The 45939-nt window shown below is 40.1% G+C and carries 38 protein-coding genes; 3 read left to right on the top strand and 35 right to left on the bottom strand.

Annotated features, from left to right (window positions below):
• Positions 1-2969, bottom strand: a 2969-nt coding sequence (locus RYO92_RS06810; protein WP_315369894.1) for a toll/interleukin-1 receptor domain-containing protein, incomplete at its 3' end; no start/stop codon positions are given.
• A 61-nt stretch (positions 2970-3030) separates the two neighbouring features.
• Positions 3031-4962, bottom strand: coding sequence for a hypothetical protein (locus RYO92_RS06805; protein WP_315369893.1), 1932 nt, complete (start codon positions 4960-4962; stop codon positions 3031-3033).
• Positions 4963-5366: 404 nt separating this feature from the next.
• Between RYO92_RS06805 and RYO92_RS06800 the strand changes: the two genes are divergently transcribed.
• Entirely contained in the window at positions 5367-6317 is a 951-nt protein-coding gene (locus RYO92_RS06800; protein ID WP_315369892.1) for a 3-hydroxyacyl-CoA dehydrogenase, read from the top strand.
• Positions 6318-6473: 156 nt separating this feature from the next.
• Here the strand turns inward: RYO92_RS06800 and RYO92_RS06795 are convergent, their stop codons facing one another.
• From RYO92_RS06795 to RYO92_RS06780, 4 genes are all read right to left on the bottom strand, one after another.
• Positions 6474-7412, bottom strand: a complete 939-nt coding sequence (locus RYO92_RS06795; protein ID WP_315369891.1) for a hypothetical protein — start codon at positions 7410-7412, stop codon at positions 6474-6476.
• A 79-nt stretch (positions 7413-7491) separates the two neighbouring features.
• Positions 7492-8763, bottom strand: a complete 1272-nt coding sequence (locus tag RYO92_RS06790; RefSeq protein ID WP_315369890.1) for a hypothetical protein — start codon at positions 8761-8763, stop codon at positions 7492-7494.
• 25 nt (positions 8764-8788) lie between these two features.
• Positions 8789-9664: an MBL fold metallo-hydrolase gene (locus tag RYO92_RS06785; protein ID WP_315369889.1), complete on the bottom strand. Its 876-nt coding sequence runs from the start codon at positions 9662-9664 to the stop codon at positions 8789-8791.
• Positions 9665-9674: 10 nt separating this feature from the next.
• A complete protein-coding gene (locus RYO92_RS06780; RefSeq protein ID WP_315369888.1) occupies positions 9675-9995 on the bottom strand; it encodes an HIRAN domain-containing protein in 321 nt (106 codons plus the stop codon).
• A 345-nt stretch (positions 9996-10340) separates the two neighbouring features.
• Here RYO92_RS06780 and RYO92_RS06775 point away from each other — a divergent pair, with 345 nt between their 5' ends.
• The gene (locus RYO92_RS06775) at positions 10341-10481 is read left to right on the top strand and encodes a hypothetical protein (protein WP_315369887.1); all 141 of its coding nucleotides are present in this window, start codon (positions 10341-10343) and stop codon (positions 10479-10481) included.
• Positions 10482-10484: 3 nt separating this feature from the next.
• A complete protein-coding gene (locus RYO92_RS06770) occupies positions 10485-11237 on the top strand; it encodes a hypothetical protein (RefSeq protein ID WP_315369886.1) in 753 nt (250 codons plus the stop codon).
• 126 nt (positions 11238-11363) lie between these two features.
• On the opposite strand, the gene RYO92_RS06765 is transcribed toward RYO92_RS06770, so the two are convergent.
• The 29 genes from RYO92_RS06765 to RYO92_RS06625 all read right to left on the bottom strand — a co-directional run bounded on the left by RYO92_RS06765 (position 11364) and on the right by RYO92_RS06625 (position 45685).
• Positions 11364-11912, bottom strand: a complete 549-nt coding sequence (locus RYO92_RS06765; RefSeq protein WP_315369885.1) for a hypothetical protein — start codon at positions 11910-11912, stop codon at positions 11364-11366.
• A gap of 78 nt (positions 11913-11990) precedes the next feature.
• Positions 11991-13859 (bottom strand): DUF262 domain-containing protein, encoded by a 1869-nt coding sequence (locus RYO92_RS06760; protein WP_315369884.1) that lies wholly within the window; start codon positions 13857-13859, stop codon positions 11991-11993.
• Between the two features lie 221 nt (positions 13860-14080).
• Positions 14081-15448 carry an extracellular solute-binding protein gene (locus RYO92_RS06755; protein ID WP_315369883.1) on the bottom strand — a complete coding sequence of 456 codons (1368 nt, stop codon included), beginning with the start codon at positions 15446-15448 and terminating at the stop codon, positions 14081-14083.
• A gap of 14 nt (positions 15449-15462) precedes the next feature.
• Positions 15463-16272 (bottom strand): carbohydrate ABC transporter permease, encoded by an 810-nt coding sequence (locus RYO92_RS06750; protein WP_315369882.1) that lies wholly within the window; start codon positions 16270-16272, stop codon positions 15463-15465.
• Positions 16273-16364: 92 nt separating this feature from the next.
• Positions 16365-17249 carry a carbohydrate ABC transporter permease gene (locus RYO92_RS06745; RefSeq protein ID WP_315369881.1) on the bottom strand — a complete coding sequence of 295 codons (885 nt, stop codon included), beginning with the start codon at positions 17247-17249 and terminating at the stop codon, positions 16365-16367.
• Positions 17250-17405: 156 nt separating this feature from the next.
• A complete protein-coding gene (locus tag RYO92_RS06740) occupies positions 17406-18245 on the bottom strand; it encodes an HAD family hydrolase (protein ID WP_315369880.1) in 840 nt (279 codons plus the stop codon).
• Positions 18246-18581: 336 nt separating this feature from the next.
• Positions 18582-19364: a pseudouridine-5'-phosphate glycosidase gene (locus tag RYO92_RS06735; RefSeq protein WP_315369879.1), complete on the bottom strand. Its 783-nt coding sequence runs from the start codon at positions 19362-19364 to the stop codon at positions 18582-18584.
• Positions 19365-19377: 13 nt separating this feature from the next.
• A complete protein-coding gene (gene rbsK / locus RYO92_RS06730) occupies positions 19378-20283 on the bottom strand; it encodes a ribokinase (protein WP_315369878.1) in 906 nt (301 codons plus the stop codon).
• 21 nt (positions 20284-20304) lie between these two features.
• Complete coding sequence (locus tag RYO92_RS06725; protein WP_315369877.1) at positions 20305-21249, bottom strand: nucleoside hydrolase; 945 nt, start codon at positions 21247-21249, stop codon at positions 20305-20307.
• A gap of 5 nt (positions 21250-21254) precedes the next feature.
• Positions 21255-22166, bottom strand: a complete 912-nt coding sequence (locus RYO92_RS06720) for an ABC transporter permease (protein ID WP_315369876.1) — start codon at positions 22164-22166, stop codon at positions 21255-21257.
• Complete coding sequence (locus tag RYO92_RS06715; RefSeq protein WP_315369875.1) at positions 22159-23247, bottom strand: ABC transporter permease; 1089 nt, start codon at positions 23245-23247, stop codon at positions 22159-22161. Before RYO92_RS06715 ends, RYO92_RS06720 begins: the two co-directional genes overlap by 8 nt.
• Positions 23240-24811 (bottom strand): ABC transporter ATP-binding protein, encoded by a 1572-nt coding sequence (locus RYO92_RS06710; RefSeq protein WP_315369874.1) that lies wholly within the window; start codon positions 24809-24811, stop codon positions 23240-23242. Before RYO92_RS06710 ends, RYO92_RS06715 begins: the two co-directional genes overlap by 8 nt.
• A gap of 157 nt (positions 24812-24968) precedes the next feature.
• On the bottom strand, positions 24969-26153 hold the full coding sequence (locus RYO92_RS06705) for a BMP family lipoprotein (protein WP_315369873.1): 1185 nt from the start codon (positions 26151-26153) through the stop codon (positions 24969-24971).
• A gap of 25 nt (positions 26154-26178) precedes the next feature.
• Positions 26179-26946, bottom strand: coding sequence for a GntR family transcriptional regulator (locus RYO92_RS06700; RefSeq protein ID WP_315369872.1), 768 nt, complete (start codon positions 26944-26946; stop codon positions 26179-26181).
• Positions 26947-27225: 279 nt separating this feature from the next.
• Entirely contained in the window at positions 27226-28881 is a 1656-nt protein-coding gene (locus RYO92_RS06695; protein ID WP_315369871.1) for a helix-turn-helix domain-containing protein, read from the bottom strand.
• A 59-nt stretch (positions 28882-28940) separates the two neighbouring features.
• On the bottom strand, positions 28941-29954 hold the full coding sequence (locus RYO92_RS06690) for a uroporphyrinogen decarboxylase family protein (protein WP_315369870.1): 1014 nt from the start codon (positions 29952-29954) through the stop codon (positions 28941-28943).
• 2 nt (positions 29955-29956) lie between these two features.
• Positions 29957-30979 (bottom strand): hypothetical protein, encoded by a 1023-nt coding sequence (locus RYO92_RS06685; RefSeq protein ID WP_315369869.1) that lies wholly within the window; start codon positions 30977-30979, stop codon positions 29957-29959.
• Entirely contained in the window at positions 30980-31630 is a 651-nt protein-coding gene (gene dhaL / locus RYO92_RS06680; RefSeq protein ID WP_315369868.1) for a dihydroxyacetone kinase subunit DhaL, read from the bottom strand. It abuts the gene before it with no gap.
• A 12-nt stretch (positions 31631-31642) separates the two neighbouring features.
• Positions 31643-32632 (bottom strand): dihydroxyacetone kinase subunit DhaK, encoded by a 990-nt coding sequence (gene dhaK, locus RYO92_RS06675; RefSeq protein WP_315369867.1) that lies wholly within the window; start codon positions 32630-32632, stop codon positions 31643-31645.
• A 14-nt stretch (positions 32633-32646) separates the two neighbouring features.
• Positions 32647-33354, bottom strand: a complete 708-nt coding sequence (locus tag RYO92_RS06670) for an ABC transporter ATP-binding protein (RefSeq protein WP_009538120.1) — start codon at positions 33352-33354, stop codon at positions 32647-32649.
• Positions 33332-34126, bottom strand: coding sequence for an ABC transporter ATP-binding protein (locus RYO92_RS06665; protein WP_315369866.1), 795 nt, complete (start codon positions 34124-34126; stop codon positions 33332-33334). Before RYO92_RS06665 ends, RYO92_RS06670 begins: the two co-directional genes overlap by 23 nt.
• Positions 34123-35202 carry a branched-chain amino acid ABC transporter permease gene (locus RYO92_RS06660; RefSeq protein ID WP_315369865.1) on the bottom strand — a complete coding sequence of 360 codons (1080 nt, stop codon included), beginning with the start codon at positions 35200-35202 and terminating at the stop codon, positions 34123-34125. The genes RYO92_RS06665 and RYO92_RS06660 overlap by 4 nt, the downstream gene beginning before the upstream one ends.
• A gap of 3 nt (positions 35203-35205) precedes the next feature.
• Positions 35206-36081, bottom strand: coding sequence for a branched-chain amino acid ABC transporter permease (locus tag RYO92_RS06655; protein WP_315369864.1), 876 nt, complete (start codon positions 36079-36081; stop codon positions 35206-35208).
• A gap of 98 nt (positions 36082-36179) precedes the next feature.
• Positions 36180-37319, bottom strand: a complete 1140-nt coding sequence (locus RYO92_RS06650) for an ABC transporter substrate-binding protein (RefSeq protein WP_315369863.1) — start codon at positions 37317-37319, stop codon at positions 36180-36182.
• Between the two features lie 395 nt (positions 37320-37714).
• Positions 37715-37945 (bottom strand): hypothetical protein, encoded by a 231-nt coding sequence (locus RYO92_RS06645; protein WP_315369862.1) that lies wholly within the window; start codon positions 37943-37945, stop codon positions 37715-37717.
• Between the two features lie 38 nt (positions 37946-37983).
• Positions 37984-39435 (bottom strand): ATP-binding protein, encoded by a 1452-nt coding sequence (locus RYO92_RS06640; RefSeq protein WP_315369861.1) that lies wholly within the window; start codon positions 39433-39435, stop codon positions 37984-37986.
• A gap of 136 nt (positions 39436-39571) precedes the next feature.
• Positions 39572-40792: an Mbeg1-like protein gene (locus tag RYO92_RS06635; RefSeq protein ID WP_314328733.1), complete on the bottom strand. Its 1221-nt coding sequence runs from the start codon at positions 40790-40792 to the stop codon at positions 39572-39574.
• A gap of 37 nt (positions 40793-40829) precedes the next feature.
• Positions 40830-44216, bottom strand: coding sequence for a PRTRC system protein E (locus RYO92_RS06630; protein WP_315369860.1), 3387 nt, complete (start codon positions 44214-44216; stop codon positions 40830-40832).
• 125 nt (positions 44217-44341) lie between these two features.
• The gene (locus RYO92_RS06625) at positions 44342-45685 is read right to left on the bottom strand and encodes an SWIM zinc finger family protein (protein ID WP_315369859.1); all 1344 of its coding nucleotides are present in this window, start codon (positions 45683-45685) and stop codon (positions 44342-44344) included.
• Positions 45686-45939: the final 254 nt, after the last annotated feature.

The following is a 45939-nucleotide window of genomic DNA, read 5'->3' as shown; positions in this document are numbered from 1 at the left end:
TCCTGAACTCCGGAGTTGTCCGTTGCGGTAATGGTATTAAAGCTCTGATCCACCATAATCACATTTCCCTCCGGCGAGATATGCCCATTGACAAGATAGCGCTTTACAGAAGGGGTGAAGCTCATCATCAGGTGTCCCGTGGCAAAATCCACCACATAGGCCTTTCGCTCCGTATCATTATTTCGAATCAGAAGAAGTAGATTTTCCTTTTCATTATACAGATTTACATCATCAAAGCTAACCGGCGTCTGGGTGAGCGCTTCATCCATGTCCAGACTCTTAAGGCCGGTCTTACTGCTCCAAGTAAAAGCTGTATTGTTCTGTATGCCCTTTAAGAGAATTTCGTCATCCTGATGCTTAAGATTCAGCACCTCCCCCGGAATGTCCTCTAGATGCTGCTTACTTTCCAAATCATACAGAGAGGCCGTTCCTGAAAATCGATTGACAAGAAGTATCTTATCGTCTTCGGAAACCAAGATATTCAGGGAAGAATCCGTAATTTCCGGGATAGTATCCAGCAAGCTTAAATCCTCAACGCTATAGATCTTTAATCCTTCCTTCTTATCCTGCAAATAGATTTTCTTTCCATCATCGGAAAAGCGAAGAGCCGGATAAGCAGAAGGGATTTCCACGGTTTTGGATTCCCGACTTTCCACATTGTAAAGCACCAGTCCGGGATTTCCGCTATCCATTTGCCCAACATAGGCATAGTATTTTCCGTCGTTGGACAGGACGTTTTGTTTTGTACCGGTCATCAAGCCGTAAATCACCGTGTTCTCATTGGTGATGGTTTTCCCGGTCTTCCCGTTATCCGTGGAGAGCAGGAAATCCGTCCCGTTAAAGAGAAGAAGCTTGGAGGAATCATTGGAGGATGCAATAATTCTGCCCTGCACCGGCTCCGAGGAAATTCTGGACTTGGTATCAATAATCTTAATGCTTTGGCCTTCATGGGAATTGGTCAAAATCTTGCTGCCATCCTTTAAGAAGTAGATTTCAGAAGGTGCTATCCCCCCCAGATACAGCCTGTCATCCGTAATCACCTTATCCTTCCAAATGGAGTAAATCCCTGCTTCTCCAAAGCCTGCAACCATGTTTTGTTCTGTATTATACGCAAAATATTTTAAATCCAATTCACCAAAAGATACTTCATCTACGGTGTCTCCGGTTTCTCCATTGAGAAGCAGAATCTTGCCATAGCTGTTTATAGCAATTTTTTCCCCATTCTCACTTTCCACTAAGGGCTTATTCAAGGTAGTTGCAGTGCTGATCTTCTCACTGAAGAGAACTTGATGATCCTCTAAAGAAATCTTTTGAAGCTCGTCATCCGTTAACAAAATGATAGACTTCCCGTCATTGGAATAAAAGGCAGATTTGTAAGGAAGCATAAAATTGGATCCATCGAAAGAAGTTCTTCCTATCCGTTCAATAGTAGAAATAACACTGCCATCCTTAAGGCTTCTCCTTGTCAGCTGATTTTCATCATTGTTGCCTAAAGTGATAAGCACCTCTGAACCATCGCTCTTAATATCCGCATATTTTACCGTTTCCTGGATGGAAAATGTACTAAGCTGTTGCCAGGTATTGGCATCAAAAACGTAAAAGTCCGCAGAAGTATTGGTAAAGCTTACATAGAAAAACTGTGAATTATCCCCGGAAAAACGCCCCAGCATAGGAACTCCCGGAATCTCCAGCTTGGCCTTCTCCTCTCCGGTCTCCACATCATAGACAATGAAGCTGTTATCAAAAGCAGCGGAAACCAAAAGCTTATCATCCTTGGAAAATGTTAAAAGCTTTACCTGTTGGCTATGTCCCGGCAATCTCTTGATAATTTCTCCATTTTCCACCTTGGCAATAGCAGTTTCATCATTTCCCAAACCGAAGGCCACCAGCTTTTCATCATTGCTGAGAGCCATAAAGGTCAACTTATTTTTTGTAGAAATGGAAGTCAAGGTAGAAGCACCGCTGTGATAAATCACATCATTGAAAATGCTCATCTTCTCAGATTGAAGCTGCGGATAAGCTTTCATGCCCTTTCCAATAGGCTTCATCGCTTCCTTCGCCACTAAAGCGGCCTTTAAGTAATCCCCTTCCTTGGCCATATCCTGGGAGCTTTTCATTAAAATACCGGCATTGGACTGCACCGCCTCCTGTCTGGCCTGCTCTGCCTTTTGGTAGGCATTAAACATAAAGATACCAAAGAGCAGGAAGATTGCGCCGGAAAGAGAGGATATGGTCAGAATAAGCCTATTCTTTCTCTCCTTATCCCTCTGCTTAAGGTCTCCAAAGGTACAACCTAAGATGGTTGCCATAATACGGTACTTTTCGGTTTTCAGCAAATGAAGGGCCTGCTTTGTCAGGTTTTGCAGCTTAGCGCTGTCCTTCTTCTGGACTTCCTCATAGCCGGGAAAATTCTTATGTAAAACTTCATCCGGACGGATGTCCGCCGCCAATACATCTGCAAGACTCTGATCCGCCCCTCTTTTTAATTGTTTCAAGGGTGCAGGAAAAGCTTCATCCGGCTCTCCTTCAATCAGCACCGGAATAATGCGCTCATCTCCGTGAAGCTGTCTGAAGGTACGAATTTCCTTCTCACACCACTCGGACAGGGGCGTTCTCTTGGAACAAAGCACAATCAGATAGCGACTTTCCGCCAAGGCCTCTTCAATGGAGCTGCTTAGGTCTCTTGCCGCCAGCTCCTCTCTATCTCGAAAAACACGGAAGGTCGTTTTCTTACCGTCCTTATAAAATTCCTTTGGAGGCTTAAAACTTTCAATCATCTGATGCAGCTGCTTCGCAATACTCTGATCCGGCTCCACATGACGGTAACTGATAAAGGCATCAAACTTATATTCCTTTTCCTTAAACTCCTTCGCCGCCTTCTCCATTTCCTCTGCATCATCATCTTTTCTGTAGTTTTGCAGCTTTTCTTCCTCAACGATTGGAGCATTTTGTTCCAATTCTTTTTCCATTCTTACCCCTCTTTTCTGTATGGTTTATTTAATGATTACTTTATAGCCCTTTTAGCTTTTCCTATTTTCGGAAGAGGCTAAAGACAGAGAGCAAATCATATTCCGGGTGGCAAATGTCAAACTTCTCCCCGATAACCTCTCCCCAATCCTCGATTAAGCAGGGATGAGTCTTTAGATTTTCATCCTTCTTCTCTCCATAGCGGAAGTTCATGGCATAGTAGCTGTTACACCACCTCTTATGCTCCAGTCTGGAAAGAAAATCCAATAATGGGTTTTCGGAAAGGTATCGTCTAATGTTTTGTTGAAACTCTTCCTTTCCCCCATCTCCCCCAAGCTTTTGGGCTTCCTGAAGCTTTTTAAACTCCTCCAGCTTTTCCGATAAATAGGCGGAAATCTCCTCTTCCGATTTTCCGGAAAGTACTCTACGAATAATCTCCTCTTTGATACCGGCGTGAGTGGCAGACTGTCTGGAGGAGTTCTTCTTTACATAAGACAATTCATTCCAAGCTGTTCCCTCTCCCATACCGGCTGCTCCCGAGGCCTTATTATAAGCCTCATTAAACTGCTTAGCCCGATTATCCAAAGTTTCCCGAATCAATATCTCTCCGGTCATAATCTCCGAAAGATCCCCAAAAACCTTGATCTGCTCCTTAGTTTTGGGAAGCACATGGGTCAAATCCACATTGGAAATATTCCGAAGAACCTTGGGAACCTGCCCGAAGTACCGATTCATCAGCTTAAGCGCCTTTAGGCTCTTCACCACATCCTCCTGCATCAGAAAAATAAGACTTGGACTTTCTTCCTTCCCCAGCCCCTTAAGATAATTTTGTAAATTCCTTTGCTCATGACCTAAGTCTATACATTCTATCTCCAGCGCTCTTAGTAATCCTTCCCTTTCCGGAGCGTTTAAATCCAAAAGCTCCTGCATTCTTTGGGAAGCATTTTCCTCTAAAATGCTGATTTTCGGATTTCTCGTTAAGGAAGTGGTGGCATCGTTGGCCAACTGCTTCAGTAACGGCAGAGTCAAATCATTTACGGAAAAAAGCAATACATGGAGAGGCTTGATGCTGTTCTCTATGGAATCCACTGTATGATGACTGTTCTCTGTGGAATCCGTCATATGATGACTGTCCTCTATGAAATCTGCTATTTGGCTATCCTCTGAAATCCCCTCCAGACTTTTTAAAATGCTATGCTTCACAGCGGGCTCAGCCAAAAGCATCCGTACGGTCAAATCCTTTTGGTTAAAATGCACCGTGTCTATCTTCTTGAGAAGCTCTTCCCCCTTTCTTTCCTCGGAAAGCAACTCTTCCATATAGCCCACCACCGTATTGGAACTACAGTTCGCATAGCAAGTAATGGGTCGTCTCGGTTTAATGCGTTTAATCACATTGGCATAGAGGGCATAATTTTCCAAATCATTGTCAGAGCAGAAAAAGATATACTTGGCATGATGAATATGCAAAGCTGAAAAAAGCTCCCTGACTTCATTTTCATCGCAATGCTCAAAATCAATCTGATAGGTGGCAATCCCCTTCTTCTCATATTTGTTTTTCAAACGGTCATCCAAAAAATTCTTGGTAATTAAAGAAATCTTATAGGGCGTACTTTCCTTCATCAGATTGCCAATCAAAGTCTCCCCCATCTCCGTGTTTTCAAAAATCAGTACATGATGCATACTGGTTCTGTTCAGAAGCATATTTTTCACATGGAGTAAAATGTTGGAAATCTGGGTAAAGATGAAGGCGGAAGTAAGAATCGGCGCCATCCACTTGGCAAACTCATAAAAAATGCTGGATTTTTCCTCCGCAGAAATGGGAGAAACGAATAAGAACAGCTTGATTGTGCCGTATAAAACCGCAGAAAGAAGCTGCAAAGGATCCGAAATCTTGGCACTGTAATAGGTATAAAGGGTTTGAAGTCCGAAAATCACGGTAATAACAAACAACGCCAGTACGATTTTCTTTTTATAGTAAGTGCTATTTTCCTGCATAGTTACATCCTTATAAAATAAAATTTGTTAGCTTTTTTTAAGGGTTATTATCGCAATTTTTACAAGAACTTGCAAGGAGTATTCCATAAAAGGGGTTGTAAAAAGAATATAAAAAAACATTTACGCAGTATAGCTTGGAATGCGAGGCACGCTTTCGCTAACCTCGCCCTTCATCGTAGTGAAGGACTATAATTTTATAAGATACGCTTTGATGCAGCATATCCCTGTAAGTGGGGCACGCTCTCGCTAACTTCGCCTCGTAGCGGATACGACTGCTGCCTCCGAGAAAATGAAATAATTATAAAGTCTATTCCCCTCCTCTTTCCTTTCATTATCTTCCTGCTATAATATATTTTACACAATTTAATTTTAAAATTTCTTATAAGATAGAAATGGAGGTCGTTATGAGTTTTAAAAATATTACAGTAGCAGGCGGTGGCGTTTTGGGTTCCCAAATTGCTTTTCAGACCGCATTTTCCGGATTTTCCGTAAAGATTTGGCTAAGAAGTGAGGACTCTATCCAGAGAACCAAGCCGAAGTTGGAAAGACTTTACACGATTTATAAGAATGAGCTGACAGAAGCAAAGAAGAACCTGGGAAAGGGACTGAGCTTCTCCAGAGGTTTGATTCCTGACTCTTCCTCTGTGACAGAGGCGGATATCGACAAGCTTTTGGAAAATGTAGAAAGAGCCCACAAAGAAATACAACTTACCACCGATCTTTCCGATGCCTGCAAAGACACAGATTTAATTATTGAAAGTATGGCGGAGAATCCTGAGGCAAAGAGAGAATTCTATAAGGCTATCGATCCTTTCCTTTCGGAAAAAACCATTGTTGCCACAAATTCTTCCAGCATGGTGCCCAGCCAGTTTAGAGACTGCCTCTCCAGACCGGAAAACTATCTGGCTATCCATTTTGCCAACAATATCTGGAAGAGCAATACCGCTGAAATCATGGGACATGACGGCACCTCCAAGGAGGCTTATGAGGCGGTAGCAAACTTCGCTTCAGAAATTAAAATGATTCCCCTTCGTTTACATAAGGAACAGCCCGGTTACATCCTTAACTCCATGCTGATTCCCTTCCTAAGCGCAGGAGAAATGCTTTTGGCTAAGGAAGTTGCAGACCCTGCCACCATTGACCTGACCTGGAGACTGGGTACCGGCTCTCCCCTTGGCCCTTTCCAGATTCTGGATATCGTGGGATTAAACACTGCCTTAAACATTGTATCCAACAATCCCCAGTCTCAGGATCCTGAAAGCATCCCCGGAAAGATTAAGGCTATCTTGGAAAAGTATGTTGCAGAAGGTAAAATCGGTGTAAATGCAGGGGAAGGATTTTATAAGTATAAATAATTTTTAATTTGAAGTTTGTTTTGCAAAATTTTGACTCAAAGCTTGTTTTTCAAACTTTTTTAAAGCTTATTTTTCAAATTCTTTTCTCTAAAAAAATATAGAAAATAGCTCCGCTTTGGGATATTTTTTCCCCAAAACGAAGCTATTTTTTCTTTATTATATTCTCTCAAGTTCATAAGCCTGATAGGAATCCACCTTGCCTCCGTCATACATGGACACCATGTAGTGACTTCCGTTTATATCGATAATCCGACCTTCTGTATTTCTATATCGTACTAAAACCGGATCTCCAATATAAAATTTCTCCGGTTTTTTTCCGGCAAAAAGCCTCGATAGCCGAAAGAGTTTCAGAAGACTATACAGTCCTAATATCTTAAAAAGCAAAACAACAGGAAATGCCACAATCCCAAAAAGTACAGGCAAAAGGGAAATGCCGAATCCTTCCGTACTATCATCGGAAGACAAGGTATTACGCTCATGGACTGATTTTTTCGTCAATGCATTTTTAAAAGTATTTTTTCCTTTTCCGGACTTTATCTTCTTATACTCCCCGTCCACTTCATAGAAACCGTTTTTTTCACAAAGTTCTCGGTGTACTCGAGGGCTCAGTACATCCTCCAGATACTCCATATCCTCTCCTGAAAATTGCAGTTTCGAAGCCAATGCAGCCCGATCTATAACCGACTTGGATGCCACGCCCTCTAATTCAAGAAGTTCCTCTGCATTAAGGGAAATCTTTCGATTTACCATGGAATGAAGAAGCATATCCAAGGTATCCTGATCCACAATCCCTTCAAAGCCCAAAATTTCATCCACAGTTATACTTTCTCCATGGTTTAAGGCATAGTCTATCATTTGACAAATCGTTTCCTTTGATACCAGGCCTTCAAAGCTCACAATATCCTCAAAGGGAAATTTGACTCCTAAGGACATGGCTTTTTTAATCAGTTTCGCATTTAATGCCTGATCCTTGATGAGTTCTGCAATATCAGAAATCTCCCAAGCTTCTCCAATCGTTTTCAAAGAAGATATTCTTTGGCTCAAAGTGGATTTGCTCCAGTTTTCAACCCTTTCATAAAAATCATCCCATTCCATAAACAGCTACCTTTTTTCGTTCAATACAGATATTTTCAAAACCAATCCTGTTTTACACCCAAGTCACGGCAAAGATTTCTTATTCCACTTTCAGCTCTATTCCCATTTCCAAGGCACGCTCCTGATAGACTTCGTTAATTTCCGACGTTACCACCAGACGCTTCTTGGCATATTTCCCCCCAAAGCGATGTGCCACCGTATCCAGTTCATAAAGGGCATGCAGGCACTGCTGGGGAGAAAGCTTTCCGCTCTTGCAGGAAATAAAACTGGGGATATAGCCCCGAAGAGACAGGACATCGATTTCATTTAACACATCAATTCCGGCAGGGCCTTCCAGCACTCCATCCCAATCCAGATGCACTCCTACTCGGCACTCATCACTATGCCCCTTTTCCTGTAAATAAGTATAGAGCTCCAAGATGCTACCTCCATCCCAAATATATCCCTTAATGGCCTTGTTTTTAAAGCGAAATTGGTATTTCCCCTCGGAATGTTTTAGGTCAAAAATCGCTCCTGCCCGAGACAAATCCTCCATGATTTGATAAAACTTATGGGCAGACTTTAGCTTATTGGAAGAATCCGCCAATGCCTTCAGTACCGTACTTTCCTTTCGATACACTCGGCCTTCTTCATCAGGACTCATGTTTTCTCTTAAAAATTCGGAAAAAGGATTCCAATGCTCCGAATGAAGCTTCATCACCTTCCAGATTTTTAAAATGTCTTCTCGGCTCTCTTTATTCGGAATCTCTTTAATTTCCTTTTGTAATTTATAGTTGATGATACCGCCATGCATTTCAATCAGCCTATCCAGCGTCATGGGAACAGGTCGTTTGGTCGCAATGCTACTGATGCCTTTATGTTGTTTATCATTTAGGAACTCAACATTTGGCTCATAAGCATTTACCTCATCATTCTGTTTATCTCTGTTGAAATACTCTTCCTTTGCCTCGTTGTAATGCAATGATTCCGCATTCAATTCCAAAAGCTTTCCTTTGAAAATGTCGTACATGTGCATAGGTGTTTCATATTCCCGGGACAGCATACCAAAGGCCACCAGCATCAGACTTTCTCCTCCGGTAATGTCGAAAAAGAGCTTGGCTTTTTTGCTAAGTTCCAGCTCGATTTCCTTTCGCATGGTTTCCAAAACCGACTGCAAATTGCTTCCCGACAAGGGCAGAAAGACAATGCTTTCCACAGCACAGTATTTTTTCAGAAAATTCTCCGTCTTTTCCTTCTGTGAAATAATGTCTTCATGATTTCCGAAAAACACCAGCCTATCCACCTGAAAATTCATTGCGGTAATGACATTTTCAATAGGCTCCCGGCTAAGAAATTCAAAAACAACTACCATGCTGTCGCTCCTTATGCTTATATTTCTATTCCATTATTTCTCTGGCCTTTGGAAGCCAATCTCCCCTTGCCTTATCCTCGGTATCCTCCCGTTCATCATAGGCATCATAGGGCGCCATGGGGTCATGAGGCTTTTGCTTCTTTAAGGAGTTACAAATCTGATCCTTATGCCGAAACGCAAATTCCAAATCATCTGTCCAGCCGGTATGTCCGCTAATGATTTTCGGAGAAATTCCTCTCTCCTTTATTATCTTTTCCAGCTTTACAAGGGACTTTTTCGCCAGCTCATTGTCCTCAGCTAAAGAATTTAAAAAGCTATAGCCTCCATCCGGTCCAAACCAAATGGTATCTCCCGTGAAAAGATAGGCATCATCAATGAGATACACCAGATGCCCGAAGGTATGCCCCGGCACCAGGATAGCCTCCACCTTGATATCATCAATATAAAAAACTTCCCCATCTTTTAAGAGCCTTTTCTCATTGTCCGTCTTCACCATAGGAAGCTTATAATGCCTAAAAAGGACTCTTCGACGAGCCTCTCCGGTCAAATATTTATTTTCCGTCTCTCCAAGGTAAAGCTTGGCATTCCGAAAAAGCCCTGCACTATCCCTTTCCACCGCACCCACATGATCCGTATCCAAATGGGTCAGCAGGATATGCTGAATGGAAGCGGGCTCCAGTTCCAGCCACTTCATCTTCTCCGCCAGACGCTCATAATTGTAGCCCGCATCAATCATGATGGTCTTGCCATTTTTCGTATAGAAAAAGACATTTGCCACCCATTCCCGGACTGCACTTACTTTTTCATCTATCCGTCCGGTGTTTAAGGGCTTAAAAATTTCCTTCCCCCGATAGGAAAATGACATCAATACCTTCTGAAATTTAGAAGCAAATTTTGACATAGGAAACCTCCTATAATGCTGACTTTTCCTCCAGTCCGCAATCTGTAACTTTGCAAAGGGCTCCGTCCCTAAGCAAAAAGACAACTCTGGCTTTGGCTTTATCTCCAATCTTGTCATACAGTCTTCCTGCACTCATGGACTCTCCCTTCACCGTATAAGGGCTGTTGGCCACATAGCCAATCTTTCCAAGGCCTTTTATCTTCACCAAAATAGCCTCGGAATCGAATTGATTCTCCGGTTCCTTCTCCAGCTTTAGCTTCATGCCCTCCTTCAAAAACTCTGTACCAAAGTAATGATTGCATCCCGTAATTGTAAAATACATCTCTTCCATGGCAAATACCATCCTTTCTATTTCAGCAATGAGTATTTATGCTTTGCTTACTCTAAAATGTATTTTACGCCGGATAGAGTCCGTTAAAACTGACTAGATGATGGTTTATACCTTTCATAGTTATCTTTTGCAATTTCTTTTGATTATTTTTTTATTGTACTCCCCTGCACCTAGCTAAGCAACCAAAACTCAATTTCGACTAACAAGTAAAAATAGCTCCTTCTATTCCTTTTCAAATAGAACTTAATTGACAAGTCCACTCTTTAAAAGTAGTATCAAGCCAAGAATATCTGAGTATAAGAAGCAGGCAATTAAAAGCCTAAAATAATAATTTGGGAGGTAAAAATGAAAATGACAAATCGCGAATATAAAAAACTCCTGAAGGAGAGGTATAAATCCTGGCAAGAAGAGAAAATTGACATACGTATCCTTTCAAAGGAGGAAGTCGATGAACTCAAAAAGAAAGGGATTATTAAAGAGGGGTAAATAATGGATTACGAAGATGAGCAAGTAACATTAACTGGCGGCGATTTAGATGGGCTCTTTTGGAAATTTGTTTCTCTGGCAGATTCTTATTTTCCTTCCAGCCTTAAATTCTTTAAAGAAATTGTATCCGCAGATATTATGGCTGAAGATGAAGGGGGATGGAGACCAAAAGAATATTCTATAGATGTTCCCTCTAAGGCCTTTGCTATGGTTCATAGTCCCTATCGATTGGAAAGCACAGGAATAGGACAGTTAACTCTTCACAATCCCCCAAGGCTTCTGGAAGTAAAGCTAACAAATGGAGATGTACACTACTTTCCCTTTTCCGGTTCTGACGAATTCGATACTAGATATGAACTGGAAAATGAATATACAGATCTTTTTGATGAGCAATATAAAGAAATCCATCTTTTACGAGAAGCTGCAGAAGTCATGAAACTACTGGATTTTTTAGAAGAAGCTATTATGGACTTGGATGTAGACGATGATTCCAACTTCTCCTTGAACGAAGACCTGCAACGTAGATTTCCTACATTCAACCTCTTAGATTTTTTCACCGGTAATACAAATGATGTGCCTGCTTCCTTTGATCCAGCAGACGATGAACTTCCTGAATTTTTAGAAGATGACGAGACTCGGCTCCAATCTTTTCTCGATGCCATGAAATGGCTCGGAAAACGAAATCGAGAAGTTTATGAAGCCAGAAAACAGGAATTTTATCGCTATATTGAAGAAAAGGGAATAAGCGATTTTTAAGCTTCCATTTTCGATTCAGCGAATACACTTGACGGACATACGAGAAAGAAGATTTTTGTCGGTTATATCGAACAAAAATCTTCTTTCTTGATATTTTAACAGCTAAATTGTTTATATTGGGTAATTCTATATTCCATATTCTGCTTCTAAGTTTCGCTTAAGTTCCTTTTCGAATTCCAGTACTTTCTGCATTGCTCGATCTAGCCTTGCAAAAAAGACCTCCTGATTAAGATCTTCCGGTACATATATCCTATCCGTTTTATATGCCAACCACCATATCCAATCTGCTTTCGCCTGATGATTAGGCGTAAACTTATTAATCTGGTTTAGACGAATCCTTTGCTCCTTTGTGATATTTCTAGAGTTAAAGCTAATCTGTATAGTCACAAAGCTTCCACTGCGATTAACAATCTCATAAAAATAGTGATTATCTGTATTCCATCCGCTTGGCGAATTAGGAATATCCGGCAAAATCTTGGACATAGTGTCTGTTGTAAATCTTGTACATGTGCGATTACATTTCTCCGGGTGTCCCACCAGATAAGGATTATGCTTCATCCATTTTTTCAAAAGTTCCGCAATGAGTATCATGCGTTCTTCTGCACTTTCATTTTTTTCTTTTATTGACGTCCTATACTTCGCATCTTTCATGGATGAATTGAAATTAATTAACAATTTTTTGCTATCCCCATTTTGAAAAACAGAAGAAAGTATTCCTCTAGACTTCTTTTCTTCTGTATCTTGTTCTTCCTTTCATGTCGGGATTTTTAATCCCATTTCTCTAGGCAAGTCCTTAATTTCCCAAATCTCTCTAACCATTTGCTCTAGCTCTCTACTCCTATTATATATATTTCTCTCATCCCAACTGCCGTAAGCAATCACATCTTTAGTTAATCTAAGATCTGCCAAATCTTTAAGACCTTTTTTCCCTGCATTTCCATGTATCTTATCAAAAAATGCGCCATTACTCACTGCTGTATTTAGCTTGGCATTAAGGAGTGTCATATTACCAATTTCGCATATAGCACGATCTCTTATACGCTGGATTTCATTTTCATCAAAAATTTGATTACCTGAACTATCATATACCGGAACATTAGACCAATTTTTCTTCCATTTTTTCGGCATAATATGCTCCAAGGTATATTCATATTTCAACTGCTTAACGTCCACATTAAGTCTTTTTCTTTGAAACAACTCTATCCAGAAAAGTAATAAGGTAGGAAGCTTATTTTGTGCCATATATCTGAAGCCATTCACAAAGTTTTCCTCTGTGATATCCGCACAACTGTACATTACCTCTTCCGGGCTCTTTTTTCCATTAACAATCTGAAGACACTCTAAATTATAATGCTTTGTATTTCCTTTGCAAATTGCATTTAAAAGTATATATTTTTCGACAGAAAAAAAGCTGTATTGAAGCTCCTGCTCAAAAATAGTCCCTTTCTTATAGGCATATAGTTGTTTCAGAAAATAAGGGTAAAATGTTGAAACATCAAGTACATTACATATGTTTAAGGTTCTGTTAATATAGTCATCCAAATGCAAGAATGTATTTTCAAAGGTAAAGTATTCTTTAAATACTTCTGCGTAATCATGCATTTCTACGAGAAATTGACCTATTTCTTCCAATGACATATTTTCAATTTTCTTTCTATATGTTTGCGCTAAATCTGAAATATTGTTTTCCGACGGATGGAAAAATCCTCCTACCACTGCAAAAGCATGAAGAAATGTTTCAATAATACTTCTCTTCATACGCCCGGACTGTCTCTGCTCATCCCAGTAGGCATTGGTATCCTCATCGGCCAAAAAAGCATCCTCCCAAGTCTCTTTATAAAGAGCTATTGCCTTTTCATCCACATTATTTGAATCAAAAGCACGAAGAAGTTCCACATATTTTTGATACAGAAGATTCTTAATGGTATCTGCACTGGATAATCTTACTCCGGCTGAATTTACACTATCGAAGATAGCTTGTTCATTGTCATTGCTATCCAAATCAATGTTGACCAAAAATTTAATCTTATCAACCGTCAACAGTTCCCATAGATACTCTATTGTATCCTGAGTAAGTTGGTTCAATTCTTTTCTAAAATAAATATATGCTTTAATAATGGAACTAACACTATCTTGATTAGACTTCGTCAGATAATTTTCCCATTTATCATTTTCATCAAAATCGCCATGAATAATGCTTTCAAAAGACTTCCGATCAATGTTGGAATGCTTGATTTTAACCTCTAAGTTACGCTTAATTCCCCCCTCTGCTACAAATAACAGAATCTCCATAGAATACTTGCAATTTTTAATTACATCTTCATCATATCCATATTCTTTAACATGCTTAACAATATGATCAAAGCATGCACGTAATAAGATACTTAAAGTTGTTAATCTTTGTTGTCCATCAATAACCGAAAATCTGGAAATACTTCCGGAAGATACCAGCTCATTTTTTAAAATAAGTGATCCTAAAAAATGGTTCTGATTTTTACTAGTTAAATTCGATAATAATTCATCCCAATTCTCTTCATTCCAAACATAAGCTCTTTGAAAAAAGGGAATATCGTAATAGCTTGGTGATGCCAAGAAATAAAATGATTTATCTTCTGCCTTCATGCTCTATATCTCCTCTTTATCTTTTAAACAATAACTATACGTATTATACATTATTTTAACAATTAATTCTTATGATTTTGAATAAATTATGCTATATAAAGTAACTGACTATTTCTTTGTACTTTCAAGTTCTATCTTCAAACCAAACAACTTAAAAAGGTGCTACAGTCTAAGCCATGGCACCTTTTTACATTCTATTTCATATTCGTAGATCTAGCTGCTTAACTCGTAGCAAAAATCTCCTTTGCCTCATCCTTTAATTTATTAATGCACTCCTCTACGGAAATATCTCTTGCTTGAATCAATTCTGACCATGCAGATTTAACCGCACTTGTCCACTCAGAGGTGTGAATAGACATAGAGGGTGCAGAAGCATCCTTTACCTGCTCATAAGATAACTTATAACCTGCATTTTCATCTTTGGCCCAGAACTCTTTCATTTCTTCAGTTTCCACTGCGGAATATGTTACAGGCAGCACGCCGGTTTCGATATGATTTGCAACAACCTGCTTATCCTCCATTAAGAACTTTACGAATTCCCAGGCTGCAGCAATCTCATCCTCACTATGTCCTTTTGCAATGATGCCTACTGAACCGCCCCCCAAGGGTGCAGCATATCCGCCATAGCCTACAGAGGCTCCCATTCCCAGAGGGAACCCTGCCTCTTCTGCCTTTTTGCTAATAGATGTTGCTCTATTGGAGCTGGAAACAAAAGCTGCCAGTTTTTGGTTATAAAATGCTTCTTGCATTACAGAGCTGGCCTTCTCTAACGCAGGAATCGCACACCAGCCCTCCTCTGTCCAGCTATACCAGTCCTTTAAGAGCTTCTCCATGGAGCCATCCTCTAAACAACTTGCACTATTTCCGTCCTTGTCAATAAAACCTACTCCATTGATAGAATGTAACAAATAGTGCTGATAATATGTTGGCTCAATAGTGTAACCTATGCCTTGAATCTCCCCGTTGGATTTCTTGTAAATCTCCTTAGCATACTGATTCAGTTCTTCCAAAGATCCGGGAGCATGATCTAATCCTGCCTCTTTAAACAAATTTTGGTTATAATACAGAATTGCAGTACCTCGGGTATAGGGCATGGAAACAATTTGATCATCATAGTAGACATAATCCTGTAATTCCTTCACTACATTATTCATATCAAATTTGTCTCTCTCGATATAGGGCTTCATATCTGCAAGAACACCCTCAGAGGCAAATATTGGAATTCCGTTACAAGAAAGGTCTGCTAAAACCGGAGCTTCTCCCGCAGCAATAGCAGTAGTGACCGCAGCTTGTACATCATCCAAATATCCCTTCGCAACTTCTTCTACAACAATTCCTTTTCCGTTACTCTGATTAAACTCTTCCACCTGTTTTTTCAAAAATTGGCTGTCAGTATCGGAGCTTCTGTCATGCCAAAAAGTAATTTTTATGGGCTGTCCGGTACTTTCCTTACTTTCCACTACCTGTTTTGTTTCTTGCTGCTTTGCTTCTGTACTTGCCATGCCTTCCTTCTGTCCCCCTGTAGAACAGGCTACAAGCATCATAGCAAGTCCGCCTACAGCTGCAATTTTGAAAATGTTTTTTCTCATACTTTTTTTCTCCTTTATTTTTCTTCCTGATATCCAAAGGATAAAAGGATTTGTTTACTAAGTAATAAAAATAGAATTAATACCGGTAAGGTTAAAATACTGTTTGCGGCCATAAGAGTTGGCCACTCTACTCCTTGGTTTGCATCCTGTAAGCGTTGCATAGCAAGAGTCAGAGGCATATTACTTTCTTTATTGGTCATTACAAAGGGCCAGAAATAAGAATTCCAAGTACTGATAAAGCTAATCAATATAGCAGACAAAATACTTGCCTTTGCATGAGGAATCGCAATATAGGTGAGTATCTCTTTTTCCCCTGCTCCATCTAAATATGCCGACTCCATCAGTTCCTTGGGCAGTTGTAAAAAAGACTGTCGAATCAAAAAGATTCCATAAGCATTTGCAACAAAAGGTAAAATCTGTGGTAAAAGGGTTCCCAATATTTTCATCTTCGCAAAAAGGATATAGACAGGAATAAACGTAATCTGCAAAGGAATCATGAGAGATAGCATTACAATTCCCCACAGCAATTTTTTCCCTTTAAAGGAATATCTTGCAAAGCCATAGGCTGCAGGAACACTCACAAAGGCTTGTAAAAGAACCACAGAAATCGAAACCAAAATCGAGTTTTTTCCAAAATGCAAAAAATCTATTTTTTGAAATACTTCCGCAAAGGCTGAAAGCTCTACTTTCCCCGGAATCAAAGAAGGAGGGAACAAAATAGACTCCTTATAGCTTTTAAAGGCTGTACTGAACATCCAATACAAAGGAAAGGAAAAGAAAGCAAACATAAAGACTTTAAACAAGATATCCCACACTTTACGCATAGCATTCGCTATGCGTGCAATTGAAAATTGAATCTTTTCTTTTTTCCTTATCAATATCCTCATTAACAACAGTCCATCCTTTTCAAGTCTTTTTATTGATAAAAAATCTGCTTTGACATTAATCGTGAATAGCTAAAGGTTAGAAAAATGGTGATGCCTAAAAGAATCGTTGCAGAAGCTGATGCCAGGCCTATCTTTGCATTCATTTCAAAGGCCTGCCTATAAATATACGTCACCAAAACATCAGAAGAATTTCCGGGTCCTCCATTTGTCATAACCTTTACTAAGTCAAAGGTTTTATAAGCATTTGCCGTAATAGTAATCACAAGAAAGAATAATTGGGGTGAAATCATAGGAAAAATAATCTTCCAAAAAATCAAAAAGTTGTTGTTACTTTCCAAAGATGCCGCTTCTAAAATATTTTTGGGTATAGCCTTAATCGCATAGAGTACAATCAATAAGTAATATCCAAGGCTTTTCCATACCGCTACTACAGCCACACAAAAAATAGCCATTTCCGAACTGTTGAGCCATTTACTTTTCGCTAAATGGCATAAGCCGAGAAGATAGTTTAGAATTCCCCTATCCATATCAAACATCCAAGACCAAATATAAGCACAGGACACCGTAGATATTAGGTAAGGAAAGAAAATACTTTTCTGCACAAGTCGATTAAGAAAGCTATCCTTTCGTAGCCACATAGCCAATAAAACCGCTAAGAAAATGGACAGAAGTAAAACCGTTAAAGCAAAGACCATGGTATTTCTCATGGCCTGTAAAAAATCCGTCTTAGAAAATAATAAAACGGAATAATTTTTCCAACCAACAAACTTCTTTTTTCCAATCAGATTATAGTCAAAAAAACTCAGATAAATAAGGTTTAAAATAGGATAAAGGGTAAATACAAAAAGTAGGAAAATGGACGGCATCACAAATAAATAGGCTAAGTTATTCTTCCTACTTCTCCCACCTCCCATTCTTTTTCCTCCTTCCGCATTGCTGTATCACTATTATCTCATTGTTTTTTTCACTGCCTTATTTTCAAAGGACTCTAGCTTTCTATTCTTGCTACTCATAAGCCTTTTGAATTTTGCACGACTTAATATCAGCATCATTGCGATATCATTTCGCTCTCATTTACGTTGAAATCGTTTTTGAATATAGTCTGCTACTGCATTTTCCACATTACTTCCTATAATTTCTGAAGCTTCTTCTTTTAAGGCACTACAGGAATTTGCTACCGCAATTCCTTCATCACATTGTCGAAACATAGAAAGGTCATTTTCTCCATTTCCAAAGGCTATCCACTTCTCAAAAGAATAAAGCTTTTGTAAACGTTGGATACCATATTGCTTTGAAACCACATTACTGAAAATCTCGATATACCATCTATTCTCTAAATATCGATCCTTGTAGGCATCTATAGATAATTTCTTATCTTCTTGAAGAAAAGACGCACATTCATCAAATCTTGATGGTTCATCAAAGGAAAGTAAGGCATATAAAGCAGAACGTCTATTAATCTCTTCTTTTGAACTAAGAATTTCTAAAGAAAAATTATTTTTCTGCTGAAAGTAGGAATAGTCCACAAGAGAATTCCAATACTCCTTATCCTCTTGGAAATACTGCATCTCTATGTTGTTTCCCTCTTTCCCTACGATTAAGAAATGAGGACAATAGTTGTTAACCGCTTCAATAATCCTAGCCACTGAGTCTTTCGGAAGGACTGTACTATGTACTATTTTTTCCTTTTCGGGATGATAAAGTAGGCTTCCATTCAGTAAGACCAGAGGATACCGTAGCACTAATCCGTCCAGGATAGGCAATGCTGAAAATGGACTTCTTGCAGAAGCCACAGTGAAGCATACCCCCTGCTCCATGAGTGTATTGAGAAGGACTTTTGAATATTCCGGTAAATTAGCTTTCGGATCCAACAAAGTATCGTCCAAATCAGAAATATAGATTTCTCTCATATCCCCCCAATTTTCTCAAACTCCACCTTTATAAATAGTCACAAAACACAACAAAGCCTATATAACTAAAAGTTCATGATTCTAACGTATTTGCATAAATCCCACTTAAATCTAAGTTCCTACTTTATTTATAATATCATAAGTTCTTAAGCTTTTATTATTCTGTTTTACCATACAAGTGCTCATTTATAGGAATTACCTTTAAGCATTTTCTCGACATACAGCACATAATTCTCCGTTTACATCGTCATAACCCCCTGTGGATAAGCAAACAAAAAACTTCTCCGTGTCACCCACAAAGAAGTTTTTCAAATTTTCATATTTTTTCCGAAGACACTATACTTCTACCCTTATCTCTCCCGCCAGCTTCCCATTCTCAATCAAGGACTTAAGCTGTAATCTTCCGGCTACTCCATCGGACATCCGATCTATTACTTCATTGGCTGCCGGGTGAAAATACTCTCTTCTTTCCTGAGCCTTCAGTCCAGCTTCCAAAGCCTGCTGCAGAATAGCTCTGTCTTCGATTCGTTCCTCTTCTTTGATATCCTGTAAAATCAGAGTGTGCGGTTTTACTACAACTTCTTTCTTTAATATTCCGGAAAGAGGTATTTTCTTTCCTGCAAACATAAAGCCTGAGCAATAATCATGACGCACGCCAAGAATCTTTACTTGATGCTCCAGGAGCCATTCTATGGAGCTTTGAATGTCTACCACATCCTTCGGTGAGGTGGATATCAGGATGGTATTACTTTCTACAAGAGCAGGCAGATCCGCACAAAGAGTCTCTCCATGAATATAGGAACTTATTCCTCCCATGCCGGCTGTTACGGCTACAGGCACCCCCAGCATTTCTGCAACAGCCATGGTACCGGAAGCTGTCAAGCATCCGCTTACCTTCTGTTCTATTGCCTTCGCTAAAATCTCTCTATCAATTCTCTTGATTTCTTTTGCTCTTCTACGAAGGGGGAAGTACTCTTCCATTGTCCCGTGACAAATCTTCCCCTCCTCCAACCAGACCAGCTTTTTATCCTGCCACGGCCAAAGGGCTAGGATCTCATCCTCTCCCATGGAAACCAAGCCATGGGTCAACAAAGCGGTTTCTATAAAAAACTCAGCCATAAGTCCTCCTACGCTATCCAAGCTCCTCCACTTCCTTAGCTGTAGGAATAGAACTTTGTGCTCCACTTCTGGAAACCACAATGGAGGCAAGCTTTTGCGCATACCCTATCGCTTCTTTCAAGGATTTATTCTCCACAAGTTTTAGTGCCATTCCGGCCACAAAGCTATCCCCCGCTGCAGTGGTATCCACAACCATTGTCTTTCTGGCAGGAAGTCTGGAAGAATGCTCTCCATCTTCAATCAAAACACCCTTTTCTCCCATGCTCACGACAAGAGTTCCTTTGTATAGTTTTCTAAGCTCTTTAACCATGTCCTCCACTTTAGTAGAAGCATCCATTCCTGTTAAAATAGCTAATTCCGTTTCATTAGGTTTTAAAATATCTACATAGGAGAATAATTCTGCAGGAAGACCTGCTTGTGCAGGAGCCGGATCCAAAATCACTAATTTCCCCCGTTGTTTTGCTTCTTTTGCCGCAAAGCAAACAGTTTCTATCGGAATTTCCAATTGTAAAATAAGCATCTCCGATTCTTGAATCTCGGATAGATTTTTCTCAATATAGGGAATGTCTACTTGTTTATTTGCTCCGGGGATTACTACAATGCTGTTATCTCCTTCTTCATTAACACAAATCCAAGCAGTTCCCGTTGATGCATCCGACAATTCTATCTTGGAAGTATCCACTGCCACTACTGAAAGATTTTGGAGCATGCTTTTTCCGGCTTCATCGGTTCCGACTTTTCCAAGCATACAGACATCTCCCCCCAGTTTTCCTATGGCATAGGCCTGGTTTGCACCTTTCCCTCCCGGAACAAATCGCAGATCATCTTTTGCCAAAATGGTTTCTCCCCGTTTTACCATGTGAGGCACATGAACAACGTGATCCATATTTAAACTTCCAATGACTACTATTTTACTCATATTTCTTCCCCGATTTACACTTTAAAAAACAGAAAGAAGTCTGTTTACCGCCTGTTTACCGTCTACCTCTAGGCAAAATAAAATTTCACTTCCTTGAATTTCGGAACAGAATCTTTCATCAATCTTAATCATGCCTCTAGTATCGGAATTCGTAGTATCCACTCTTGCACTGAAAAGTTTATAAGTACCTAAGGAAGGACAATCTGCCAGTACCATGGCAAGGGGATCATGAACTACGCTTTCATCCATCATTCCCATTGTTTCATGATGGAAGCGGAAATACAGCTTCAATGATTCTTGCAAATACCGGACAATGGGTAGGTTCTCTTCTTTACAGTACTTACTAAGTTTTTCCAAATCTTGTCCATGCAAGTACGTCTTTGTAGTCACGTCCAGCCCTACCACCATCATATGAAAGCCTGCTTGGAAAACAATATCAGATGCCTCCGCATCTCCGCCGATATTTGCTTCCGCGTAGGGACTGATATTTCCGGGGGCTTTAACACATCCTCCCATTACTACTACATTTTTTAATTTTTGAGGCAGCTTAGGATCCAATTCTAAAGCTTTCGCAAGATTGGTTAATCTCCCCAAGGTAACTAAGGTCAGTTCTCCCGACATTTCCCCTGACTTTCGAACAATCATTTCCCAAGCACTTTCCTTAGATAAAACCTGATTAGACTTTGGAAGTTCCACATCTCCAATCCCGTTTTTTCCATGAATATGAATTGGATAGTCTTCCTTTTTGCCTAAAAGAGTCTCTTCTGCACCTATTGCCACCGGTATTTCGTATCCCGGATTTGCCAGTTGAATCAGTCTTAAGACATTTTCCGCAGCCTGCAAGGCACCGGTATTTCCAAATCCTGTAGTAATCCCTTCAATATGCAGACTCTTGCTCTTTAATGCATAAAGTATTGCTAAGGAATCATCTATTCCGGTATCACAATCAATCAGTATTTTTTTCATTTATTCTACTCCCCCTTACTTTTCACCATATATTTTTTTATGGAATACAATGTTAAAAACAGAATTGTTGCGGCATAGGGAAGCATCTGGATAAATTCCGCCGGTATTCTAAGCATTTGTAAAATGTTGGATAAACCGTCAAAGAAAGAAAATAATAGCGAAGAAACCAACACCCCTACCGGCGTAGACTGCCCCATAGCATTTGCCGCAAGAGCAATAAAGCCACGTCCCGCAACCATATCTCTGGTAAACATAGGCAAATACCCCATGGAAAGATACATCCCCCCAAATCCTGCCATAATTCCGCACAAGAGAATAGCAAGAAGACGAATGCGAACCACGTTAATTCCCACACTTTCTGCCGCCTTTGGAGTCTCTCCCACAGCTCGAATACGAAGTCCAATTGGTGTGCGATAGAAAAAGAGATGTATTAAAAACACCATTAGAAGCCCCATATACGTGAGAATATTGTGTCCGGATAGAATTCTCCCCAATACAGGAATATTTTCTACTATGGGAATATTTAATGTCGGAAATTGGAAGCTATTCAAAGAGGAGCTGGAACCCTTTTCTCCTGTTAAAAGCTGTAAAACAAATACGGTGAGGCCTGCCGCAATAGTGTTAATGGCAGTACCGCAAAGAACCGAATTTGCTTTTAAAACCAGATGAAAGTATGCAAATAGTACACTTACCACAACCGCAGATAAAACACCCGCTGCAATTCCCCAAAACAATCCGCCACCAAAAGCACTTCCGATGACTCCGAACAGTGCTGCAATCAGCATGATTCCTTCCAGTCCCAGATTAACTACTCCACTTTTTTCACAAATACTTGCCCCTAAAGCAGCCCACAAAATCGGAGTAGCTACTCTAATCCACATAAAAAGGAAATCTATCGTGAATTTAAAGCTAAACATTTGCAGCCTCCTTCTTCATTTGCTCTTCTTTTTTGGTCGCTTCCACAATCATTTTTTGCTTCCATTTACCAAATAAAGCTTCTGCAGCAATCATGAAAATGATGATTCCTTGAATCAGTTGTACTACCTCGCTGCTGACATCGCTGCTTCTTGCCATAATACTTGCACCAACGTTTAAATAACCAATAAAAAGTGCTGCAAAAGGAACCAGCAAAGGATTATTTTTTGCAAGCAAGGCTACCGCAATACCTGTCCAGCCATATCCAGGAGAAGCTGTCCATTTAAAGCGGGTATACATTCCTAAAAGCTCTGCACCTCCGCCAACTCCCGCTAAAACTCCCGCAACAATCTGTGCCATCAACATTACAGAGGGTGCTTTAATACCGGAATAATTAGCAAAAATTTTATTGTCTCCGGTAATCCGAAGCTTCATTCCGAAAGTTGTTTTATACAAAAGAATGTAAACAAAAATACAGGACAGAAGTGCCAGAAAAACACCGAAGTGAATTCTTGTTCCCGTAATCAGCACTGCCAGTCTTACGGTCTTTAGCATAGGAATAGACTGCAAGGAAGAACTGCTCATATCCCTTAAGTAATAGCTGATACAATACAACACAAAGAATTGAATGATATTATTCAGCATCAGAGAAGTTACCACTTCCGATACATTCCACTTCATTTTTAAAACCGCAGGAAAAAATGCTGCAAGTGCCCCAAAAATTCCGGCCACTACCAAAGCAACGAATGGATGCAAGCCTACAGGAAGAGACAATCCGCAAGCAACCAGCAGTGCTCCTAAGGTGCCGAAAAAGAAAGCTCCCTCTGTAATCATGGAGAAAAGTCCTGCTCCAAAAATCATCAGTACCGCTAAAGCAGTAAACATAAGAGGACATGCCGCCTCCACAATATTTCCTATTCTTCTTGCTGAAGTGAAGGGACCCACAAAAAAGCTGAAAAAAGCATTCATAGGATCGGAGCTTGTGGCAAACACGACGATAACCACCAAACCGCAGGCCACCAAAATCGTCACCAAAAGTTTCGTCAGATCCACTATAATATTTATTTTTTTACTACTATCCATGAACAGCCTCCCGAATTTCCGTTTCCGATTGTTTTTGAATTCCCAGCATATATGCTCCCAAATCCTTTTCCGAAATCGAAGAAGTATCTGAAAAATATGCTGCAATCTTTCCTTCGTGAAGTACAATTAGGCTATCAGAAAGCCCCAAAATTTCATTTAAATCCGAACTGATTAAAAGTACGCAACTTCCATTGTCTCTCATTCCAATCAGACGTTTTCTGATAAATTCCGTTGCCCCTACATCCACACCTCTGGTGGGCTGGTTAGCAATAATGATTTTGGGTGATGAAGAAAGTTCCCTGGCCAATACAACCTTTTGAATATTTCCACCGGAAAGGGAGTCAATCCGTACATCGGGATTTTTGCAAAAAATCTGATACTCTCTTGTGATTTCTTCTCCATATTTCTTGAGCTCTTTTTCTTTCAGAATACCGCGCTTAGAAAACCTTGGCAGATTCATTTTATCGGAAAGTGCATTCTCTAAAATCGATAAAGAATGAGCCATACCGGTTATCATTCTATCTTCCGGAATATGCGCAACAGATAGCTTTCTAATTTCCTGAACAGATGCCTTCTGAATGTCTTTTCCTTGAACTTTAATAGAACCCTCTTGGTATTTCAGTAGTCCGGTTAAAGCCTCTACTAATTCCCTCTGTCCATTTCCTTCCACGCCTGCAATGCCCAAGATTTCTCCTTCTCTTAAGTCAAAGGACAGCTTATCCAGTATTGCCTTCTTAGAGTCTGCATAGAAACTAAGGTTTTGCACCGATAGCAGAATATTTCCGGGCTTTGCCGGTTCTTTCTCTGTAGTAAGAAGCACCTCACGACCTACCATCAGATTGGAAATTTCCTGTTCTGTTACATCCGAAACATGGAAAACGCCCATGAAACGACCCTGCCTGATGATTGAAATTCTGTCACAAAGTTCTTTTACTTCATTTAGCTTATGAGATATGAATATGATGGTATATCCTGCCTTCTTTAAGGTTTTTAGTTGTACGAACAGCTCTTCAGTTTCCTGAGGAGTTAACACAGCTGTCGGTTCATCAAAAATCAAAAGTTTCGCACCTCGATACAAAATCTTTAATATTTCCACCTTCTGTTTTTGCCCTACCGTAAGGTCTCGAATTTTTGCTTTAGGATTTATCAACAAGTTATACTTTTGACTTAATTCTTCTACCCTTCGACAAGCTGATTCCATATCGATAAAGCCTCGTTTGCAAGGCTCCATTCCCAAAATAATATTTTCTGTAACTGTCAGAGAGGGGACCAACATAAAGTGTTGATGCACCATTCCGATTCCCAGATCAATCGCCACCTCTGAGGAAGAAATGACCTTTTCTTCCCCATGAATGAAAATTTTTCCGGAACTTGGCTGCTCTTCTCCGAAGATAATTTTCATTAATGTGGACTTTCCTGCTCCATTTTCACCGGATAGAGCATGAATTTCTCCCTCCAGAACCGAAAAGTTTATACCTTTATTAGCCATTACACCATTAGGATAGATTTTTTCGATATTCTCTAATCGCAGTATTTCTCCTTTTCCCTTGATATCCTGCTCCATCTCAACCTCACTTTTATCATGATAAACCGGAATACCGGCTTATTCCTATGTCACTTGTTCAAGACGAACACTCCCACAAAACTATGAATCCCCCATTAAAAACGCACCTTGCAACCATTCCCAGGGGCAAGGTGCGTGAGAATCGGTTTAAATCGCTTTATTTCATACTGTCTCTCAAAGCCGCAACGTCTTCTGTTTTCATATCTACCGCTCTATCTACTTTGATTTCGCCATCGATAATTTTCTTTTTTGCATCTTCTACTGCTTTTTTAGCATCATCAGATGCAAGCTTCTCATAGTTTTCATTTTCAGCCAGACCAACTGCTCCGCTTTTTAAGCCCATGACATAGTCTTGTGTTCCCTTCATTTCTCCACTTTCCAATCCTTTTACAGCTGTCTCAATGGACTCTCCCACATTTTTCAAAGTAGAGGTAATGATATTTGCCGCCAAATCAGCTTGATCTGTTTTCAACTGCGTATAAAGATCCTGATCACAGGCAATAAGGTATTTGTCGCAGTTCTTCGCCGCTGTTGCCGCTCCTAAAATACTCTGAGACGCAGGAGCATAAACCATCTGTGCTCCCTGGTTATACAGCTGTGTCGTCATCTCCAAGCACTTTGGTACATCTTCAAAGCTACCAACATAAGAGGTTAATACACGAATACTCGGATCTACGGATTTTACGCCTTCAATATAGCCTACTAAGAAATCATTGATGTTCGCACTGTCCATAGAACCTACAAATCCAAGGACTCTCTTGGATGCATCAATCTTTGCATCTCCAGAATCCAACATCTTTGCTGCCATTACGCCTGCAAGATAAGATGCCTCATTGGAGTTATAGGTAATCCCCAATACATTACCTTCTGTGGCTACATCTCTGTTAATTGCACAGTCAAAAGCAAGGAAGGTTTTCTCCGGATACTTAGCAGAGGTTTCTTCAATTTGCTCTCTAACGGAAAAGGTTCCAGCTACAATTAAATCCCAATCCTGATCTGCTGCATCCAAGAAATTACTCTCATAACTGGTTTCATCTCTACCCATTTCCACAATCTTGGTTTCCCAACCAAGGTCTTTATGTACGAGATCCATCCCCTTAGCTGCGGAATCAAAAAATCCCTTATCTCCAAGACTTCCATTAACCAGATAAACCGCTTTTTTTCCTTTTCCATCGGTTGTAGAAGCTTCATTCTCCTTCTTTTCCGCTGTACTTTGTCCTGCTGCCGTTGTGCCTACTGTTGTTCCTTCCGTCTTACCGGTTCCTGCACATCCGGTAGCAGCTACTGCTAACATTGCGGAAAGAGCTCCCATTGTTAGTAATGATACAATACTTTTCTTCATGACCTACACCTCCCAAGTGTCCTCTTTAAAATGGTGCTTTTCGCTCTAAGGAAAAGCGATATTTCAACGCATTCAGACGATGTTTACAGTAAAACTGTGGAGTATCATTCTCTCCCAACAGAATTTCCTCAAAAACAATTACAGGAGTTTCTGCGGAAAGTCCTTTGATTTTACTGCTTCCTTCAGACTGAACAACGCTAAGTACAGTCCTTGCTCTCCTAGATAATTTATAAATCTCTTCGGAGGCAAACTTTTTGATAAATTCTTTATTCTCTATATCGATATGGTACTTTTCAATGCAATGCACATCGAAAATAACCGTTGAAATAGCAACCTGCTCTTCTTCCTGATAATATTCAAGAACAACTGCCAAAGTTAAAAAGCCGCTATTCTCTTTCCCCATCTCATTGGCCACGTATTTGCCGCACTTTTGATACTTACATTTCATCCGAACCTTTGTGATAGGCTCTTTAGAATCTTCTAAACATAAATTGTATAGCCAGTTGATTGAATTTCTTTTATGCATGGCATAGGTAGCAACCGTTGCCCTTTTACCCTGACTTTTATTAATGTAACCATCCTCTTCCAATCGTTTCATAGCCATACGAATGGTTCCACGACTAACTCCCCAATGCTTTGCCATAGCATTTTCGCTGGGAAGCTTATCTCCATCTTTAATTACCCCCTCTATAATCAGTCGATACAAATTGTCATAGGCCTTTACATAGTTAGGAGTTTCAGACTGTTGATCAGAGGCATCCACAGGAAATTTAGATAAGAGTTGCACTTTCATATATTCAAAAGCATTCCTTTTATTGTAATCGTATGGGAAGCCGGACTACTTTATTGTCCTATTAAACTTAGCTGTATATGTTCAAACTTGGCTTCCAAGTTATGTTAATATATTATCACTGATAGCAAATAGAGTAAATGAATATATATAACTATTAATCCAACTTATTTATGTGCATATTGTACATAAATAAGTTGGTATATATAAAAAAACAACCCACTTAATTTGTTGTTCTAGTAGGTTGTTTTTAGATACCTTTTTTATATGCATAGTAAGTTATTACATAATTTTTTTGCTCATTTTATAATCCAACTGATATTTTTTAACCTTTCTATAAAAGCTACTCCTTGAAATTCCTAACTGTTTACACATATTCTGCACTGTATCTCCGTTCTTTAATGTCTCCTCTAGAATTTCTCTTTCAATTTCCCTCACTGTTTTTGGAGTATAATTGAGGAGTGGTGTTTCAGATATATCAGCTTTATTTTTAACATAACTTTCTATGTATGTTTCGATTGTACTTAAATCTTGATTGTCAATCATATTCCATAGTTTCTGATATACCTCTTCAATACCATGTAATTTTATTTTTCCATACACTTTTTGATAGTAAAGAATACCACTCTTAAAGAATCTCTCAAAAACAGTTTTGTTATTATAAACACTTTGAAGTTCAGGAATTTTATTTTTTAAAATCAACTTATATAACCTATAACTAAATAATTTTCTTTTGACCAAATTCTCTAGATTTTCGGTACTGCAAAAAATAATTTGGATAGATACATTCTTGACTTCTTTTTTATGCACTCTGATTAGTTCTTTCTCCATAAAATCTGCAAGTTTCTCTTGAACTGATATTAGCATTTTTTCCGGCTGCACAATAATAATACTTCCTCCTTGTATTCGCCAGAGTATGCCGTGTTCATCAAACAAGAAAACATCCATTAAATCTCTGTAAACATTTTGCATATAAATAACTCTTAGTTCTTGTAATCTTCTATCCGAATAATTCACAATTGCTTTAGCTATAAGTTCATTTAATGCATTATCTTTATGATTAAGAAATATGAACTCATTTTTTTCTCCCAGTTCCTTACATTCTTCAATACTTTCTTTACTAAGATACTTTGACAACCACGAAAATGTAACCATCGTAGAATTAGAAAATAAGTTTGATTCTTTCTGTATTTGACTATATGACTTAAAATAGCATAAATATTCTTTTATATTATTTTCTTTAAGAATTGGCGTAATACTAGCCGTACCATAAAATGATGTATTTTCATTTTCAATCGAAATTTTTAGTTCTTTAATAGCTTTTCCTTTTAGAAGATATTTGCCTAAATCCTGAGATAATTCCCAAATTGAATTTAACGGTTTTTTCACACTAAATAAATTCAATAAGGATTTATTTTGATAAAATACTTTTCCCAATTCGTTACAATATAATAAAGCCTCTGGCATCGCTTCTATTATAGATTCAATTCTACTAATTTTTTCTTTTAACCGTTTTTTCGACTCATGTTCAACTATTCTTTTCCCAATAAGCTCAGCCATATTCTCCATAAATATATAAGTAGAATCTAATTTTCGAAAAAGTTTATCTACTTGCTTTTTCTTAATAATTAAAGCAAGAGCTCCTATTATTTCCGTATTTTCACGAATAGGAACCCCTACAAATCCTTCTATTTTACATTGATTATATCCTACACATTCTTTACACTTAATTATGGATTTTCTATTTTTGACAAAATAATTTTCTCCATTTTTGATAACATCTGAGAGAAGAGAGCCATAATCAATTTTTTGATATAAATCATAATATACTAAGCATTTTCCAAGTAAATTAAGATTTTTATCTACAATCAATACATCGATGTCTAACATATCCGAAATCACCTTTGCAAATTGATCTAAGTATGATTTTTCTGCCATATCCCTCTTCCCTCAACTTGGTATTGTATAAAAAAATAATTCCTTTCCTTATTTTACTATTATTTATTTCTCATAGTATATTCATATGAAATTTCTTTAATCCACTGCAGTCTTTCCAGATCGATATCCTCTCTGATGGTACAGTCAGCACCGAGTCCTACGCCTTTCGTGCCGCTCTCATCCAGAATACGATAAATTTCTTTTTTTATCTCTTCTTTTGTGCCGGTATACAGAAGACTTCCTTCCGCATTATCAAAGCCGCCAAAAACAGGCTTATTGTTCAAAATCTTTTTCCCTTCAGCAAGAGAAATATTCTCGGAATAAATCGCCCAGTTGAAAGCCTTTACAGGATAATCTTTATACCATTCCAGATGGTTTGTATACTTTCCATATCCACAGATGTGAAGGAGTACATTATCTGTATACTTAAGAATCTCGTTTAAAACTTCCAGATCCAATGGCTGTACTCTTTCTTTATGCACTTCCTCGGTAAAACTCTTGTCCTGTACGCACTGTACACTGTAATAAATTCCGTCTACATCCGTTTCCGTAAACAGTCTCTTTACAAGCGCCTTTGTATCCTCTGCGATGCGCTTCGCAACCATAATCATTGCCTTAGGATCTTCCTTAAAGAGTCTGGTGAATTTTGTGAAATCCTCATCATATTCCTCAAAGCGGAGACGAATATACTGTAGCGGAGAAAAGATATTGTAGTATTTATAGACATCCTTTCCTGCATGAGCACAGATTCCCCTTACATAATCTACTTGTGCTTGAATCCATGGATGATTCTCTCCGACAGATTGTACTTCCTTTAACTGATCCAGTGTAGTAATGGTAGATTTACAAAGAGACGGATGTCCAAAGAAACCGTCAGACATAATCTTTATAAAATCCGGCTTTGCTTCATCGATATATCTTTTTTGTTCTGAAACAACCTTATTCATAATGCTCGAATCTTCCCAGCCATAGTGATTGTGAAAGGACACGAAGTGATGCCAGAATCCTCCAATAACTCTTTCGCCTCCTTCATTTGCCAAAAAGGCATTCATTAATTCTTTTCTGTTTTCCATTTTTACTCTCCCTGTTCTCTATTCTTTTCCTGTGCGCAGTAAGTTATCCAACGTAAACGTTCATTTGATATGCTGTTCGGTACAGAGCAATCTGCTCCGAGGATGAAGGAACGATATTTACTCTCCTCTATGCAATCCTCAGCAAATTTCTCTACATCCGTTCTATCTCCTTCTGTTATCAGAGTCTTAGGATTATTATCAAAACCTCCGAGAATGCATTTTCCGGGGAATAATTTTCTGCCCGCTGATAAGCTGACACCTTCTGTATGTACTGCCCAGTTATACGCTCCTGCTTCGTAGTCTTTATAGAAGTCTAAATTGTTTTTGTGATGTGCATAGCCGCAAATATGAAGGATGTTATAAGGACTTAATTCATTTGCCAGCTTTAACACGGCAAGTTCATCTTCTCCCACGATTTCTTTGTAGGTCTTTTGATCATATTTCGGGCTCTGTACATTTTGCACACAGTAATAAATGCCATCCAATTTTGTTTCGGTAAGGAGTTTTCTTACCAATGTCTGAATATCCTTCCCGAGCTCTTTTCCCGCATGTTGCAACTCCTTGGGATAATTCTCTGCCAGATACACAAAGCGTTCAAAATCCAAATCAAAAAATTCTAATCGGATTCGTATCCACTGTACGGGAGAGAAAATATTGTAAAAGCACATTACCTTGTCGGAAAAAAGCTCCGTCATCTTTTTAAGATGCTCCACCTGCTCCGTAATCCAAGGATGATCTTCCGAGAGGCTTTTTATAGCGAGAAGGTCCTCCCCATTTCTAAGAGGATTTTCCATCACAGTCGGATGTCCGATAAATGCATCGTTCATAATCTTCATGATATCGGGCTTAACTTCCTCAAAAAACTTTTTATGACCTTCTATTGCTCTTTCTTGTGCAGCATTATCGCCGGGCTTGGCAAACTGCTCCTTTTCCGGGAGAAAATGATGCCAGAAGCCTGCCGGTACTTCCTGCATTTTTTCCCCGGAAAATGCCATTTTAACTAGATTTCTTTTGGATTCTTGCATCTAATTTCCTCTTTTTTCTAATGCCTTGTCCATTAAGACCTTGATTTGCAGTGCCATGGTAACCGCACCGGGGTCCAAATGCCCCATTCCTTTATTGCTCTGATAAGTTGCTCGCCCTTTAATGGATTCCATATTTCTGGTTTCTTCTGCACCCTTTTCCGCTGCAGCCGCTACTCTCTTACACAACTCTTCGACATTTGCTCCCTCTTCCAAAGCAGCCTTATAGGCTTCTACCGCAGGGTGCAAACTGTCAATCATGGTTTTAAATCCGGGCTTAGCCTGTCCTCTTTCCATAATGGCGTTCAACATTGCGTTTAAAATCTCAAAAAGTTCCTCTTTATGGATAGCTTCCTTATCCTTCATCACTTTGGAGGCATGCAGGTAAGCACTGCCGTAAAGAACTCCGGAAGAACCTCCTATCACCGCCATCATGATTTTTCCGATTTCTTTTAGCTCGGAGCTTAAGTCCAAGGCCTCCAATCTTTCCTTTTCTTCGGTAAGCTTTGTGAAGCCCATGTGCAGGTTTGCCCAATGGTCTCCGTCTCCTGTCGCAAGATCAAGATTGGTAATATACTCCTCGTTTTCATTTAATTCCTGATTAACGGCAACAATATAGTCCATATAATCTTTACTGTTTAATGTAAAATTCATATTTCCTCCTCATTAATCAACTTTCAAAGCCGGGGTATCGCAGGATGCATCCAAAAGTGTCTTCATCTTGTCGTTCAGCTTTAGTAAAGAAAGAGAGCAACCAGTCATCTCTAAAGAAGTGGTATAGTTCCCTACAAAGGTCTTATATGCAGTGATATTCTTTTCCTTCAGTAAGTTCTGTACTTCATAGTTTAAGATATAGAGTTCCATAAGCGGAGTTCCCCCTAAGCCATTGACCAGTACCGCTACTTCACTGCCTGCATAGTCATAGTCATCCAGAATTTTCTGAAGTAGAATGGCCGCAATCTCTTTCGCGGTCTTCATGGTAGTCTTTTCTACTCCGGGCTCTCCATGAATTCCCATTCCGATTTCAATCTCATTTTCCCCAAGGGTAAATCCCGGTCTTCCCACAGCAGGTAAAATACAGGGGCTCATCGCCATACCCATACTTCTAAGATTTTCCACCACTTCTCTTGCTACTCCCGCCACTTCACTAAGGGGAGCGCCTGTCTCAGCCATGGCACCGGCAATTTTATGAACAAACATGGTTCCGGCAATTCCTCTTCTACCTGTAGAATAGGTGCTGTCCGGAACTGCCACATCATCCTTTACTACAACGCTTTCTACCTGTATGCCTTCCATTTCAGCCATATCCTGCGCCATACCGAAGTTCATGATATCGCCAGAGTAATTCTTAATTACAAACAGTACACCCTGTCCTTTTTCTACCTTCTCAATAGCCGCTTCAATACGATCCGGGCTCGGAGAAGAGAAAACATTTCCGGAAACTGCTGCATCCAGCATTCCTTTTCCTACAAAGCCGGCATGAAGAGGTTCATGACCAGCTCCACCCCCGGAAATAACTGCAACTTTCTTATCCATATTTTTGCGATAAATAACTTCCTTTTCCGGGATATACTCCAAGGTGTCAGTATTTGCCATCTGTAAGCCCATAAGGCACTCTTTTACTACGTCTTCCGGCTTGTTAATAATCTTTTTCATGCTTTATCCTTTCTTTACCCTATTCCTAAATATGCTTCTTTTACCTTGGGGTTGTTTGCAATTTCCTTCGCATCTCCCTGCATGGTAATGAGTCCATTCTCTAATACATAGGCGCGATTAGAAGTCTGCAATGCCAAGTTCGCATTCTGTTCTACAAGAAGTATGGTTACGCCCTGCTTCTGTATTTCCTTAATCATGTCAAAAATCAATAAAACAATATTGGGTGCGAGGCCCAGAGACGGCTCATCTAAGAACAAGAGTTCCGGAGAAGACATCAGTGCACGTCCAACAGCAAGCATCTGCTGCTCGCCGCCGGAAAGGGTTCCGGCCTGTTGCTTGATTCTTTCTTTTAATCTGGGAAACAAAGTGAATACCCTATCGTAGTTCTTCTCAATCTCTCCCTTATTGCTGATGGAGAAGGCTCCAATCCTTAAATTTTCAAGCACCGTCAAATCCGGGAAAACTTCTCTTCCTTCCGGAGAAATACTGATTTTCTTCTTGCTTAACTGGTAGGGAGCAATATTGGTAATATCCTCATCATAGAGCATTACCTTTCCGCTACTGGCCTTCTGAATTCCCGTTACAGTGCTTAGCAAGGTACTCTTTCCCGCACCATTGCTTCCTATCAGAGAAACAACCTCTCCCTTATGAATTTCCAAATCGATTCCCTTTAAGGCGTGAATTGCCCCATAATGCGTATTAAGTCCCTGAATTTTCAGCATTTTGCAGCCCTCCCAAGTACGCCTCTATTACCTCTTTATTGTTTGCAATTTCCTTAGGCAAACCGTCTGCAATAGGCTTTCCATGATCGATTACATAGATTCTGTCGGAAATATTCATTACCACACTCATATCATGCTCGATCATCAAAATGGTATAGCCCATGTCTCGAAGTTCACGGATAAATCCCATTAGCTCCAAGGACTCCTGCGGGTTCATCCCTGCTGCAGGCTCATCCAACAAAATCAGCTTGGCTCCGGTAGCAATTGCTCTCGCAATTTCTACCTTTCTTTGATCTCCATAAGGAAGGTTTGCCGCATATTCATCTCTTCTATGATCCAACTTTAAAAGTTGCAAAAGCCTAATCGCCTGTATTACTCTTTCATCTTCCTCTTTTCTAAAGCGTTTTGTTCTCAAACTAGAATCCCAAAATGTATATTTTGTTCTGTGATGAGTTCCCACCAGAACATTTTCTATTACCCTCATGTCATGAAACAATCTAATATTTTGGAATGTTCTGGCTATACCTTTATGTACAATTTCAATCGGTGGAAGATTTTGGATTGCTTCCCCCTTAAAATAAATTTCTCCGTGATCTGGTTTGTAAATTCCTGTCAGCAGATTGAAAACGGTTGTTTTTCCTGCACCGTTAGGGCCGATCACACTGATAATTTCCCCTTTTCTAATCTGCAGATTCACGTTATCGACAGCTTTAATACCACCAAATTGCTTGGATAGATTTTTAACCTCTAAAAGCATTTCTTCCGTACTCATACTAGCTCCTTACTTTCTTTTGCCAAATCTACCTTCGCCTGATGAGAAAGGGGATAGGGAAGCCTGGATTTCCATCCCAATAAGCCTGCCGGGCGGAAACGCATCATCAGCACCAGAATCACGCCATACAGTACGAAACGGTACTCCATAAGGAAGCGAGATACTTCCGGAAAGGCAATCAGCAAAATAGCGCCGATATACATTCCTCTCTGTGTTCCCATTCCTCCTAAAATTACGATACTGAGTATCATCGTAGATACGTCAAAATTGAAGGTATTCGGATCCACATAGCCTATTAAGCGGGCATAGAGGGAACCTCCCAGAGCACAAATCATAGCGGAAATGACCATAGCCAGTATCTTATAAAAGTTCACATTGACTCCCATCATAACGGAAGCAAGCTCATCTCCTTTGATTCCTCTTAGTGCTCTGCCTGTCTTGGAACGAACCAGGAAGAAGCAGAATATACTGACGAGAATGAGGAAGAACAGAGCAAGATAGTACAATCCATAGTTCTGTACGGTCAGTTCCATTCCGAAAATCCTAGGCTTAGGAATATTCTTTATTCCCAATGTTCCACCGGTAACGCTTTGCCAGTTCATCAGAATCATTTTCATAATCTCTCCGAATCCCAAAGTAATAATGGAGAGATAAGTTCCTGTTACGCGAAGGCTTGGAAGCCCCAGAACCACACCAATTACACCGGCTAAAAGCATTCCCAAAAGAACAGATGGGAAGAATGGCAGCCCAGCTTTCATGGAAAGAATCGCACTAGTATAAGCTCCGATAGCTACAAATCCTGCATGTCCCAAAGAAACGAGTCCGGTATATCCGGTTAACACATTTAATCCAAGTGCCAGAATACTGTAAATTCCAATTTTTATTGCTACAGTCAGTAAATACTGGTTAGACAAAATAAATGGAAAAGCCAGTAGAAAAAGAAATAATGCAGGAAGCAAGATCTGCTTCTTCTCATGGACCCATTTTTCCAACTGGTGCAAGTTCAACATTTCAGCAATAGCAAAGCTCTTCTGTTCTTTTGCTTTAGAAGTGTTCCTATCTTTATTCTCTGCCATAACTTACACCTTTGTTATCCCTTTCCGTCCGAATAATCCTTGCGGTCTTAGTAAAAGCACAAGAATCAAAATGATAAAAGCGATAGAATCTCTGTAGGTTGACCCCAAGAATGTAGCGGCCATACTTTCAGAAACACCAACCATAAGTCCACCAATTAAAGCTCCTGGCAAGCTGCCAATACCACCTAAAACTGCGGCGGCAAAGGCCTTAAGCCCTGCCATAAATCCCATGTTGGGATAGACAATCTGGTAATATCCGCTTACCAGTGCTCCGGCAATCGTTGCCGAAACGCCTGCTAGAAAAAATGTGAAGGAGATAATGAAATTCACGTTCACTCCCATAAGATTTGCCGCCTTCGGGTTTTGTTCACAGGCTCTCATGGCAAGTCCTATTTTCGTCTTAAATACAATGACCATAAGAATTCCCATAAGTAGAACCGATATCAAAAACATCATGATTTGGGTGATAGAAATGGGGAAATTTCCAATCATTACATTTCCTTCTCCAAATACGGAGGGAAAGCTTCTTTTTTCCGAACCCAAAAATATAATTAAAAGATTCGTTATAATATTAGAAATGCCAATAGTTGTAATTAGAGAAGCAATAGGTGGTGACTTTTTCTTCCGCAAAGGCTCCAATGCCACTTTATCGATTACAATTCCCAGAATTCCTGTCAACAACATCGCAACAATGATTCCCGGGACTATTCCAAATTGCATCCCTATAAAAACCATAGCCATCTCTGCACCAAAAGCATAAATTGCACCATGAGAGAAATTCACCAGACGAAGAATTCCAAATACAAGGGAATATCCTACAGCAATCAAGGCATATCCCATTCCCAGTGCTAATCCGTTAATAATCTGCTGTATGACCATAGACACTCCTCTTTCAATATCAAATACCCTTTAGAATAGAACGGGAAAAAACATACATTATGTTCTTTCCCATCCCACCTGAATAGTTCTAACTTTTATTACTTGTCCATCTTCACGAACTTACCGTCTTTAATAGTCACCTTTACGAACTGCTTATCTACATCACCATTCTCATCAAACTTGATTTCTCCTGTTACACCTTGGTAAGTAGTCTTATAGATCTGATCCTTTACCTTTTCGGAATCGGTAGTGTTTGCATCCTTGATAGCAGTTAGAAGGATACCTACTGAATCATATGCCTGAGAGGTAAGGGCAGACGGAGCATTGCCGTAAGCTGCCTTATAGGACTCAACATAAGACTTAATCGTCGGATCATCGGACTCGGAGAAGAAGATAACCGGGAAGCATACGCCCTCCACTGCGCTTCCGCCAAGCTCGATTAACTGCTGGCTGTATGCGTTAGAGAATCCTACAACCTTAATATCCGGATTAATCTGCTTATACTGCTTTGCAACTGGTGCTACCAGGTTGTACATTCCACAGCAAATTACTACATCTGCGCCTGCCTCATTTAACTTAGTAATAGCCGGAGTATAGTCATCGGATCCTTCCATAACTTCCTCATGCGCAACCACTTCCGCATCGGTCTTTGCAATCAATTCCTTAATGATGGAGGAAGTATTGGTTCCCCAGTCTGTCATAATACTTATGATACCAACCTTTTTCTTTCCTAAGTCATTCACTGCAATATCAATACTTGCAGCCGCCTCTTTGGAAATAACAGTATTATTTCTGAAAATATAATCTCCGATTCCGGAGTAATCCGGGTGAGATGCTGACGGAGAAATTTCAATAATCTTGTTCTCCTGATAGATAGGAGCCGCTGTCATACATACTCCTGAGGAGAAGTGACCAATAACGCCAACTACTTTCTTATCAGAAATAATCTTCTGTGCAATGGTTGTCGCCTCTTCTGCGGTGTTCTTATCGTCATACTGCACGATCTCAATTTGCTGTCCTAAAACGCCACCATTATCATTCCACTCTTTAGCCTTCAATACAGCAGCATTGTAAAATCCGATTCCATACTCTGAATTATCTCCAGTCATGGGGCCACAAACCGCAATTTGGATTTTTTCACCATTTCCTTTTGACGCTTCTTGTGTTGGTTTAGTTCCTCCACATGATGTAAGCAAAGCTAGACTCAATAGACCTGCTACAATTGATATTTTTCTCATTCTGCACCTCCTGTTATTACATAAAATAACTACAATTGCGTCTCAACACCTGTTGTTATTATTATACTAATTAGTTTGATAATATCTATATTTTTTATGCATTTTGAATAATTATATTGAATTACAACAAATTTTCATTGTATATTGAGTTTATTTCAATTGCATTTACAATATGCTATGTCTCATTTTGATACAAATAACAGCTTCTTCTATATACATTGCGAAATAATTTAATAGCAAAAAAATCAAAGAATTAAAAAATATTTTATTATATAAAGTAAAATAAAAAAGAACTCCTAATAGTTTAGAAGTTCCTCTACTTTAATTGCGCTATTTAATTTTTGAATTTTCACTCACTTTCAAAACTATGATTTATTTCATCTTTTGAAAGTTCTTTATCCCTTCCCCATCCTCTCATACACCTCTGCCACGGAATACTCTTTCAGTTCTTCTTCAAACTTTTTCTGCACCTCCAAAAGACTCTCATCTAAGATCCTATGAATATTTTTTCCCACGGGGCAGTTGGGGTTAGGCTTCTCATGGAAGTTAAAAAGCTCTCCCTGACCACTGGTTTCCACCGCAATTAAGATGTGTAAGGCAATGGTAAATTTGGTTGAAACTTGCATAACTACTCCAGAAAAATTTCTATTATGCTTTTCGCTGATTACTTGTAATTTACAATCTGCTCCAGAGTACAGAGCATTGTATTATTTCCGCTTGCTTCTGCTATGATTTTCTCATCAAATCCGCTTTCCGAAAATAACGCATAATAGAACTTCGCTTCTTTTTTCAGGGAAGAAAGTTTTGCCAGCGTATCCAAATATTCCGAATAAGAAAATGGACTTGTTTTCAATTTACATTCTCCCAGCAAGTACTGCTTGGCATCGGCACTGATACAAAGAAGATCAATTTCAGACTCTGCTATACGGACTCCTTTAGGCATGGACTCATCACGAACTGTCGTCTTTCCCATCCACCTCCCCATTTTGGCATAACGGAAAGGCAGAGCATTCTTTTTCTGCATTTCTCGAACAAACTCATGGCAGACAGACTCAAAAGTAATGGAGGCAAATCGCTGAAGCATAGGCTTAACTAAATATTCATAGACACCATCCACGTCCCCATCTTCCAGCTGAGAAAAATTCGTAAAGCAAAACGCATACCAGAAGCGAAAATAATTATCCGTCAGACGATAAATTCCTCTATTGGAATTCCCATGTTCTTTTATTCCCGCATCCACTGAAAATTCTCGTTCCACAATGCCCAATTCCATCAGGTTCTTAAGGTACACGCTAGTCTTGGAAATATCCTCTACAAGAGACTTTTGGCTAATAGCATTCAGCTTGGTATTTCCCAAGGCAACTGCCTCAATAATAGAATTGTAAATCGGAGTTTCTCTCAACTCCTGATGGAGCAAAAACTCCACCTCACTATATAAAATACAACCCTTTGTAAAAATGTTTCTTTTAATATTTTCCTCAAGAGATAAATTCGAATTCCACTGACATAAATAATGTGGTATACCGCCAAGAATAGCATAAGACAATAACTTATCTTTTGCAGAATAATTCGGAAAGAATTTAGCCGCATCATAAAAACCCATTTCCTGCATTTTGTAGATTCCTGTAGCCCTGCCATAGAGAGGATTTTTTTCTGCCAGTAATTCCTTTTCCATAAAACTCATGGCACTTCCGCACAAAACCAGCATTACATTCTTATCTCTAAGCTCCATATCCCATAAGTTTTGTAGTATAGAAGGTATACTTTTATTTCCATGACACATATAGGGGAACTCATCAATAATCAGTAATTTTTTCTCCTCTCCATATGGAAGCTCCAAAATGGAGCGAAATGCTGTTTCCCAATCATGAAATGTAGAGATATAGTTTTTTGCCGGAATTTCCTCTCGTAACATACAGTTCGAAAAATTTCTGAGCTGCACAGCATCTGTTGTTTCAGTACAGGAAAAAAAGACGTGGGGCTTTCCTTTACAAAACTCTCGTAAAGTTTCCGTCTTACCAACACGTCTTCTACCATATAAAACAATCAGCTGTCCGCCATTTTCATTATATTTGTTATTGAAAAAAATTAACTCATTTTGCCTTCCAATAAACAAAGCACTTTACCTCCCGCCAACGCAAAATATCTAATCCAGATTTACTAAATCACGATTTGATATTATTATAGCGATTATAAAAAGGATGGGCAAGATATAAAAAAATAGAAATTAGCAAAACTGATAGTTTTATCCTTTACACCTTCTCCCCTTCCTCCTTTGTCTTTCCCATTACCTGACTAATGGCCGCATGACTGCCGGTTTGCATCTGGCTAAGCAGTGCCTGTCCGCTACTCTGTAGTTGACTGATTACTGTCTGCCCGCCACTTTTAATCTGGGAAACGGCGGCTTCCTTACTGCTCTCTATCAACTTGCTTAAAGCATTCATAATTTCTTTTTTCTTATCTTCCGGAAGCTTTCCCATTTCTTTCCAGATAGTTTCCATGTTTTTCATTAAATTCCCGGAGAACTCTATAAAGGTCTCCGATTTTGTACTTTCAATCAGGGAAAATGCTGTAGTGCAAAGGGATTCTCTGGTTTCATCGTCCATGCTTTCCAGCCAGCTTCCCAAGGTAGTTTTCGTGTACTCACTAAGCTCATCCAGTTCTGAAGAGACTAGGGAATCTTTTTCCGCTTCCCAGGTCATGGCATCATGCTGCAAAATGCCCTTTGCCGTACTGTGAATCACATGTTGCTCTGCGGGATTGGAAAGCAACTGCCCGATAATGGAGCTTTGAGGTGCAACGGTAAGAATTTTAGGCAGTATCTCCTGAAACTCTGGAGACTGAATAATCTCCTCTCGAAAGCCCGGGCCGTCATTATTATAAACTTGCACAATGCGTTCCTTGTGCTCTGGTTCACAAAAGGCAGCCGCATACATGGCGAAGTTCCCTCCCTTCGAGTGTCCTCCCAGAATAAACTTTCCCTCTAAAGCTTTAGCCACCTTGTTGAAATAGCTCACCGCTTCCTTGGAGCCTGCGGTTTCCGATTGGCAACTCATAAGAAAATCTTCTCTCCAACCGGTAATGGTCTCGTCTGTCCCTCGGAAAGAAACATAGTTAGTGCCATCCGGAAGTAAAAAGCAAAGGGCGGCAAATTGCTTTACCGTATCCTTGTCAAAATCCTTTACATAATATCCGACCTTTGTATCCTGAAAACGAGGCCCCTCCATCATCTTTTGTAGCAATAGCGGTGCTCGCTCCGTGAACTGTCCTGCGGTCTTGATTTCTTCCATGGAATGCTTTTCACAAAAATGCTCATACTGCTCCTTTAAATCGAAAAAGCCATCCCCTTTTTCCAGCAACTTCCCAAATTCTATATAAGACAAATAGGAAAATATAACATTGTCCACCTCGTTAAAGGGGGACAGCGATAGGGGAACATCATTTCTCCATGCCAAGTAATCCAGTAATTCCATGCTTTACACTCCTTTTTTTACTTTACCAACTCTATATTTAGCCGATTCCCAATACTTTCGCAAGCTCCTTCGCTTTTTTAACCGCGGTAGATTTAGCACTGCAGTTTGCCATTTCCAAAAGACCGGGCCACAGGGCGTCCTCTTTCGAAATAGATCCTCTTTTAGCAGCTTCCCTTAAATACGCTGCATAATAGATGCAAATATCTAAAATTCTGTTGATCCAGGCAGGCGGTTTTCCTGTTTCCACCGTTTTCGATCCCGCATCTTTTATACATTCCCAAAGCATACCCCAGCAAATGCTTAGAAGCTCACTCTCCTTTTCCACGATGCGTACAAGCTTTGCAGGACTGATTTCTTCATAGCTTAAGAGCAGTCTTGTAATTTCCCTCACTGTCTTTAAAGATAATGTACCGGCTTGAACCAATTCTTTAAACAGACTCTTTGCCCCGTAGATGCTATCTCCATCCTGAGCCAAAAGTGCTACCGCAAAGCTTAAAAACAGCTTGGAATAGGGCGTAGCCTCCCCTTCCAAGGGAGATTTATTTCCTCCTCGCCAGTTTCTAAATTCGCTAACTACAATCTTTTTCTGAACACTGTCATAGTGAAGCCACGCTACATTTTCCTCCTCTATCAGTTCGCCATTTCGGTCTATCTTACCGGCAGAAACCTGTCCCTCATGAGCTAAAGCATATAACCATCCGGCAATAACCACTTGATAGGAACAGTCTGAATCCTCCGGCAAATCCAAGTCGAATTGAAAAACTTTTTCGTTTTTTCTTAGTTCTATGGCCTTGACCCTAAAAGTAACATGGTCTTCTATAAGTTCTTTTCCTTCCGGTAAAGGAAGCCATATTTTCTCAAAATCGGCGGGGGCGGGGGGCTCTACGGAAGCTATTGTTTTACTTTTTGATGTATTTTCTATAGTTCCTAACTTCTCAAGGATTTCTTTTGCATAAGATACCGCCTTGGAGGAGCCGCTTTTTCCTTCCAAAGTGCGGATAGGCTTCATTTCCAATGCTTCTTTCGAGACAAGCTTTTTTTCTACCGCAAGTATCACCTCATCATGGTAATCTCTTAAAAACTTTACAATCTCCGCAGTTCCAGCCAGGATTCTGGGCATCTTTAAGGACTGCTCCACTGTGTCGCAGGCTGCCTTCCACACTAAACTCAGCATCCCCTCATTTGCCATAAAGTCCATGGCGGCAGCAAGATTTGCCAGGTTGGACAGTTCTCCGCCACTCCAGTCCAGGTAGGAAATATCTGCCAGTCCGGGAAGCAAAAGCCCTCTTTCCCAGGCTTCTTGGTTTGCCTTTAGCGCATCCTCCGCATTTTCATCACTGAGCTTCCCAAATACCGCAATCCAGTTCATGAGAGCCCCTTTGCTTAAGGGTTTTCTCCTTCTTGCCAGCTGTCGTAAAATGATGCCTTGTCCATGATAAACTTCAAAATCCCTATGCACCGCCGTAAGGGAATAATCTCCCCAATTCGGAAAAATCGAAAACAGCGCGTTATGACTGTAAGACAGTCTATAAGGTAGTGCCTTAAGGCTTTCCGGCATTTTCAATTCCACCTTCCAATAGGGCGTTTCTCCCGGGAAAAACACCGGCTCTACATAGGGGTCTTGCAAATAAGCTGCAATCAACTCCCCCAGCAAAATGTCCTGTCCCTCTTCATCCTGCAAAAATTCTCCGGAGGGAAGCTGAATTTTCAAGTCAATGTCCTTTAGCTTTTCCGTGCATTTACTTCTATCTTCCTTGCATTTGCTTATATCTTCCTTTGAAAATGTCTCCATATCCAACCGTGTCAACGCAAGCTGTAAATCCGGCTCCGATACATAGGAGAATTTTTCCGCCCGGTACAGACTTAGTCGCTCCAGAAAATCCTCTACGGAAATGCTTAAGTCTTCAAAGCTTGGGGTGCTGAGTAGGCAGGGCCATTGTCCCATGGTACGAAAAAGGTTCTCTCTTCGCATGGTTAAGAGTTCCCGATACTCTATCTTTACAATTTCTTTCTCCCCCTGCCAAAACCTCTGCCGACTTTCCTCCACCGGCTTGGTTTCTATTCCTCTTGCCCATCTCCCCAGCGTCCATAAAGTGCCGGAATCGCTGTTGGGAATTCCCAGAAGACTCATTTTGGCTTCTTCAGGATTTTTGTATGCAATGTGATTTGCCAGGGCAAGGAACTGTTCAAAAAGAAGGTCTTCTACACACTCCTTTCTATCGGAAAGCAGGGTAACCATGTCCGTTAAGCTTTCCGCCGTTTCCTCTCCCAAGCTAAATCTTGGAACCTCCCAAAGCTTAGGGCTTTCTCTCCATAAGCCCTGTAATTCTTTTGTGCTCTCTTCCTGTTCCAACACTAGCCCCCAGGACAGAGCCAATTTTTCTGCAAGACCGGAAATACTCTTATCCTCATCCTGCAAATAAAGGGAAAGCCATTCTGCAAAGTCATTTGCAGATTTTGGCTTCTCTCGCTTTAAGACAGAATTTAAAAGCATCTTCTTCGTTTTCTTGACCTTAGCCGAAGTACAGGAAATGAGTACCGGATACAGAAGTTCCTCGGAAATATTTTCTATAAGAGCCGGGGCAAATCTCTCTAAAAGCGGACTCTCCCCAAGCCCCAGTAAGGGAATAAGATTTTCCGCCCTATCTATATAATCCTTTTCTGCACAGCCAAGCTTATCCAAAAGCTCTACCCATGCTTTTCTGTCGCCGGGTCTTTTCGCAATATACAACGCATCAAAGATATACTCTTTTGCCGCTTCTTTACTAAGCAAATGATTCTCTACGCCAAAGAAAAGCAAATCGGGAAAGGGGCCTGTTGCGGGCATGCTCAGGGAAATTCCCTTTTCGATATGCTCTATAAATCTTCCAAGAATTTCTTCCTTCTCCAGCGTAAAGCTATCGTCAAATAAATGATCCTTTCTTGCTCCTAGTAAAATCACTGCGGAAGCTGCTGCCCAGTCCTTCATATACTCCACCGATTCCGGAATAGGGAGATTCATCCTGTGCAGAAGTTTTAGGCAGAGCATACCAAGGACGGACAGGGAATGCTCCCATGCCCTCCTGTTACCGCTTTCGGCAGCGGAAATGAACTGGATTGCATAGTTCTCACCTCTATCCATAATTGTCTGAAGCGAAATCTCATCTCCCCGACCTATCACATTTGCCGCCCTCTTTGCTTCCACACCGATTCGAAGGGCAAAAACAGCAAGCTTCTTAAGATCAACATCTATAACAGGAACAAAGCCGTAGCTGTTCTCGGATAATTGTTTGATTTGTACCCATTCCCCGGATTTTAGTCCATCCCTTGCAATCTCTTGCTCTTCCTTCGTTCCTATTCCAAGGCTTAAGATATTTTCATAGGCCGTTTCCTCGTATCCCAAAGAACGATAGATTTCAACAGCCCTTTCCAGTTTGCTTGCCATGTTAAACTCCCTTTATATACTTTTCCAGCCGAATGATATCCACTTGTCACCCACAGGCTTACAGTCCTTAGATTATATTACTTGCCAAGTTATAGTCCTTAGACTATTTGCTTGCCTGCTTAGAATTACAGTCCCTGTCTTAATTTCACTGCCAATATGTGCTTGCATGGCCCTCTGCTGTTTTTATGCTTCAAATACCACGTACAAGTGCATTTTGCATCTTCCACTTTAGACGCCTCCGGATAAATTACCCTATAGTTTGTCTCTCCCGACTTCACATACCAAAGGGAATCCTCCACAAAGACAGTGTCCTTCATAAGTTTTTTTGCCGCCACCAGTCTCGGATTATCCTTTAAGACTCTATCCGGGTCATCCGGAAGCTCTCTATGGAAAAATGCATTTTCATGGACATCAAAGCCCAGCTTTCCTGAAACGGCAAGCAGTTCCATGGCATCATGAACATTTTTCTTATCCATGCCTAGGGATGCAGAGATATTTTCAAGTTTAATTTTGGGTTCAAAATTCAATTCGTTATCGATTCTGTCGGCACATTCCAAAGTCTCTAAATTAGAAAGTGCCTCCAGCAAAGCCCCTTCCCCGGAATAGCCTTCATAGCTCTTAGCCGTAAGGCTCAGAGTAATGCTTGCCCCGCTCATGCAGACCTCTATCATCATTTGCCCGGGAGCAGTCCCTTCGGGAGCATAAAAGTTGATTCTGTTTACATGGCTCATGAGACGTTTTAATGCGCTAAGCCTATGAAGACCGCTGATATATACGCTTTCTTTTTCTTCCCGAAGTTTTAAAATTGCACCGGTTTTTGTGGGACAAAGCCATCCGGATTGTTCCTTACCGGTAACAGGCGGAAGCCCTGCAATAAAGGCCTTTGCCTGCATTCCTTCAAGGTGGAATTTGTATTTCATTTTTTGATGAAGAACGGCGCAATTTCCCAAGGCTCGAATCCAGCGATCCGGCATTTCCACGGGACGCTCTATCAGGATATCCGTAAGCAAAGTTCCGTCCGAAAGCTCCTTACTGTGTAAGCTCTTCCAGCCCTCATCACCGATAAGAAACTTTAATTTATCTCCCTGCCTCAATTTACAAAGGGCTTGTCTTAGCTTGACGCCTATATCCACGTTGGTAGTGCCGTAAAGAATTTCTCCGTCCAAGGCAGTTTGAAATATATCCAGCCTTGCATAAACACCGTTACAAGCGGAAAAGCATTCCGCTCTAAGCCTATCCCCCTGGGCAGAAATCACGGGATCCTTCTGTGCTGCAGGTACATACTGAAAATATCTTGTGCTCACAATATCCGCAAGGACCAAAAGTCCTCCCGCGATAATCGCAGGATTCACGATTTCTCCATGAAAAAACAAGGGATTTTCCTCTATCCCTTTGGGGGTGAGGGCCGGCGCTATGGATAAGGCTAAATTGCCGTCATACAGGCCGGATATGCTTTTAAATTCTCTCATACGATGCTCCTATCATGCCAAAGGGGGTTCTGTATAGTTCATTTTATGCCTGGTTTATTTTCTGACCTGTTTATTTCTCTCATTTATTCTTGATTCATCTTTTATTGCGTTTTAAAAAGGCCGTCCCCTACGGAATAGCCCTTTCATTTTATCACATGTTGAAGTTTTTCAGGAGAATTTAATAATGCCTACAGCTTTGCCAAAAATGAAAAAGTAAATTCTACTCATCTATCCCCCAGTAGATTTTACTTCTG

This window comes from Oribacterium sinus, assembly GCF_963553175.1.
GTDB lineage: Bacteria > Bacillota > Clostridia > Lachnospirales > Lachnospiraceae > Oribacterium > Oribacterium sinus_B.
Note: the sequence above shows the minus strand (reverse complement) of the source record. Positions and strands in the feature narration are given on the sequence as shown.

Coding starts and splice junctions, on each gene's coding strand:
- RYO92_RS06805 (WP_315369893.1), bottom strand. CDS start 4,962: ATGCAGGAAAATAGCACTTACTATAAAAAGAAAATCGTACTGGCGTTG.
- RYO92_RS06800 (WP_315369892.1), top strand. CDS start 5,367: ATGAGTTTTAAAAATATTACAGTAGCAGGCGGTGGCGTTTTGGGTTCC.
- RYO92_RS06795 (WP_315369891.1), bottom strand. CDS start 7,412: ATGGAATGGGATGATTTTTATGAAAGGGTTGAAAACTGGAGCAAATCC.
- RYO92_RS06790 (WP_315369890.1), bottom strand. CDS start 8,763: ATGGTAGTTGTTTTTGAATTTCTTAGCCGGGAGCCTATTGAAAATGTC.
- RYO92_RS06785 (WP_315369889.1), bottom strand. CDS start 9,664: ATGTCAAAATTTGCTTCTAAATTTCAGAAGGTATTGATGTCATTTTCC.
- RYO92_RS06780 (WP_315369888.1), bottom strand. CDS start 9,995: ATGGAAGAGATGTATTTTACAATTACGGGATGCAATCATTACTTTGGT.
- RYO92_RS06775 (WP_315369887.1), top strand. CDS start 10,341: ATGAAAATGACAAATCGCGAATATAAAAAACTCCTGAAGGAGAGGTAT.
- RYO92_RS06770 (WP_315369886.1), top strand. CDS start 10,485: ATGGATTACGAAGATGAGCAAGTAACATTAACTGGCGGCGATTTAGAT.
- RYO92_RS06760 (WP_315369884.1), bottom strand. CDS start 13,859: ATGAAGGCAGAAGATAAATCATTTTATTTCTTGGCATCACCAAGCTAT.
- RYO92_RS06755 (WP_315369883.1), bottom strand. CDS start 15,448: ATGAGAAAAAACATTTTCAAAATTGCAGCTGTAGGCGGACTTGCTATG.
- RYO92_RS06750 (WP_315369882.1), bottom strand. CDS start 16,272: ATGCGTAAAGTGTGGGATATCTTGTTTAAAGTCTTTATGTTTGCTTTC.
- RYO92_RS06745 (WP_315369881.1), bottom strand. CDS start 17,249: ATGGGAGGTGGGAGAAGTAGGAAGAATAACTTAGCCTATTTATTTGTG.
- RYO92_RS06740 (WP_315369880.1), bottom strand. CDS start 18,245: ATGAGAGAAATCTATATTTCTGATTTGGACGATACTTTGTTGGATCCG.
- RYO92_RS06735 (WP_315369879.1), bottom strand. CDS start 19,364: ATGGCTGAGTTTTTTATAGAAACCGCTTTGTTGACCCATGGCTTGGTT.
- rbsK (WP_315369878.1), bottom strand. CDS start 20,283: ATGAGTAAAATAGTAGTCATTGGAAGTTTAAATATGGATCACGTTGTT.
- RYO92_RS06725 (WP_315369877.1), bottom strand. CDS start 21,249: ATGAAAAAAATACTGATTGATTGTGATACCGGAATAGATGATTCCTTA.
- RYO92_RS06720 (WP_315369876.1), bottom strand. CDS start 22,166: ATGTTTAGCTTTAAATTCACGATAGATTTCCTTTTTATGTGGATTAGA.
- RYO92_RS06715 (WP_315369875.1), bottom strand. CDS start 23,247: ATGGATAGTAGTAAAAAAATAAATATTATAGTGGATCTGACGAAACTT.
- RYO92_RS06710 (WP_315369874.1), bottom strand. CDS start 24,811: ATGGAGCAGGATATCAAGGGAAAAGGAGAAATACTGCGATTAGAGAAT.
- RYO92_RS06705 (WP_315369873.1), bottom strand. CDS start 26,153: ATGAAGAAAAGTATTGTATCATTACTAACAATGGGAGCTCTTTCCGCA.
- RYO92_RS06700 (WP_315369872.1), bottom strand. CDS start 26,946: ATGAAAGTGCAACTCTTATCTAAATTTCCTGTGGATGCCTCTGATCAA.
- RYO92_RS06695 (WP_315369871.1), bottom strand. CDS start 28,881: ATGGCAGAAAAATCATACTTAGATCAATTTGCAAAGGTGATTTCGGAT.
- RYO92_RS06690 (WP_315369870.1), bottom strand. CDS start 29,954: ATGGAAAACAGAAAAGAATTAATGAATGCCTTTTTGGCAAATGAAGGA.
- RYO92_RS06685 (WP_315369869.1), bottom strand. CDS start 30,979: ATGCAAGAATCCAAAAGAAATCTAGTTAAAATGGCATTTTCCGGGGAA.
- dhaL (WP_315369868.1), bottom strand. CDS start 31,630: ATGAATTTTACATTAAACAGTAAAGATTATATGGACTATATTGTTGCC.
- dhaK (WP_315369867.1), bottom strand. CDS start 32,632: ATGAAAAAGATTATTAACAAGCCGGAAGACGTAGTAAAAGAGTGCCTT.
- RYO92_RS06670 (WP_009538120.1), bottom strand. CDS start 33,354: ATGCTGAAAATTCAGGGACTTAATACGCATTATGGGGCAATTCACGCC.
- RYO92_RS06665 (WP_315369866.1), bottom strand. CDS start 34,126: ATGAGTACGGAAGAAATGCTTTTAGAGGTTAAAAATCTATCCAAGCAA.
- RYO92_RS06660 (WP_315369865.1), bottom strand. CDS start 35,202: ATGGCAGAGAATAAAGATAGGAACACTTCTAAAGCAAAAGAACAGAAG.
- RYO92_RS06655 (WP_315369864.1), bottom strand. CDS start 36,081: ATGGTCATACAGCAGATTATTAACGGATTAGCACTGGGAATGGGATAT.
- RYO92_RS06650 (WP_315369863.1), bottom strand. CDS start 37,319: ATGAGAAAAATATCAATTGTAGCAGGTCTATTGAGTCTAGCTTTGCTT.
- RYO92_RS06645 (WP_315369862.1), bottom strand. CDS start 37,945: ATGCAAGTTTCAACCAAATTTACCATTGCCTTACACATCTTAATTGCG.
- RYO92_RS06635 (WP_314328733.1), bottom strand. CDS start 40,792: ATGGAATTACTGGATTACTTGGCATGGAGAAATGATGTTCCCCTATCG.
- RYO92_RS06630 (WP_315369860.1), bottom strand. CDS start 44,216: ATGGCAAGCAAACTGGAAAGGGCTGTTGAAATCTATCGTTCTTTGGGA.
- RYO92_RS06625 (WP_315369859.1), bottom strand. CDS start 45,685: ATGAGAGAATTTAAAAGCATATCCGGCCTGTATGACGGCAATTTAGCC.